The sequence below is a fragment of the Nocardia sp. CA-128927 genome (assembly GCF_050955855.1).
GTDB lineage: Bacteria > Actinomycetota > Actinomycetes > Mycobacteriales > Mycobacteriaceae > Nocardia.
In genome coordinates this window covers 5,551,906-5,607,589 of record NZ_CP192087.1, presented here as the reverse complement: position 1 = coordinate 5,607,589, position 55,684 = coordinate 5,551,906, and the positions used below count along the sequence as shown (strand labels likewise).

Annotated in this window: 58 protein-coding genes (2 of these 58 running past the window's edge); 30 read left to right on the top strand and 28 right to left on the bottom strand. The window is 66.5% G+C overall.

Going from position 1 to position 55,684, the window contains the following annotated elements; genetic code table 11:
* On the bottom strand, nt 1-81 hold the 5' end (the start) of the coding sequence (locus tag ACQPW1_RS26430; RefSeq protein WP_433654229.1) for a GlxA family transcriptional regulator. The gene continues 933 nt to the left of window position 1, outside the view; 81 of the gene's 1,014 nt are visible here — the first part of the coding sequence; its start codon is at nt 79-81; its stop codon lies off the left edge, out of view.
* A gap of 78 nt (nt 82-159) precedes the next feature.
* Here ACQPW1_RS26430 and ACQPW1_RS26425 point away from each other — a divergent pair, with 78 nt between their 5' ends.
* On the top strand, nt 160-774 hold the full coding sequence (locus ACQPW1_RS26425; RefSeq protein ID WP_433654227.1) for a TetR/AcrR family transcriptional regulator: 615 nt from the start codon (nt 160-162) through the stop codon (nt 772-774).
* A 67-nt stretch (nt 775-841) separates the two neighbouring features.
* Here ACQPW1_RS26425 and ACQPW1_RS26420 read toward each other — a convergent pair whose 3' ends face one another.
* On the bottom strand, nt 842-1,729 hold the full coding sequence (locus ACQPW1_RS26420) for a helix-turn-helix domain-containing protein (RefSeq protein ID WP_433654226.1): 888 nt from the start codon (nt 1,727-1,729) through the stop codon (nt 842-844).
* Between the two features lie 373 nt (nt 1,730-2,102).
* On the opposite strand from ACQPW1_RS26420, the gene ACQPW1_RS26415 reads away from it, so the two are divergent.
* Together ACQPW1_RS26415 and ACQPW1_RS26410 are read left to right on the top strand one after the other, a co-directional pair.
* On the top strand, nt 2,103-3,281 hold the full coding sequence (locus ACQPW1_RS26415; protein WP_433654225.1) for a sensor histidine kinase: 1,179 nt from the start codon (nt 2,103-2,105) through the stop codon (nt 3,279-3,281).
* Nucleotides 3,278-3,931, top strand: a complete 654-nt coding sequence (locus ACQPW1_RS26410; RefSeq protein WP_433654224.1) for a response regulator — start codon at nt 3,278-3,280, stop codon at nt 3,929-3,931. The genes ACQPW1_RS26415 and ACQPW1_RS26410 overlap by 4 nt, the downstream gene beginning before the upstream one ends.
* 4 nt (nt 3,932-3,935) lie before the next feature.
* Here the strand turns inward: ACQPW1_RS26410 and ACQPW1_RS26405 are convergent, their stop codons facing one another.
* Nucleotides 3,936-5,477 carry an alpha/beta fold hydrolase gene (locus ACQPW1_RS26405; protein WP_433654223.1) on the bottom strand — a complete coding sequence of 514 codons (1,542 nt, stop codon included), beginning with the start codon at nt 5,475-5,477 and terminating at the stop codon, nt 3,936-3,938.
* 300 nt (nt 5,478-5,777) lie between these two features.
* Here ACQPW1_RS26405 and ACQPW1_RS26400 point away from each other — a divergent pair, with 300 nt between their 5' ends.
* On the top strand, nt 5,778-6,617 hold the full coding sequence (locus tag ACQPW1_RS26400) for a S1/P1 nuclease (RefSeq protein ID WP_433654222.1): 840 nt from the start codon (nt 5,778-5,780) through the stop codon (nt 6,615-6,617).
* 7 nt (nt 6,618-6,624) lie between these two features.
* Here ACQPW1_RS26400 and ACQPW1_RS26395 read toward each other — a convergent pair whose 3' ends face one another.
* The 4 genes from ACQPW1_RS26395 to ACQPW1_RS26380 all read right to left on the bottom strand — a co-directional run bounded on the left by ACQPW1_RS26395 (nt 6,625) and on the right by ACQPW1_RS26380 (nt 10,012).
* Nucleotides 6,625-7,482: a hypothetical protein gene (locus ACQPW1_RS26395; protein ID WP_433654221.1), complete on the bottom strand. Its 858-nt coding sequence runs from the start codon at nt 7,480-7,482 to the stop codon at nt 6,625-6,627.
* 103 nt (nt 7,483-7,585) lie between these two features.
* Entirely contained in the window at nt 7,586-7,897 is a 312-nt protein-coding gene (locus ACQPW1_RS26390) for a cytochrome P450 (protein WP_433654220.1), read from the bottom strand.
* A gap of 210 nt (nt 7,898-8,107) precedes the next feature.
* Nucleotides 8,108-8,431 carry a hypothetical protein gene (locus ACQPW1_RS26385; RefSeq protein ID WP_433654219.1) on the bottom strand — a complete coding sequence of 108 codons (324 nt, stop codon included), beginning with the start codon at nt 8,429-8,431 and terminating at the stop codon, nt 8,108-8,110.
* Between the two features lie 93 nt (nt 8,432-8,524).
* Entirely contained in the window at nt 8,525-10,012 is a 1,488-nt protein-coding gene (locus ACQPW1_RS26380; protein WP_433654218.1) for a M1 family metallopeptidase, read from the bottom strand.
* 454 nt (nt 10,013-10,466) lie between these two features.
* Here ACQPW1_RS26380 and ACQPW1_RS26375 point away from each other — a divergent pair, with 454 nt between their 5' ends.
* Entirely contained in the window at nt 10,467-11,312 is an 846-nt protein-coding gene (locus tag ACQPW1_RS26375) for an NAD(P)H-binding protein (protein ID WP_433654217.1), read from the top strand.
* A gap of 73 nt (nt 11,313-11,385) precedes the next feature.
* On the opposite strand, the gene ACQPW1_RS26370 is transcribed toward ACQPW1_RS26375, so the two are convergent.
* Nucleotides 11,386-11,922 (bottom strand): hypothetical protein, encoded by a 537-nt coding sequence (locus tag ACQPW1_RS26370; RefSeq protein WP_433654215.1) that lies wholly within the window; start codon nt 11,920-11,922, stop codon nt 11,386-11,388.
* Nucleotides 11,923-12,105: 183 nt separating this feature from the next.
* On the opposite strand from ACQPW1_RS26370, the gene ACQPW1_RS26365 reads away from it, so the two are divergent.
* Nucleotides 12,106-12,297, top strand: a complete 192-nt coding sequence (locus tag ACQPW1_RS26365; RefSeq protein ID WP_433654214.1) for a hypothetical protein — start codon at nt 12,106-12,108, stop codon at nt 12,295-12,297.
* A 119-nt stretch (nt 12,298-12,416) separates the two neighbouring features.
* Here the strand turns inward: ACQPW1_RS26365 and ACQPW1_RS26360 are convergent, their stop codons facing one another.
* Nucleotides 12,417-13,328: a DUF1206 domain-containing protein gene (locus ACQPW1_RS26360; protein ID WP_433654213.1), complete on the bottom strand. Its 912-nt coding sequence runs from the start codon at nt 13,326-13,328 to the stop codon at nt 12,417-12,419.
* 397 nt (nt 13,329-13,725) lie between these two features.
* On the opposite strand from ACQPW1_RS26360, the gene ACQPW1_RS26355 reads away from it, so the two are divergent.
* The 3 genes from ACQPW1_RS26355 (at nt 13,726) to ACQPW1_RS26345 (ending at nt 16,546) form a co-directional block, all read left to right on the top strand.
* Nucleotides 13,726-14,265: a dicarboxylate/amino acid:cation symporter gene (locus tag ACQPW1_RS26355; RefSeq protein ID WP_433654212.1), complete on the top strand. Its 540-nt coding sequence runs from the start codon at nt 13,726-13,728 to the stop codon at nt 14,263-14,265.
* A 238-nt stretch (nt 14,266-14,503) separates the two neighbouring features.
* On the top strand, nt 14,504-15,727 hold the full coding sequence (locus ACQPW1_RS26350) for an IS110 family transposase (RefSeq protein WP_433654210.1): 1,224 nt from the start codon (nt 14,504-14,506) through the stop codon (nt 15,725-15,727).
* A 24-nt stretch (nt 15,728-15,751) separates the two neighbouring features.
* Nucleotides 15,752-16,546 (top strand): dicarboxylate/amino acid:cation symporter, encoded by a 795-nt coding sequence (locus ACQPW1_RS26345; RefSeq protein WP_433665340.1) that lies wholly within the window; start codon nt 15,752-15,754, stop codon nt 16,544-16,546.
* Nucleotides 16,547-16,580: 34 nt separating this feature from the next.
* On the opposite strand, the gene ACQPW1_RS26340 is transcribed toward ACQPW1_RS26345, so the two are convergent.
* The gene (locus ACQPW1_RS26340; protein ID WP_433654209.1) at nt 16,581-17,864 is read right to left on the bottom strand and encodes a PucR family transcriptional regulator; all 1,284 of its coding nucleotides are present in this window, start codon (nt 17,862-17,864) and stop codon (nt 16,581-16,583) included.
* A 194-nt stretch (nt 17,865-18,058) separates the two neighbouring features.
* Here ACQPW1_RS26340 and ACQPW1_RS26335 point away from each other — a divergent pair, with 194 nt between their 5' ends.
* The 4 genes from ACQPW1_RS26335 to ACQPW1_RS26320 all read left to right on the top strand — a co-directional run bounded on the left by ACQPW1_RS26335 (nt 18,059) and on the right by ACQPW1_RS26320 (nt 21,496).
* Complete coding sequence (locus tag ACQPW1_RS26335) at nt 18,059-18,715, top strand: SRPBCC family protein (RefSeq protein WP_433654208.1); 657 nt, start codon at nt 18,059-18,061, stop codon at nt 18,713-18,715.
* A complete protein-coding gene (locus tag ACQPW1_RS26330) occupies nt 18,715-19,113 on the top strand; it encodes an ArsR/SmtB family transcription factor (protein ID WP_433654207.1) in 399 nt (132 codons plus the stop codon). Before ACQPW1_RS26335 ends, ACQPW1_RS26330 begins: the two co-directional genes overlap by 1 nt.
* A 169-nt stretch (nt 19,114-19,282) precedes the next feature.
* Nucleotides 19,283-20,515, top strand: a complete 1,233-nt coding sequence (locus ACQPW1_RS26325) for an MFS transporter (protein ID WP_433654206.1) — start codon at nt 19,283-19,285, stop codon at nt 20,513-20,515.
* A 21-nt stretch (nt 20,516-20,536) separates the two neighbouring features.
* Nucleotides 20,537-21,496, top strand: a complete 960-nt coding sequence (locus ACQPW1_RS26320) for an endonuclease/exonuclease/phosphatase family protein (RefSeq protein WP_433654205.1) — start codon at nt 20,537-20,539, stop codon at nt 21,494-21,496.
* 60 nt (nt 21,497-21,556) lie between these two features.
* Here the strand turns inward: ACQPW1_RS26320 and ACQPW1_RS26315 are convergent, their stop codons facing one another.
* Complete coding sequence (locus tag ACQPW1_RS26315; RefSeq protein ID WP_433654204.1) at nt 21,557-22,528, bottom strand: EamA family transporter; 972 nt, start codon at nt 22,526-22,528, stop codon at nt 21,557-21,559.
* Between the two features lie 38 nt (nt 22,529-22,566).
* On the opposite strand from ACQPW1_RS26315, the gene ACQPW1_RS26310 reads away from it, so the two are divergent.
* From ACQPW1_RS26310 to ACQPW1_RS26290, 5 genes are all read left to right on the top strand, one after another.
* The gene (locus ACQPW1_RS26310) at nt 22,567-23,097 is read left to right on the top strand and encodes a CGNR zinc finger domain-containing protein (protein WP_433654203.1); all 531 of its coding nucleotides are present in this window, start codon (nt 22,567-22,569) and stop codon (nt 23,095-23,097) included.
* Between the two features lie 199 nt (nt 23,098-23,296).
* On the top strand, nt 23,297-24,517 hold the full coding sequence (locus ACQPW1_RS26305; RefSeq protein WP_433654202.1) for a diguanylate cyclase domain-containing protein: 1,221 nt from the start codon (nt 23,297-23,299) through the stop codon (nt 24,515-24,517).
* Between the two features lie 19 nt (nt 24,518-24,536).
* Complete coding sequence (locus ACQPW1_RS26300; RefSeq protein WP_433654201.1) at nt 24,537-24,683, top strand: DUF1059 domain-containing protein; 147 nt, start codon at nt 24,537-24,539, stop codon at nt 24,681-24,683.
* Between the two features lie 272 nt (nt 24,684-24,955).
* Nucleotides 24,956-25,249 (top strand): ArsR/SmtB family transcription factor, encoded by a 294-nt coding sequence (locus ACQPW1_RS26295; RefSeq protein ID WP_433654200.1) that lies wholly within the window; start codon nt 24,956-24,958, stop codon nt 25,247-25,249.
* 20 nt (nt 25,250-25,269) lie between these two features.
* On the top strand, nt 25,270-26,283 hold the full coding sequence (locus ACQPW1_RS26290; protein WP_433654199.1) for an LLM class flavin-dependent oxidoreductase: 1,014 nt from the start codon (nt 25,270-25,272) through the stop codon (nt 26,281-26,283).
* Between the two features lie 2 nt (nt 26,284-26,285).
* Here the strand turns inward: ACQPW1_RS26290 and ACQPW1_RS26285 are convergent, their stop codons facing one another.
* The 4 genes from ACQPW1_RS26285 to ACQPW1_RS26270 form a co-directional block, all read right to left on the bottom strand.
* Complete coding sequence (locus ACQPW1_RS26285) at nt 26,286-27,041, bottom strand: hypothetical protein (RefSeq protein WP_433654198.1); 756 nt, start codon at nt 27,039-27,041, stop codon at nt 26,286-26,288.
* A 689-nt stretch (nt 27,042-27,730) separates the two neighbouring features.
* Nucleotides 27,731-28,516 (bottom strand): DUF4239 domain-containing protein, encoded by a 786-nt coding sequence (locus ACQPW1_RS26280; RefSeq protein WP_433654197.1) that lies wholly within the window; start codon nt 28,514-28,516, stop codon nt 27,731-27,733.
* 283 nt (nt 28,517-28,799) lie between these two features.
* Entirely contained in the window at nt 28,800-29,549 is a 750-nt protein-coding gene (locus ACQPW1_RS26275) for a PP2C family protein-serine/threonine phosphatase (RefSeq protein ID WP_433654195.1), read from the bottom strand.
* Between the two features lie 112 nt (nt 29,550-29,661).
* Nucleotides 29,662-30,156: an Lrp/AsnC family transcriptional regulator gene (locus tag ACQPW1_RS26270; RefSeq protein ID WP_433654194.1), complete on the bottom strand. Its 495-nt coding sequence runs from the start codon at nt 30,154-30,156 to the stop codon at nt 29,662-29,664.
* A gap of 70 nt (nt 30,157-30,226) precedes the next feature.
* On the opposite strand from ACQPW1_RS26270, the gene ACQPW1_RS26265 reads away from it, so the two are divergent.
* Nucleotides 30,227-31,390: a MalY/PatB family protein gene (locus ACQPW1_RS26265; protein WP_433654193.1), complete on the top strand. Its 1,164-nt coding sequence runs from the start codon at nt 30,227-30,229 to the stop codon at nt 31,388-31,390.
* A gap of 21 nt (nt 31,391-31,411) precedes the next feature.
* On the opposite strand, the gene ACQPW1_RS26260 is transcribed toward ACQPW1_RS26265, so the two are convergent.
* Nucleotides 31,412-32,878, bottom strand: a complete 1,467-nt coding sequence (locus tag ACQPW1_RS26260; protein ID WP_433654192.1) for an FAD-dependent monooxygenase — start codon at nt 32,876-32,878, stop codon at nt 31,412-31,414.
* Nucleotides 32,879-32,984: 106 nt separating this feature from the next.
* Between ACQPW1_RS26260 and ACQPW1_RS26255 the strand changes: the two genes are divergently transcribed.
* The 3 genes from ACQPW1_RS26255 to ACQPW1_RS26245 all read left to right on the top strand — a co-directional run bounded on the left by ACQPW1_RS26255 (nt 32,985) and on the right by ACQPW1_RS26245 (nt 35,715).
* Nucleotides 32,985-33,626: a LysE family translocator gene (locus ACQPW1_RS26255; protein ID WP_433654190.1), complete on the top strand. Its 642-nt coding sequence runs from the start codon at nt 32,985-32,987 to the stop codon at nt 33,624-33,626.
* A 170-nt stretch (nt 33,627-33,796) separates the two neighbouring features.
* Nucleotides 33,797-35,158: a M20/M25/M40 family metallo-hydrolase gene (locus ACQPW1_RS26250; protein ID WP_433654189.1), complete on the top strand. Its 1,362-nt coding sequence runs from the start codon at nt 33,797-33,799 to the stop codon at nt 35,156-35,158.
* Nucleotides 35,159-35,172: 14 nt separating this feature from the next.
* Nucleotides 35,173-35,715 (top strand): YbhB/YbcL family Raf kinase inhibitor-like protein, encoded by a 543-nt coding sequence (locus ACQPW1_RS26245; protein WP_433654188.1) that lies wholly within the window; start codon nt 35,173-35,175, stop codon nt 35,713-35,715.
* A gap of 56 nt (nt 35,716-35,771) precedes the next feature.
* Here ACQPW1_RS26245 and ACQPW1_RS26240 read toward each other — a convergent pair whose 3' ends face one another.
* From ACQPW1_RS26240 to ACQPW1_RS26225, 4 genes are all read right to left on the bottom strand, one after another.
* Nucleotides 35,772-37,604 (bottom strand): AMP-dependent synthetase/ligase, encoded by a 1,833-nt coding sequence (locus tag ACQPW1_RS26240; RefSeq protein WP_433654187.1) that lies wholly within the window; start codon nt 37,602-37,604, stop codon nt 35,772-35,774.
* Nucleotides 37,605-37,753: 149 nt separating this feature from the next.
* Nucleotides 37,754-38,437, bottom strand: a complete 684-nt coding sequence (locus tag ACQPW1_RS26235) for a GTP cyclohydrolase (RefSeq protein WP_433654185.1) — start codon at nt 38,435-38,437, stop codon at nt 37,754-37,756.
* The gene (locus ACQPW1_RS26230) at nt 38,424-39,344 is read right to left on the bottom strand and encodes a GTP cyclohydrolase II (RefSeq protein WP_433654183.1); all 921 of its coding nucleotides are present in this window, start codon (nt 39,342-39,344) and stop codon (nt 38,424-38,426) included. The genes ACQPW1_RS26235 and ACQPW1_RS26230 overlap by 14 nt, the downstream gene beginning before the upstream one ends.
* Nucleotides 39,341-40,840: a PfkB family carbohydrate kinase gene (locus tag ACQPW1_RS26225; protein ID WP_433654181.1), complete on the bottom strand. Its 1,500-nt coding sequence runs from the start codon at nt 40,838-40,840 to the stop codon at nt 39,341-39,343. The genes ACQPW1_RS26230 and ACQPW1_RS26225 overlap by 4 nt, the downstream gene beginning before the upstream one ends.
* Before the next feature lie 454 nt (nt 40,841-41,294).
* Here ACQPW1_RS26225 and ACQPW1_RS26220 point away from each other — a divergent pair, with 454 nt between their 5' ends.
* Complete coding sequence (locus ACQPW1_RS26220) at nt 41,295-41,588, top strand: hypothetical protein (protein WP_433654180.1); 294 nt, start codon at nt 41,295-41,297, stop codon at nt 41,586-41,588.
* A gap of 31 nt (nt 41,589-41,619) precedes the next feature.
* A complete protein-coding gene (locus tag ACQPW1_RS26215; protein ID WP_396977001.1) occupies nt 41,620-42,009 on the top strand; it encodes a hypothetical protein in 390 nt (129 codons plus the stop codon).
* A 12-nt stretch (nt 42,010-42,021) separates the two neighbouring features.
* Here the strand turns inward: ACQPW1_RS26215 and ACQPW1_RS26210 are convergent, their stop codons facing one another.
* From ACQPW1_RS26210 to ACQPW1_RS26195, 4 genes are all read right to left on the bottom strand, one after another.
* Nucleotides 42,022-43,020 (bottom strand): PfkB family carbohydrate kinase, encoded by a 999-nt coding sequence (locus tag ACQPW1_RS26210; RefSeq protein WP_433654178.1) that lies wholly within the window; start codon nt 43,018-43,020, stop codon nt 42,022-42,024.
* Nucleotides 43,021-43,127: 107 nt separating this feature from the next.
* Nucleotides 43,128-44,204 (bottom strand): quinone-dependent dihydroorotate dehydrogenase, encoded by a 1,077-nt coding sequence (locus ACQPW1_RS26205; protein ID WP_433654177.1) that lies wholly within the window; start codon nt 44,202-44,204, stop codon nt 43,128-43,130.
* Between the two features lie 4 nt (nt 44,205-44,208).
* On the bottom strand, nt 44,209-44,496 hold the full coding sequence (locus ACQPW1_RS26200; RefSeq protein ID WP_433654175.1) for a DUF5703 family protein: 288 nt from the start codon (nt 44,494-44,496) through the stop codon (nt 44,209-44,211).
* Entirely contained in the window at nt 44,496-45,620 is a 1,125-nt protein-coding gene (locus ACQPW1_RS26195) for a YncE family protein (protein WP_433654174.1), read from the bottom strand. The genes ACQPW1_RS26200 and ACQPW1_RS26195 overlap by 1 nt, the downstream gene beginning before the upstream one ends.
* Nucleotides 45,621-45,782: 162 nt before the next feature.
* On the opposite strand from ACQPW1_RS26195, the gene ACQPW1_RS26190 reads away from it, so the two are divergent.
* The 3 genes from ACQPW1_RS26190 to ACQPW1_RS26180 are packed head-to-tail and all read left to right on the top strand — an operon-like array spanning nt 45,783 to nt 48,832.
* Entirely contained in the window at nt 45,783-46,139 is a 357-nt protein-coding gene (locus tag ACQPW1_RS26190) for a hypothetical protein (RefSeq protein WP_433654173.1), read from the top strand.
* Nucleotides 46,140-46,679, top strand: a complete 540-nt coding sequence (locus ACQPW1_RS26185; RefSeq protein WP_433654172.1) for a hypothetical protein — start codon at nt 46,140-46,142, stop codon at nt 46,677-46,679.
* Nucleotides 46,680-46,714: 35 nt separating this feature from the next.
* Nucleotides 46,715-48,832: an MMPL family transporter gene (locus ACQPW1_RS26180; protein ID WP_433654170.1), complete on the top strand. Its 2,118-nt coding sequence runs from the start codon at nt 46,715-46,717 to the stop codon at nt 48,830-48,832.
* Between the two features lie 11 nt (nt 48,833-48,843).
* On the opposite strand, the gene ACQPW1_RS26175 is transcribed toward ACQPW1_RS26180, so the two are convergent.
* From ACQPW1_RS26175 to ACQPW1_RS26160, 4 genes are all read right to left on the bottom strand, one after another.
* Nucleotides 48,844-49,692, bottom strand: a complete 849-nt coding sequence (locus ACQPW1_RS26175) for a heme ABC transporter ATP-binding protein (RefSeq protein WP_433654169.1) — start codon at nt 49,690-49,692, stop codon at nt 48,844-48,846.
* A gap of 208 nt (nt 49,693-49,900) precedes the next feature.
* Entirely contained in the window at nt 49,901-51,007 is a 1,107-nt protein-coding gene (locus ACQPW1_RS26170) for a FecCD family ABC transporter permease (protein ID WP_433654168.1), read from the bottom strand.
* A gap of 13 nt (nt 51,008-51,020) precedes the next feature.
* Nucleotides 51,021-52,088, bottom strand: coding sequence for a heme/hemin ABC transporter substrate-binding protein (locus ACQPW1_RS26165; RefSeq protein WP_433654167.1), 1,068 nt, complete (start codon nt 52,086-52,088; stop codon nt 51,021-51,023).
* Between the two features lie 57 nt (nt 52,089-52,145).
* A complete protein-coding gene (locus tag ACQPW1_RS26160; protein ID WP_433654165.1) occupies nt 52,146-53,117 on the bottom strand; it encodes an aldo/keto reductase in 972 nt (323 codons plus the stop codon).
* A gap of 269 nt (nt 53,118-53,386) precedes the next feature.
* Between ACQPW1_RS26160 and ACQPW1_RS26155 the strand changes: the two genes are divergently transcribed.
* From ACQPW1_RS26155 to ACQPW1_RS26145, 3 genes are all read left to right on the top strand, one after another.
* Entirely contained in the window at nt 53,387-54,313 is a 927-nt protein-coding gene (locus ACQPW1_RS26155; RefSeq protein WP_433665339.1) for an undecaprenyl-diphosphate phosphatase, read from the top strand.
* Nucleotides 54,314-54,380: 67 nt separating this feature from the next.
* Nucleotides 54,381-55,133 carry a histidine phosphatase family protein gene (locus tag ACQPW1_RS26150; RefSeq protein WP_433654164.1) on the top strand — a complete coding sequence of 251 codons (753 nt, stop codon included), beginning with the start codon at nt 54,381-54,383 and terminating at the stop codon, nt 55,131-55,133.
* 79 nt (nt 55,134-55,212) lie between these two features.
* Nucleotides 55,213-55,684 carry the 5' portion of a DUF3090 domain-containing protein gene (locus ACQPW1_RS26145; RefSeq protein WP_433654163.1) on the top strand. Its footprint extends 113 nt past the window's final position, so only the first 472 of its 585 coding nucleotides appear in the window; its start codon is at nt 55,213-55,215; the stop codon falls past the right edge of the window.

Below are 55,684 nucleotides of genomic sequence, written 5' to 3'. Positions count from 1 at the left end.
GACGAAGTCGAGCATCTTGACGCCGTCGAAGACCAGAATGCCCACCCGTCGGCGGGGCGGCTCAGTGGAGTTAGGGGCCATGTCAACCATTGTTATGGAGGCACGCCTCCATAACAAGTGGTGTGGGCCATCTCGCACATCGGTTGGTACGGTGAGCCCATGGGACGGCCACGACAGTTCGACGAATCGGGCCTGCTCGACGCCGCCACCGAGTTGTTCTGGTCGCACGGTTTCGACGACACGTCGGTGGAGGACATCTCCCGCGCGACCGGTGTCGGCAATGGCAGTGTCTACGCCGCTTACGGCAACAAACAGGGTTTGTTCCTCGCGGCGTTCGAACGCTACTGCGAGCGTCGCGCGCGGTTCGTCCGCGAGGTCGTAGTCTCCGCGCCCGGCTCGGCGCGGGCCGCGGTGCGCACGCTCTTTCAAGCCATCATCGATGACTGTGCCGCGCAGCCGAATCGGCGCGGCTGCCTGATGATCAACAGCATCGCGCAACTGGGTGCCCGGATGCCTGAGGTTGTCAGCATCAGTACCAGGACAACCGAGGCTATGGAGCAGGGCGTTACCGAACGGCTTTATCCCGCTGCACGTCTCGGCGTCGGCGAGATCGACGAGGCCGCGCTGTCCGCGCACAGCGCGAACATCGTGGTGGTGGCGCAAGGGCTGATCCAATTGAGCCGCTTGGGAATTGGTCGGCCGCGATTGGGTGAAATCGCCGACATCTCGAGCCAGGCGCTGCCGTCGGACTGGGCGGATCAGGTCGCCAGTTGAGCGCGGACCAGGCGCCGGACGGAGCTGTCGGGTTGTTGGTAGTGCAGTCCTATTGCACCCGGCGCGTTTACAACTCCTTGGCCGCGGCGATCAGCAGTTCGCGCGACTGCTCCGGCTGGCAGGCTTGCACGGCGACCTTGTCCATCACCTCGCGGTAGAGCTGGAGGTCTTCCTTGCGATCCAGGTAGAGGGCGCTGGTCAGCTGTTCCAGGTAGACGATGTCGGGGAGTTCCATCTCGGCGAAACGGAGCATGGTGAACGAGCTGCCCGCCGCGGCGTGGCCGCCGGTGTCGTAGGGCAGCACCTGGATGGTCACCCTCGGCTTCTTCGACACTTCCACCAGATGTTCGAGCTGCTCGCGTAACACGCGCTTGCCGCCGATCGGGCGATGCAGCACGGCTTCGTCCAAGACCGCCCACAACCTGGGCCCGTTGGTCAGGTCGAGGATCTCCTGGCGCTTCGTGCGCAGCTCGACCCGCCGGGATGCCTCGGCGTTCTGGTGACCGACCTCGATGACCGCGTGGGTGTAGTCCTCGGTTTGCAGCAATCCCGGAACCAGTTGGCCCTCAAACGTTCTGATCGTCTGTGCGGCGCCCTCTAAACCGAGATACGTCTCGAACCAGGGTGGCAGCAGGTCGTTGTACTGATGCCACCAGCCCGGCTGATTGGCCCGGCGGGCCAGGTCGACGAACATCTCGCGCTGGTCCGGTTCGGTGACGCCGTAGAGGGTCAGCAGATCGAGAATGTCGCGATCCTTGTATCCGGTCCGGCCGAGTTCGAGCCGACTGATCTTGGCGTGGGAGCCGCGAATGTGCTCGCCCGCCTCGACCGGCGTGACGCCCTTCGCTTCGCGCAGCTTGCGCAATTGACCACCGACCGCGATGCGCAGCGCTGTCGGGCCGCGCTCCGCGACCCGCGAGTCGATACCCCTGATCCGGACCGGTTCCGTGACCATGACCTCTACTCCGCTTCTCGAAGACCACCGGCGGTGGACACGCTCGTCTCTGTGACGAACCACACCGCGTCTCTCCTGATGGTATCGCCCGGGGGCGTCATTTCAATCGAACTTGCACCTGAGCGTGCAGGTGTAGCTGTCAACCGGGTGACCGGAGCGGTCGGGCAGCGGTCGAATTCCGTGATCTTGCCTGGTCGAAAGGCCTAGAGTTCGAACGCGATTCGGCCGAGGCGGCCCCTTCGCGGCCCCGTTGCGCCGAACCGAACTGGACGAACGCTTTTCCAAACGGGTATGTCGATGGTCGGACGCGTCGGACGCGTGTGTCATTCCTAGGACAGAGGTGGCGGTCGTCAACTCGCTCTAGGGTGATCGGGTGGTCGACGAGCAAGTGGTGTTCTGGTTGCGTCGGCGAACGTCGCTGGTGGATGTCGGAACCACGGGAATCCTGATGCTGGCATGTGTGCTGTGCGGGGCGCTGGTGGGTGCCGATGCGGCCTATTACGGGTTGTCGGTGGTAGTGCTGTTGCCCTTGGCATTCCGGCGGCGGTGGCCCGAACTGGCCGCGGTGCTGGTGGCGGGCGCGGCGTTCGTGCAGTGGTGGACGGTCCGGGATACGACCGGTGCCCTGCTCGCCGATGTCGCGGTGCCGATCGTCGTGTACACGCTCGCCGCGCACAGTCGGCGGTATTGGAGTCGGGGCGGGCTGATCGCCGGGTTATGCGGTGCCGCGCTCGGCGCGTGGAGTTGGCCGCAACTGCCGACGACCGCGCTGGCGCATGTGATCGTCGGTGGTTTTCTGGCCAGCACGGTGGTCGCCGCGTGGCTGGGTGGTGCGTGGCAGCGGGCGCGGCGCGGTGAGTTCCTGGCGTTGGCCGAACACACGGCGCTGCTCGAACGCACGCGGGACGAGCGGACCCGTTTCGCGGTGCTGTCCGAGCGGACCAGAATCGCTCGCGATATCCACGATGTTCTCGCGCATTCGTTGGCGGTGATCGTCGCGCAGTCCGACGGCGGACGGTATGCCGCGCGTACCGAACCGGACGCGGCGATCGATGCGCTGGCGGCGATCGGCGACCATGGTCGGCGGGCGCTCACCGAAACGCGTCGTGCGATCGGTGTGCTGCGCGAGGACGACGAGGTCGATCCGCATCCGGCACCCCGCGTCGGTATTTCCGATCTCACGCGACTCGTCGACGATGTGCGCGGTGCGGGATTGCCGGTGGAGCTGAAGGTCGACCTGCCCTTCGGGCTGTTCGATTCGGGTGTCGGTCTGGTGGTGTATCGGATCGTGCAGGAGGGATTGACGAATGTCGTCAAGCACGCAGGATCCGGTGCCCGGGCGGAGGTTTCGGTGCGGCACGAGGACCACCGGCTGTGGGTCAGCGTCGGCGACGACGGTCGGGCCGAGGGCAGCTCGGGTCGCGACGGCTACGGTCTGGTCGGTATGCGGGAGCGGGTCGGCGCCTACGGCGGCGACATCGAGTTGCGGGAGCGGCCCGGCGGGTGTGGTCACGTGCTGGCGGTCCGCATTCCGATGGGAGCCGACGGGTGATCGAGGTGCTGCTCGTCGAGGACCAGACGTTGGTGCGCACCGGTTTTCGGATGGTCGTGGACTCCCAGCCCGACATGCGCGTCGTCGGCGAGGCAGGAGATGGGGTGACCGGTGTCGCCGAGGCTCTACGTGTCGCGCCGGACGTCGTCGTGATGGATGTGCGGATGCCGCAACTGGACGGGATCGAGGCGACGCGGCGGATACTGGCCGCCGCCGATCCGCCAAAGGTGTTGGTACTGACAACCTATGACCTCGACGACTACGCGATGGCCGCCGTGCGGGCCGGGGCCAGTGGGTTCCTGCTCAAAGACGCACCGGCGGAAGACTTCTTGTCCGCGGTGCGGCACGTCCATGCGGGCGATGCGGTGTTGGCGGCATCGACGACCAGACGTCTACTCGATCGGCTTGCGCCGCCGATCAACCTGGCGGCGCAGCGGCTGGTGGCGACGTTGACGGAGCGGGAAACCGCGGTGCTGCGGGTGATGGCGAGTGGGATGTCCAATGCCGAGATCGCGACAGCGCTGTCGGTGGGCGACGGAACCGTGAAAACCCATGTGCGGCATATCCTGACCAAGCTCGGGGTGCGCGATCGGGTGCAGGCCGTGATCCTCGCCCACGAGGCCGGGCTGCGGCAGCCCGGCGCTCGGTAGCGCTTCAGTACCTATCTCGCTGGCAGATCTCGTCATTGGCGGGCAGTGCGCCGTCGAGCAGATAGCGCTCGACCGCGCTGTCTACGCACCGGGCACCATCCATCAGATAGACACCGTGGCGGAACGCGTCTGCCAGTGTGGTCGAACGGGAACCGGAAAGTGCCTGCCGCATGGCCTTTTGGCCTGCCGCCGGTGCGACCGGATCGCCCGCGGCACCGATGAGTAGCGCCGGGTGTCGGTTCGCGATCTCCGTGGCGGGTTCGGCCGGGCCCACCGGCCACACCGCGCATGGGGTGAGATGGCGAGCCAAGGCCCCGAACATCGGTTCCGTGTCCCGATGACGCTGGATGTCGGTGAAGTAGTCTTCGACGCCACGTGCGGGCCGCTCGGCGCACTGGTTGGCAACTGTTGCGCTGAAACCGAATTCGGGCGATGTCGCGGTATCGGCGTACAACGCGAGCTTCTGCGCCATTCCCGGAGTCGGGTCGGCACCGTCGCGCAGCACCCGCACCTGCTGGCTCAGCTCGGCATAGGACGTGTCCGAATCGTCCACGGTCAGTAGAAGACCCGGGATCATGTCGGCGGTGATCGGCACACCGCCGAGCGACAGCGGGTGCGTGGTGACTGTACGGATAATGTTGTCGACCGTGCGAAGGACGGCGTCTTCCGTTGCACCCAAACCGAATTCCGCGTCTCGGGCGGATGTCCATCGGGCCCAATCGGCCAACGCCGCGGCATCGGCTGCTGCCGTGTCACGCGTCAGATCGGGGCCGGGAGCTCGCGGATCGAGCGCACTGTCGAGCACGACGCGATCGATGCGATCGCCGAATATCTGCGTGTATACCGCGCCCAAATACGTTCCCCAGGACCAGCCGATATACGACACCGTGGACTCGCCAAGCAGTACCCGCAGCAGGTCCATGTCCCGTGCGATGGCCCTGGTCGACGCATGCGGCAGCAAGGCCTGATTCGGCGCGCATCGGGCGGCCAGCTCGCGGGCAGCGTCGACGGTCCGGTCGAAGTCCGCGCGGTTCGTCGGCGCGGCCTGCGCGATGCCGAGGTACGAGCCGGTGGGCCAGCCGCATTCGAGTGGCGTGCTGGCCCCGAAGAACCTCGGGTCCATGCCGACCAGGTCGTAGCGCTCCGCGAGGGCCGCCGCTGCCGGATGCCCGCCCTCGGGGCCGTCCACGATCATCGTCACCCCATCGCGAGACGGTCCCGGTCCGCCGGTCTGTACCAGCAATGTCCCCAATCGACGCCCACTGTCCGTCGCGGCACGGTGTGCCACCGCGATGGTGATCGTCTGCCCTGCGGGATCGGCGTAGTCCAATGGCGCCTGGAACTCTCCGCACCGTGCGCCCGCCGCTGCCAGACGGTCGCCGACCACGTCGTCCGGTCCGGACCGGCAATCGTGCCAGGCAATCGATTGGTCCCTGAGCCGATCCGGCAGCGCCGCCGATTCATCACTCGGCGCGGAACCGCAACCCGCCAGCGACACCGTCAACGCAGCCGCCGCCAAGTACCGGCCGGAGCGGATCGAACGCATGAAAACCTCACAAACAGTGCAGAGTTCACTGCGTCGCCGGTTCATCGACGACGCGACGACCTGCCGGAACAGCAGGCGCGTTCATCGACGCTACGTATCGGCCCCGAGGGACAGCATCTACCTGGCGACCGACTTTCGTGCAGTCTGCCTCGCCCGCAAGGGATACCCGCGCCGCGTCGCACGAAGATTTATCCCGGAGTTTGTTCGGCATATGCCACTTCTCGCCGATACTTGAATCAGCAAGAGGGGAAACATAACTCAATCCATGGCGTGCAGCAGTTCGGAAGGGATTTGTTCTTTATGCGAGGTAAAGCCGCAGTAGTGAGCGTGTGTGCGTTCGCCGCAATCTTGCTGTCCGTGCCACCCGCCGCCAATGCCTGGGGGCCACAGGGGCACAACACCACCGGTGCCATCGCCGACCTTCGGTTGAGCGGACCGGCCCGGGACGAGGTCGGTCGCCTGCTGGCGGGCGAGCCCGACCCGACGCTCGCCGGTGTGTCCAACTGGGCCGATCAGGTGCGCAACAACGACCCCGAGCTGGGGAAGATCTCGGCACCGTGGCACTACGTCAACATCGGCGAGAACGGCTGCGTGTACGAGCCCGCGGTGAACGGCAACGACGGCCAGAACGTGATCGAGGCGTTGCGGCGGCAGACCGCGATACTCGCCGACAAGGCACGTCCGGTGGCCGACCGTCGTCAGGCCTTGAAGTTCATCGTGCATTTCGTCGGTGACATCAATCAGCCGATGCACGCCGGGTACGCCCGCGACCGCGGCGGGAACGAGACCAAGGTCCAGTACCTCGGCCGCAGCACCAACCTGCACTCGGTGTGGGACAGCCGCATGCTCGACACCCGCCACGCGAGTGACGCCGACGAGGTACAGCGACTGCTGGCGCTGCCCGCACCCAACCTGCCGCCGGCGAATCCGGACACCGATCCCATCCGGTGGGCGCAGGACAGCTGCCGGATCGTCGAGACTCCCGGTGTCTACCCGGACTCGACCACCATCGGCGACGAGTACACCCGTAAGTTCCTGCCGGTCGCCGAGACCCAGTTGCGCCTCGCGGGGGAGTTGCTCGGTCAGCTGCTCAACGCGGTGCTCGGCTCGTCGCCCGCTTCGTCCGGATCCGGCGGATAGTCGCTCGTCAGAACTGGTCAGCGAGAACGGGTCCCGTGTACAGCAGCACGTCGTCGTTGTCGTACACCCGCACGGAGAAACGATCCATCGTCTCGTAGTTCTCGCCGCGGTTATCGCTCTCGAAGACGAACGGCACTTCGTCGTCGGGTGCTGCGTAGGCCCTGCGTAGCTGGTTGAGCCTGCGTTCACCCGGCAGATCGACCGTCACGGCGAAGGTGTGCGCCACCACGTCCGCCGCGAAGACGGTGCCGTTCTCGCTGATCACCTCCAGTTTCTCGGCGCCCGGCGCGAGCACACCGCACAGCCCCGACTCGATCACCGTCTTGACGGCGAAGGGGCGTGCGGTGAAGTCGCTGCCGAGGCCACCGCCGACGAAGGAGTCGAGGTACCCGTCTTCGAAGATGAGCATGGCGCCGTTGCCGGAGTCGTTGTACGCCAGCAGGATCGAGTGGGCGACGGCGGTGTGTGCGCCGATGCGTGCGCCGGGGTGCCATCCGGCGTGTGAAATCGTCTCTACCGGTAGGCCGTTGGCCTCGGCGGCCTGATACGCCTCGGCGAAAGCCCTGATCTCCGCCCGCCAGTCGGGTCGCTCCACCTCGGCCGTCTGGTGGTCTCGTGCGGCCCGGAGGGTGTCGGTGAACGCCTGCACCTCCGCCATCAGCTGTACGTCCTGGTTTGCCTCTATCGCTAGATCGGCCTCGTCGAGGGTGGCCTCGAGATCCTTCGCAACCTGCACGAGTTCGGCTTCTGCGGCAACGCGTTTGGCCTCTGCGGCCAGGTACGTCTCGCCTACGGCCTGTAGCCGCGCCATGATCTCCTTGGACTGTGCTTTTGCTTCGAGCCGTGCTTCGCCTGATGTGGTCACAACGCTTAGGTCTTCCTTCGCCATTCGACAACCGACCATGCCAGGGTGGCATGCGCGCCCGTTGAACTCCGCTCCCTGACATAATCACGCCGTCACCGAATTGTCACCGCCCGCTTGGCGAGAAGCGAATCTCGCTGTGCCAGGGCGGGGCGGTGGTCGCGTAGCGGACCTGCTGGCTGCCCGGCCGTAATCGCTGCCAGTTGCCGAAGCGTTGGACGAGCACCGCGATGGACAGTGCACCGGTGAGCAGCGCCATCTGTTCGCCGATGCACTTTCGTTTGCCGGTGCCGAACGGCAGGTCGGCGGGGCCGAGCGCGATGAACAGCTGGTCGCCCGGATGCAGTGCGCGACCGGCCAGTTCGGTGTCGACGGCGACGTGGCGGAAGATGAGCGGGAACGACGGCCGTTGCGCCACGACGTCGCCGAAAAGCGTAGTGAGCAGCGGTAACTGGAGGAGATCGGCGGCGGCCGGTGCGCGATCGCCAAGCCAGTCGGATCAGGGTCGCGCAATCGACGGCCTGCCCGAAGAGGTGCTGTGCCAGCAGTTCCACGTTGAGCAGCTTGAATTCGTTGAACTCTGATCCGCATGATTCCGCCTGGTTCGAAACCGGCCGTCGCGAATCACTCACTCGAGCTGGGGGCTGGTGTCCGATGCGAGGAGGGCCAGTTGGTGCAGGCGTTCGAGGTAGCGGAGCTCCTCCGCCTCGGTGATCAGCGGTAAGACCTGGTCGAGTTCCGCGATGCGCTTGCGCAGGGTCTGGCGGCGTTCGGAATCGAGGGAACCGCCGTTGTCGTGCCAGACGGACACGCAGCCTGCGATGGTCGCGTCGAGTAGCGCCATCTCGACACCCGCCGCTTCCACGGTGTGGAGTCGGGCGGGGAATGGTGCGCGCATGTGTTCCTGCCAGAGGCGGCCGATGTCAGCTCGGTGCTCGCTCGTGCTACTCATGCGGCCTCGTTCTCGTCGGTCGAATGCGTTGTCGCACAACATATCAGAGCCGGGCCCAGGATATCCACGGGCCCGGCTCCGATTGTGCCGAAACTACTGCTTCTGGGTCACGACCCCGTAGAGGTCGTCATAGGCTTTCGGCTTGGCCGGGGTCGGCGTGACCGACCGGGGTGCGCGCTTCGAGTTCGTGTCGAATGTCGCGTCGGTCGGCTTGTACGCGGGCTTGCCCTTATCGGTGAGCCAGGTCTTGAACAATGCGTTCGTGTTGCGGCCGGTTACGGCGTTTGCCATGCCGATGAAGTCGGCGACCTTGGCGTTACCGTACTGGTATTTGGTCAGCCACTCCTTGACCAGCCGGAAGAACACATCGTCGTCATTGATCGCGCTGCGCAATGCCTGGATTGCCAGTGCACCGCGGGTATACAACTCTGCGGGCAGCACATCGGCCGGCCCGGGATCGGTCAGCACGACATCCCAATTGATCCGGGTGGACGTCGCGTAGGCGTAGTCGGCGATTTCCGCCGCCGTGCCGGTGCCGCTCTTCTCCGACCACAGGTATTCCATGTAGCTGGCCCAGCCTTCGTTCAGCCAGCCGTCCTTCCAGGTGGCCACGGAAGTCGAGTCGCCGAACCACTGGTGGGCGTTCTCGTGCACCACGACCGAATCATTCTTGCCGCGGCGGAAGAATCCGTCGGTGTAGGTGGGCCTGGTCTGGGTTTCCAGCGCGAAGCCGCCCATTCGTGCGTCCACGATGCCGCCGGTCGCCTCGTACGGGTACGGCGTGAGCGTGCTGGACAGCCAGTCCACGATCTCCGGTGTCCGCTCGATGCTCGCCTTGGCGTTGGCGCGGATGGTCGGATCGAGATCCGTTGCGTAGGCGTTCAGGTTCGGCCGGGCGGGGGTGCCGGCGTTCTGGCCGCTGCGCTCGTACTTGCCGATCGCGAGGAAGGTGGCGTACGTCATCTGCGGCGCTTTGCTCAGCCAGTTGTGCCGCTTCCAGCCCGGAATGTTCTGGGTGACACTGGTTTCGACGCCGTTGGACAGCACGTCCCGGTCCTCCGGCGCCAGCACCGACACGGCGTAGGTCGCCTTGTCCGTCGGGTGGTCGTTGCTCGGATACCACCACTCGGCCGAGAAGGGCTCGTTGGAAATCAGTGCGCCGCCTGCGTTTTCGATCCAGTTGCGGGCGCCCGCCGCGTTCTGCACCCGTGACGGGATGTCGTTGTACGCGACGACGGTGGTGAATTCGGCGCCGACGGGCAAGTTCACCGGCACCGTCACGGCCAGCTTGTCCTTGCCGAGCGTGTACTTGGCGGGCTTGTTTTCGATCAGCACCGACTGGGTCTGCAAGAGGAAGTCGAAACCGATCGCGGTCCCGGCCTTCAAGTCCTGCTTGGCTTTCGCGGTGATGGTCGTGGATCCGGAAAGTCGGCCGGAGGATGGCTCGAACTTCAGATCGATGCTGTAATTGGAGACATCGTATGCGGCGCTGCCGATATTCGGGAAATTGGGATCACCGATCCCGGACAATGACGCTGCGGAAGCCGTGCCCATATTCGCAGCCAGCGCTGCGACCACCATCAGTGGGACAGCTCGTGCGGAGGCAGTATGCAACGAGTGAAAACGTCTCATATTAACGAACTCCAATGTGTCAGACACGAGGATATCTTCGAGCAGAGCCGGTATCCGTTGGTATTTCGGCACCGGCTCGCGTTTGATCGGCCGATTGTCTTCGACGTTCCGCGGGCCCTTATCCGCGGGTAGGTCCGTGTCCTCGGCCGGGACATTTCGATACTCAGAAAATCACATTGGAGTACCCATCTCCACTGGAGATCAACTGGGGATTTCCAACCGGATCAGTTGACCTTCCGGAAACTCGTAATTGCGCAAGGGATTCTGCGCAGAATGCCTAGTTGTCAAGTATCAGAACCGCTTTGAGCTGAACATCGGGCTCGGTCGGGGGCTGAGACGCTGACGCATGGAGCCGAGCTTTTCGTCGATGGTTCGGCGATCCTCAGACGGCTTGACTGAGAGCATGACAACAACGAAGAACGGCAACGCAACCCAGACCATCCTCGTCACCGCGGGCACCGGCAAGGTCGGGCGCCGGGTGGCGGACCGCTTGGCCGCCAACGGATTCCCCGTCCGGATCGGCTCCCGCTCGGCGGAGCTGCCGTTCGATTGGGAGGACCGGAGCACCTGGGCGCCGGTGCTCGACGGGGTGCGGGCGGCGTTCGTGATGTTCACCCCGGACATCGGGGATCCCCGTGCCGGAGACACCATCCGGGCGTTCAGTGAGCTGGCCGTGGCCAGCGGTGTGCAGCGGCTGGTGCTGCTGTCCGCTCGTGGTGAGGATCAGGCGGCCGCGGCCGAGACGGCGGTGCGGGAGAGTGGCGCCGAATGGACTGTGTTGCAGGCGGCGTGGTTCAACCAGAACTTCGATGAGGGTGTCTTCACGGACATGGTGCTTGCCGGTGGGGTCGCGTTCCCGGCCGGTCAGGTACTGGAGCCGTTCATCGACTCCGGCGATCTCGCGGACGTCGCGGCGGCCGCGCTCACCGAGGACCGACACGCGGGTCAGAACTACGAGTTGACCGGTCCTCGGCTGTTGACCTTCGGTGATGCGGTTGAGGCGATTGCCAAGGGGACCGGGCGGGAGGTTCACTACATTCCGGTCACTGGTGCGGAGTTCGGTGCCGTGCTGGGTGCTGAGTTCGGGATGCCTGCGGAGGAGGTGGCCGGGATGATCGGCATCTTCGCGACGCTGCTGGACGGTCGCAACGCGAAGGTCACCGACACGGTGCAGCGACTGCTCGGCCGCGAGCCGGTCGACTTCGCCGACTATGTGCGCGATGCCGTTGCGGCGGGTGCCTGGAAGTAGTGGACGCGGATGGAGTTCCGAAAGCGAAGGCCAGGTCCGGTTGTGCAGACCTGGCCTTCGCTCGGTGATCAGGTCAGGCGAACGTCACCTGTGCGGTGACGGCAAGGGTCGACAGGCCGTTGGTGCGGCAACCGTTGTTTGGTGTCGCGCTGCGTGCGGACACCGTGATCGCGTCGCCGTTCAACTGGCCGCCGGTGACGTTGGCGCTGAACGCCAAGCCGGTGAACGGGTCGGGGCTGATTCGCCAGGTGAACGCGCTATCGCCGCCGGACACCCAGCCGATCGTGCCGGACCCCTTGGCGGTGACCAGCAGTCCGCACGGATTGAAGCCACCGGCGGTCGCCGTCGCAGACCCGGTGCCGTTGAGTTTGCCGGAGCGCAGATCGGCGTGCTGACCGTTGCGCGAGGCGCAGCCGCTGAGGTCGCCGGTGATCGACACATTCGCGGCGCCACCTGCCCGCAACGGCGGTTGGAGGGTGAGGTTGAAGGTTGCCGAGCAACTCAGGTCGCCGTCGGCGGCCTGTGCGGGGGCCGCCGGGAGAACAGCAAGGGCCACGGCGAGCGGTGCCGCGGCAGCCATCATGGTCAGGATTCGAATACGTCGTGCCATCTTCGTACCTCCTATTACTGTGCTGTTTGCACGCTGTCTCGGGGGACGAGCAAGCCGACCGGCGGAATGTTTGCCCGCCGAGGGCGAGCCCACGATATGACCCGCACCCCGCGCGTCGCCGAAATCCGCTGCCCCCCAACGCGTGACGTGCGACAACGCCCATCTGGGGAATTCACTTAGGCGGTGCGCCGCGTCGCCGGCCCGCGCACATCGGATCGGCGGTGCGACGGTATCGGCGCTGGTCACAACGCCGGTAGCGAGTTCATCGCGAGCCTCGACGAAGGCACGATGTGGCCGACCGCTTTCGCGTTGCTGAAGTTGACTGCGGCCGACGAGGCGAAGATCGGCGAGCTCGTGCAGAAGGCAGCAGGCTGAGGCCGGAGCGGCTCCAAAACGGTTGCGCCGGTGGGATGTCGAGTTCGGCACTGGATACATGACGACGACCCCGGCATTATGGCCGAGGTCGTCGCTCGATTCGTTGGCGAGCCCGAGATCTAGACCGGGACGCCGCCGTAGGTTCGGCGGTGCTTGGCCTCGAGGAAGGACAGGACGCCGAAGGCCATCAGGCCGACCGAGATCAGGATGAGAAGCCATAGGCCGAACGGCTTTCCGACGAAGTCGCGCAGTACTGCGTCGATGCCCTTGGCCTCGGCGGGGTCATAGTTGAGGCCCGCGATGACGGCGGCGAGTCCGATGCTGATCACGATCGCGCCGCGGGCGAGGTAGCCGATCCGGCCCAGCCAGATCACGGCCTCGCGGGAACCGTGGGTCATCCAGCCCATGCGCAGGTCATCGACGAACTGGAGGCTGAGGCCGAGGATCGTCTGCCAGATGCCGAAGGCGATGATGGCGAGGCCGATCAGCAGCACGACCACCTGGCCGCCGTCCCAACTCAGGATGCGAGCGGTCAGGTCGCGGGCGATGGCGTCGCTCGGCTTCGGTGTCCGGCCGTGCACCACGTAGCGGAAGGTGCCCAAAAAGGCCAGGGCATAGACGATTCCGGAGATCACGGCGTAGAAGCGGTGTCCGCCCGAGTAGGTTCGTCGCGCGCTGGCGATCTGGGTCACTCGCCAGACGACGAGCGCGGCGAAGCCGAACAGCAGGATCCACAGCAGCAAGTAGCCGAGCGGTTTGGTCGCGATCGCCGCCAGCGCGCCGCCGCCGTCCGGCTCGTGCTCGGCGGTGCCGATCGCCAGCATGAATCCGATGATGCCGATCGTGATGTAGGCGATGCCGCGTGCGATGAACCCGAATCGGGCGGCTGTTTCCAATCCGCCCGAGGTGGTGGACCTGCGGCGGCGGTAGCCGCCGGCCCGTCGGCCCCAGCCCGACCGGCCGCGGCCGCTGCGTACGGTGCCGACTCGATCACGTCGGCGATATCTGTTGGTGTTCCGGAAAATGCTCATGGTGTTCCTCATCTCTTCAACGGGCGTAATGCCCACTCCGCGGCGATTGACACGCGCGTCAGATCTCTTTGGCGGCCCAGATCCGCTGCGGGCCGCGAGGAGTCGGCGCGCGGCAGGGGAATCAACTGGCGTCGCGGCGGACTCGACTGGGGACGCGGTCAGCGCTCGAGCCGCGCTGATCGGAACAGGTTGTGACGCAGGCCATAACGCGATCGGCCGACCTGATGGGTAATTGGTCGGACGAATCGCTTACCGTTTAGGGCGTTATGAACCTTTCCGCGACGATCGTGCACCTGGTGGCCAGGCTGCATGTGGATCTGGGCCGGTTGGCCGCGCAGCTGTGTCGCTGACGCGTGCGCACCTCACCTGATTCCCCTGATTGTCTTGGATGGTTCCCTTGTCTTCACCTAGTTCGCGCAGCCGTACCCTGAATCCGGCGCGCTGGCCGTTCGGCGTCCAGATCCTGCTCGGTTTGGTGGTCGGCATCGTCGCGGGCTTCATCGCCCGCACCACCGACTCCGCCTGGCTAACCAGCACATTGACCCAAGTCGGCGGCATCTTCGTGCAGCTGCTGAAGCTCGCGGTGCCGCCGCTGGTGTTCACCGCGGTACTGGTGAGCGTCGCCGGACTGCGCCATGTCACCAATGCCGCTCGGCTGGCCGGTCGCACGCTGCTGTGGTTCCTCGGAACCGCGTTGATCGCGGTGGCGGTCGGCATCGTGCTCGGCCTCGTCACCAATCCCGGTCGCGGCGTCGACCTGACCTTGGTGGGTGCGAAGGCGCCCGAATCGAAGGGCGGCTGGACCGACTTCCTCACCGGGATCATCCCGACGAACGTGGTCGGCGCCTTCACCAATGGCAATGTGCTGCAACTGGTGTTCCTCGGTGCCGTGCTCGGGGTCGCCGCGCTCAAACTCGGCGAGCGCGCCAAACCCTAATCAGTTCTGGGAGTGAGCTATCCGGCACACTCCTGGTAGTAGCCGGCCGGTAGGTGAGCACTTTCGCACCCTGGACTTCGAGTCCTGGAGAAAGACCGTGCCCCTGCCGGTAGGCCGGGAGAGTTGATCGCTGCTGGGATGTCGTGCCCGCCCGAATGGGCGTGAGCACTGCTTGATTAGGTCGCTGATGGTTCTCCTGCTGGCTGCTCGACGGTGATCGGCATTAGCAATTGGAGGATTGTTGCGACTGTTCGTAGGAGATGACTGGGCTGAAGACCACCACGACGTGGAGGTGATGGACACCGCCGGGCGCCGCCTGGCCAAAACGCGCGTGCCCGAGGGCGTCGCCGGAATGGCGAGACTGCACGCGATCCTCGGCGGCCTGGTCGACGACGCCGACGAGGTCGAGGTCCTGGTCGGGATCGAGACCGACCGCGGTCCCTGGGTCGGGGCGCTGGTCGCCGCCGGATACACGGTACTGGCGGTGAATCCATTGCAGGCGGCCAGGTTTCGGGACCGGCTGGGAGTCTCGGGTGCCAAAAGCGACGCTGGTGACGCTCACGTGCTGGCGGATATGGTCCGCACCCATTCCCACGAATTGCGACCTGTCGCTGGGGATTCCGCGCGAGCCGAGGCCGTGAAGGTGGTGGCCCGTGCTCACAAGACGATGATCTGGGACCGAACTCGCCACACCCAGCGGTTGCGTCACGCTCTGCGTGACTACTTCCCCGCCGCGCTGGCCGCGTTCGACGACCTCGACGCCGCCGACACTCTGGAACTGCTCGCCAAAGCACCCACCCCAGCTGCGGCGGCCCGGCTCACGATCCCCCAGATCAGTGCCGCGTTGAAGCGGGCGCGCCGCCGCAACGTCGCCGACAAAGCCACCGCTATTGCGGCCGCACTGCGCAGCGAGCAGCTCGGCCAGCCCGAGGTCGTGGCGCAGGCCTACGCAGCCTCGGTCCAGGCGCTGCTGGCGGTCCTGACTGTCCTCAACACCCAGATCAAGACGTTGCAGGGGCAGGTCGAGGCGCATTTTGGGCAGCACCCGGCCGCTGAGATCATCGCGTCCCAGCCCGGTTTGGGACAGGTCCTCGGTGCCCGGGTGCTCGCAGAGTTCGGTGACGACCCCGACCGCTACCGCAGCGCCAAAGCCCGCAAGAACTACGCGGGCACCTCCCCGATCACCCGCGCGTCGGGCAAGAAGAAGGTCGCCCTGGCCCGGTTCGTACACAACGACCGGCTCATCGACGCCCTCACCACCCAGGCGCAATCCGCGCTGATGTGGTCCCGGGGCGCCCGCGACTACTACGACCGTCAGCGAGCCCGCGGTGTCGGTCACTACGCCGCGCTACGCCAGCTCGCCAACCGACTCGTCGGGATCCTGCACGGCTGCCTCAAAACCGGAACCCTCTACAACGAGACCACAGCCTGGCCCGACCCAGCTCAGCAGTCCGCTGCTTGACATTCAAGCTCCTGGGATGTCTTTCTGACGCTGGCCGAATCGGTGCTGGAGCTGGTGCAGAAGGCGCTCTGGTGGGTGATCCGGCTCGCGCCGATCGGCACCGCCGGGCTCATCGGTAAGGCGATCGCCAGCTACGGCTGGAATCTGTTGCAGCCGTTGGCGACCTTCACGATTGCGGTCTACGCGGGTTGCCTCATCGTGCTCGTCGTCGTTTACCCGATCCTGCTGCGCGTCGTCGGCGGCGTGAACCCGATCCGCTTCTACGCGAAGGCTTGGCCCGCAGTCGAATTGGCGTTCGTGTCCCGCTCGTCGATCGGCACCATGCCGCTGACGCAGCGGATGGTCACCGAACGGCTCGGTGTGCCAAGCGAATACGCGTCGTTCGCGGTGCCGTTCGGGGCGACCACCAAGATGGACGGTTGCGCGGCGGTGTATCCCGCGCTGGCCGCCATCTTCGTCGCCCAGATCACCGGAACCCACCTCGACATCCGCGACTACCTCCTGATCGCCTTCGTCTCCGTGGTCGGGTCCGCCGCGACCGCTGGCCTCACCGGCGCCATCGTCATGCTCACCCTCACCCTGTCCACCCTGGGTCTCCCACTGGCCGGAGCAGGGCTGCTACTGGCCATCGACCCGATCCTCGACATGATCCGCACCGCAACGAATGTCGCAGGCCAGATGGTCGTCCCGGTACTGGTAGCCAAACGCGAAGGCATCCTCGACCAAGAAATCTTCGACCAACCCTCTGCCCCCTTGACCGCCACCGAACCCGAACCCGAACCCGAACGTGAACCGGAACAGGTGCCCGTAGCCGCCTGACAACTCCGTAGTGCGGCGCGCAACCAGCGCCGCACTACGGCTCACGTGGTAGGCGTGCGTGCGCCGAGCCAGACTGAGCGTCAACTGTTTTGGTGGTGTCGGTGGGGTGGTAGGAGCGGGCGATTAGCGCGGAGCGGAGGTACCAGAGGCCGGAGGGGTGGGCGGGGTCGAAGCCGGTCAGTTGGCCTATGCGCTTGAGTCGGTAGTCGACGGTGTTGGTGTGGACGTGTAGGGCGCGGGCGGTGCGTTGGCGGTTGAGGTTGTTGCCGATGTGTAGCTGGAGGGTTTCCAGGAGTTCGGCGTGTTCATCGAGGGGGGTGAGTATCCCGCCGAGGTATTCGCGGCCGGGGCCTGGGCGGGTGAGCTGGTATTCGAGGGCTAGTTCGTCGAATCGGTACAGGCCGGTGACGCAGTGCAGGCGTTGCACCATGTCGAGTAGTTCGTGGGCTTGGTCGACGGCGACGGGGATCTGTTCCGGGACGGCTGCCACCATGGTGGCGGTGATGCCGACCTGTGCGGCTATCGAGAGTCCCTCGATGAGGGCGTCGAGTTCCTCGTCGGTGTGCTGGTCGGCGGGCAGCAGGATGGTGCCGCCGTCGATGCTGAGCAGGGAGAGGGCGTTGCCGCCGCATTGGGTGGCCAGCTCGGCTTGGGTGCGGCGCAGCTTGCGGCGCGCGACGACCTGGCTGTCGAGGGCGGGGTTGAGTTCGTCGCGATGGCGCGGAATCGACACGGCCAGAACGACATAGGCGTCGGCGATGGCTATGCCGCACTCGCGCGCCATCGTCGACGTGGGACGTCCGCCGAGCAGAGCGGACGTGAGCGTGTGGACTGCTGTGTGATGTTCGCTGACCGCGGTGCGCAGTTCACGGAAGTAGCCGCGGGAGATGGCCGAGGTCAACGTGTGCAGAATCTCGATATTGATCCTGGAACCGTCGACGAAGTTGTCGAAATCCTTGACGGTCAGGTTGCTGACGATGAGGTTCATGCCCATCTCGAAGCCCGCGTGTATGGCGTTGTGGATCGCATCGGTGGGCACTCCCTCGCGCGCCCAACCCGCCGCGGCCTCCTCGAGCTGTTCGACGTTCTGCTGAATGTTGCGCCCGTCCAGCATGTTGGCGGCGAGTTCCAGGCAGACCCGGGTGATGGTGGTGACGTCGCCGTAGATCGCTTCGCCGGGCAACGTCCCGCACGGCACTACATTCTCGACGAAGTGGCCGACCATTTGCCGGGACAGTGCCCGGACGTCGCGCAACGGCGTGGACATCGGTTGCCCGGAGATCGTCAGGTTCGGCCGGATCGGACTGTCGATAGCCATGCCAACTCCTTTGTCAGAAATAGCTATGAGGCAGGTTAACACTAACTGCGGAAGTACGATATGCGGCATTTACCAGCAAATTTGTGAGAATGGGACGGTGCAGCCCGTCGGTAGCTGTGATCGATCACAGCGGGTGCATGCGCTCGACCGGTGCGTGGGTTATTATAAGTCCAGGCTTATACAAGGAGGATGTTATGCCCCTGCTCACCGACCCTGCCGCTATCGCCGGACTCGTGATCCGCGAGGTCCGCACCGGATCCCGCGACGGCGCGCCGACCCGGATCGCCATCGCCCGCCGCACCTACGCCACCGACCAGGACGACCTCTGGGACGCGCTGACCAATGCAGAGCGGATACCGCGATGGTTCCTGCCGGTCAGCGGCGAATTGAAGGTCGGCGGCCACTATCAGACCGAGGGCAACGCGGGCGGCGTCGTAGAGGAGTGTGAGGAGCCGCGACGGTTCGCCGTCACCTGGGAGATGGGCCCGCAGGTGTCGTGGGTGTCGATCGACCTGACCGCCGATGACGAGGGCACATTGCTGGAGTTGGTCCACGAGATGCCCGTCGCGCCCGAGTTCTGGGATCAGTACGGTCCGGGTGCGGTGGGTGTCGGTTGGGACCTTTCGCTGATGGCACTGGGCCTGCACATCGCGAGCGGCGAGCCGGTAGACCCGGCCGAGGGGCTGGTATTCCCGACCACTCCAGAGGGGACGGAGTTCGTCCAGGTGGCAGCTCTCGGCTGGGCGGACGCTGCCGTCGCCCACGGTGACGACGCGGATGCCGCGCAGGCGGCCGCGCAGCGGACGGTTGTCTTCTACACGGTCGAGCCCGAGGACAGCTCGCAGTCCTGATGACGGCTTCCCGGGAGAAGATCTTCGAGGCGCTCGGCGATCCGGTTCGTCGCTACATTCTCGAGCTGGTGGCGACCGGTGAGCAGCCTGCGGGGATGGTTGTTGCTGCGGTGCAACAGCATACGCGGATCTCGCAGCCCGGTGTCTCGCAGCATCTGAAGGTGCTTCGGGCCGCGGGGTTGGTGAGCGTCCGGGCCGAAGGCACTCGGCGCGTCTACGCCCTCGATCCCGCCGGTGTCGGGGAGGCGCAGTCTTGGCTGGCCGAGCTGGTCGATCCGCTGGCGCAGTTTGCGCAACCGCTCGACGCCCTTGCTACCGAGGTGGCGCGTGGTCAGCGCGTTCGTCGGAAGGATCGTGCTGCGGGGGAGTCCTCCGGCAGGGATGTGCGTCCGGCCTGAGATCGGCTGCTCGGTCTCCCGCTACGCGCGGGGGAGAGCCTGCGGCATACGCCGACACGCCCGTAGTGAGCGAATTCTGTTGTGGCTCGGAGGCTTACGACGAGTGTCCGATGGTGACACGTAGTAGTGTGATGGCGGTCACAACTGGATAGCAGAATCGGACTCCGTCATGAAGAAGTTGCTGTCGTGGCCAGCGGTGCTGTGCTGGCTGACCGTGCTGCTCGAAGGCTACGACCTCGTCGTTCTCGGTGCGGTCATTCCTACTCTGATCGATCAGCATCACCTCGGATTCACTGCCGCCAGTGCGACTTTCGCTGCCACGATGTCATTGGTGGGGGTGGCGATCGGCGCGACAGCATCGGGGCCGGTGGCCGATCGATATGGTCGCCGGTGGGTGCTGCTCAGCTCGATCGTGGTGTTCTCGGTGTTCACCGCCGCGATTCCGCTGGCCGGGTCGGTCGGAGTCTTCGCGGCGTTCCGGCTGATCGCGGGACTAGGCCTCGGTGCGTGTATGCCGACCGCGCTGACCTTGATGGCCGAGCACATGCCTGCGTCCCGGCGGGCGCTCGCGACTACCGTCACGATGACGGGCTATCACGTCGGTGCGGTGTTCGCCGCGCTGCTCGCGCTTCGGCTCGTACCGCATTGGGAACCGCTGTTCTACGTGGGTGGTATCGCCGGGGCCGCCTTGTTGCCGGTGGTCTGGGTGAAACTGCCTGAGTCCGCGGCGTACCTTGGGGCCAAGGACGCACCGACCCGGGTGCCGCCCACCGTGCTGCTGCAGCCGGTGTGTTTGCGTGCGACGCTGGGTGTTTGGGTTGGTTCGTTCATGGGGCTGCTGCTCGTTTACGGCTTGAACACCTGGCTGCCGAAGTTGATGCGTGACGCCGGATACAACATGTCCACCTCGTTGACCGTGTTGCTGATGTTGAACATCGGAGCGGTGATCGGTCTGCTCACAGCCGGGACTGTCGCCGATCGGCGCGGCATCAAGCCGACGGTGCTGGTGTGGTTCGGTGTGGCGGCGGTGTTCCTCGCGTTGCTCAGTATCAAGATGTCGAGCACGGTGCTGCTCAATGGGCTGGTGCTGGTCACGGGCATCTTTGTTTTCTCTGCCCAGGTACTCATCTACGCCTACGTCGCCCAGGCCTACCCGGCCGAAATCCGGTCCACCGCACTGGGTTTCGCGTCGGGTGTCGGTCGCCTCGGCGCGATCTTCGGCCCGACGATCACCGGCTGGCTCATCGTTATCGGCTCCGCGAACCCGTGGGGCTTCTATCTCTTCGCCGCAGTCGCCGGCATCGGGTTGCTCGCCATGGCCGCCGTGCCGCGAACTTCTGTCGATGGACTCGCCTCGGCCGACTCCGTCGTGCGGGCCCGCCCGGGAGGACGCCCGGTGTAGACCTCGTGTTGGCTGGTGGGTGTGAGATCGAAATGGGTTCGGGGCGGTATCAACCTGCTGGCGTGGCTGGCCACCGTGGCGGGAGCGGTCGGGGTCGGGTTGCACTTCAGTCGGTCGTCGTCTCGGATATTGGTCTTGGCGGCTTCGGGTGCGCCGTATCTGATGGTTGGTGGACTCGTCGGGGCGGTGACGTTTGCCGCGATGCGGCGCTGGATCGGTGCGGTGGTGGCGATTGTTGTCGTTGCCGCCTCGGTGTGGACGCAAGCTCCGTTGTACGTCAGCCGGTCGGGCGATGACGGCGAACCGGCGGTGCTCGTGATGCAGGCCAATCTGCTGTTCGACGGGGCTGACCCGCAGGCGCTGGTCGACGAAGTGCGCGGGCGGAGCATCGCGGTGCTCACCGTCAATGAACTCACGCCCGCGGCGGTCGAGGCACTCGGCAGGGCGGGACTCGACCAGGTATTGCCGCATCGGTATCTGTCCCCTGCGCGGACCGCGACCGGGACCGGAATCTGGAGCAGCTACCCGCTGTCGGAAACCGTCGAGTACGACGGGTATGTGTTGAATCAGCTGTCGGCGACGGCGACCATTCCGGAGGTGGGGCCGGTGACGATCTACGCCTTCCATCCGGTGCCGCCGGTATACGGGACGCAGGTCTGGGCTGATGAATTGTCCAGGCTGCGTGCAATTCTCGAGCGCTCGCCCTCGGATCGGCCTGCGATCGTCGGGGGCGATTTCAATGCGACTTACGATCACGCACAGTACCGCGCAATGCTGTCAGGGCGATTCGGCGACGCTGCCGAAGAGACGGGGGCCGGACATCTGGTCACCTATCCGACCGACAAGCACTGGCCGCCCGTGGTCGGTATCGACCACATCCTCGTCGCCGGGGGCCGGGCCGTCGAGGTGGAGACGGTGGGCATGCCGGGCGCGGACCACCGCGCGCTGGTGGCGCGGGCTCGCCTGGATCGCCGGGGGTAGTCGAACACCTCAGGCTCTGGGGCGAATTCGTCCGCTGGACTGCCGGGGATGGTCGAACACCTAACGCTCAGTGGCGTATTCGTCCGCAGGCGCTTCGCCGGTGGTGAGCTCACCGCGCCGGACGACGATCACACCGCCGAGAATCAGTATGCCGCCGAGCAATTGGATGGCGCGGGGTGCCTCGCCGAGCAGGGCCCAAGCGAAGATCAGCGCCGCCAGGACTTCGAAGAGTGCGACGAAGGAGGCCAGGCGGGAGCCGAGCAGGCGGGTGGCGGCGATGCCGGAGACGTAGGCGACGGCGGCGGTGACGATGCCGAGCGCCAGGACCGGGGGCCACCAGGCAATGGTGAAGTGCTGGAAGACAACCGGGTTCGTGGTGGCGTGCAGGGGGACGATGCCGACGGCGCCCGCGGCCAGCAGGGAGAGTCCACCGATGAGGAGTCCGCCCGCGGCCAGGACGGTGCCCGGCAGCGTGCCGTCACCATGCGCGGAGAGCACGAAGTAGCCGGCCGCGCCGATCATGGCGGCGAGGGCCCACACGAGGCCGACCCAGCTGGTGCTGAGGCCGGAGCGCAGGTCGATGACCAGGAACAGGCCGGTGATGCCGAGTGCGGCACCGGCGACCGTCGCGGTGCCGGGGCGTTGGCGATGCCGCAGCCACAACCAGGTCACCACGGCGATCGGGGCGGTGTATTCGATGAGCAGTGCCACGCCGACGGCCATGTGGGCGACGGCGTTGAAGTAGGCCAGCTGCGTGCCTGCTACGGCGACCAGTCCGTACGCCGTGATCAGGGATGCGTTGCGGCGCAACAACTGCCAATCGCGGTGCAGCTGTTGCAGCGCGATCGGCAAGAGCACGGCGGCGGCCACCAGCACGCGGATCGCCACGACGGAGGCGGCGCTCCAGCCTGCGTTCATCAGGCCGCGGGCCAGGGAACCGGAGAGTCCGAACGACGATGCGGACAGCACCGCGAGGATCAGTCCGCTTCTGAGGCGCCGCTGAACGGCTGTGTCATGAGTCATCGTAGCCATGGGTAATGACGCTATGGGTGGGCATGTAATATGTCAATATGATTTTTGCTCATGACACCGAAGAGGCTCTGGTGGCCGCGGTGGAGCTGGTGAATTCGGCGGAGGAGCCGGATACATTGACCGAAATCGACCAGCTCGCAGGGTTTTTCGTGAAGCACGTCTACACGGGCGTGCACACCGGCGATGCCGACGAGCTCGCGGCGGTTCGGGCGCTGCGCGCGCCGCTGCGCCGGATGCTCACCAGTGATCGCGATACGGCGACGCGGTTGGTGAACGAGACCCTGGCGAGCCATCGGGCGGTGCCGCAACTCGTCCGGCACGGCGATGTCGACTATCACATCCACGCCGTCCCTGCGGAGGCGCCGTTTCCGGTGCGGATCGCCGTCGAGACGGCGATGGCGCTGATCGATCTCATCCGCGCGGATGAGCTGAGCAGGTTGTCCATCTGCGCGGACACGGCCTGCGAGGGCCTCGTTCTGGACCTGTCACGCAACCGGTCGCGGCGCTATTGCAGCACCGCGTGCGGAAACCGCAATGCTGTGGCGGCGTACCGGGCGCGGAAGAAATGATCGGGGTCGACCGCAGCGGGACCGCTAGAATAGGCGTTTCGTGCCGAATTGGATAGTGTGCTGATCTCACATTGCGTGATTCGCACACCCGTTTTACTGTCGATTTGCACGCCAAGCTGGATGACCAGGGAAGTCCCTGGGTGAATGCCCGGGTCCGTTGTCGACCAAAGGCGGTAATTGATTGACCGACGAGCGATCGATGTTTCGGACATGGTGGCGGGACCCGGTGGATTACCGTGCCCTGGTCGAGACGTTCGAATCGCACGGCGCGCTCGGTCGATTCAAGTTCATGCTCGGGTCCGGCGGGCTGGTCATGCTGCTGATCGCGGTGCTTGCCTCGGTGGCGCAGGGCGATGTGGCGGGATGGGTCGGCAACGTGCAAGGCGGCGTCGAGGCCACCGTCGCCGGGCTGTGGACGCTGCGCTGGTGGTTTTTGCCGTGGCCGCGTGAAGTCGAATCGCTCGCCTGGATCGTCCTTTTCGATATCGACACCACTGCCAATGATTTGCTGGTGCACGATCGCGTCGTCGGAGTTTTGGGTGTCGTGCTGCTGACGGCGATGGGTGCGTATGTGACCGTGTTCCACGGTCCGCGAATCCTGGCATTGCAAGTCGGCTGGACGATGCTGACGAGTGTGGTGTTGGCGTTCTTGATGTTTCGCGGCGAGTTGGCGGATGCCACGCGGGACGGGCAGGCGGCGGGGCAGCAGCACCGAGATCTCGCGCTGGGGCTCGCCGTTGTGCTTGTCATGCTCGTCGTTGTCGGCGTGATGCTCCCGTTCGTGCAGTTCTGTCACTGGCTGCTGCGGGCCGACGCGCTGTCGGACCCGCTCACCGGGCTGTTGAACCGGCGTGGGCTCGACACCTACCTGTCCGCGCACATCCTGAACTGCCGAGGCGAGTCGGCCTATGTCGCGACGGTGGACATGGACCGCTTCAAAGCCGTCAACGACACCTTCGGTCACCCGTTCGGCGACGAGGTGCTGATGCTGGCGGCTCAGCGAATCCGCGCGGCGGCCGACGTGGACGCGCTGATCGCACGGACCGGCGGCGAGGAGTTCGTGATCGTCGGCTGCCTGCGTGACGACGCCGCCAACGTCGGCGAGCGGCTGCGCAACGCCATCGAGACCATGCCCGATTTGCCGATGGCGGTCACCGCCAGTGTCGGCATCGCGGTCCTCGATGGTTCGCGAACATCCGGCCCCTACAACGTCACCACCTACCGCCGCCTACTGCGCGGCTCCGACTCGGCGATGTACCGCGCAAAACGCCGCGGCGGCAACGCGGTAGCCATCGCAGGCCAAGACGAGCCACCCCCGACCCGACCCCGCCGTAAACCCTCCGGCTTCCCCGAGATCCACCCCCCAACACCCGCCGACGAGATCGAGTTGCCAAGTAGCTCGGCAGTACCACCCGCCTGACTTCTCCAAGGACCAGCCCATGAAGCGAAACCTGAACTGCCCCTGCGGCGAACGCATCGTCGGCACCGACGAGGACGACCTGGTAGCGAAGACCCAGGCCCACCTATCCGCAAACCACCCGGACCACGAGTACTCCCGCGACGAGATCCTGTTCATCGCCTACTGATCCCGCCGGGGATCGTTTGCTGAGCGGTAACAGAAGGTTCCTGCGCGCCGATTTCACGGGTGTCGGGGTTGAAACCCGAGGGAAAGGTCCGTGATGTTCTTCAACGGGATTGCCAACGCGGTGTACCAGGTCATGATCGGCGCGCCGCAGGAGGTTGTCGTCGGCTGGCTGCTCTACGCGATCGGCATGTAGGCAGTGAGCAGGGTCATGATGCTGGGTTCTTGTTTGCGGCGTAAGTTCGTTAATTAGCGAAATGGCGAAGGGTGGTGGGTGTGCTCGAGGAGTGCAAGGCGCTGGCGAACGAGACTCGCTTGCGCGTCCTGGAGTGGCTCAAGGAGCCGGAGGTCCACTTTCCTGGGCGCGGTGGCGAGACGGCCGAGCTGGGGGTGTGCGCGGGGCTCATCCAGCAGAAGGCGGGGACCTCGGCGTCGACCATCTCGGCGCATCTGGCGATCCTGCAGCGTGCCGGGTTCCTGTGCGGCACCCGGCGCGGGCAGTGGATCTACTACCGCCGTGACGACGCCCGCATCCGTGCCTTCACCGAACAACTGCACCGCGTTCTTTGACCTACGAAAGGCAACGTCCTATGTCGACTGCTCTGTCCATCCTCGACCTGGCGTCGATCGCGCCCGGTCAATCCGCGCGCGATAGCTTCGACAACAGCGTCGCACTGGCGCGGGCTGCCGAACGTAGCGGCTATCGCCGCGTCTGGTACGCCGAGCACCACAACATGGGCTCGATCGCGTCGAGTGCCACGAGTGTGCTCATCGGACACGTCGCGGCACAGACCGACACCATTCGGCTGGGCTCCGGCGGCATCATGCTGCCCAACCACTCGCCGCTGGTGATCGCGGAACAGTTCGGCACCTTGGAGACGTTGTTCCCCGGGCGCATCGACCTCGGGCTCGGTCGCGCGCCGGGCAGCGATCAGAAGACGATGCTCGCGTTGCGTCGCAACCCGTCGTCGGCGGACTCGTTCCCGCAGGATGTGCTGGAACTGCAGGGGTACCTGTCGGGGCATACCCGGATACCCGGTGTGCAGGCGGTGCCGCGTGCGGAAGGGATTGTGCCGCTGTACATCCTGGGTTCTTCACTGTTCGGTGCTCAGCTCGCTGCGCAACTCGGCCTGCCGTACGCCTTCGCGTCCCACTTCGCACCGGACGCGCTGCACCAAGCGGTCGCCGTCTACCGCGAAACGTTCCGGCCGTCGGAGCAGTTGGCTGAGCCGTACGTGATGGCCGGAGTGAATGTGTTCGCCGCGACGAACGCCGAGGATGCGTTGGAGCAGAAGGCGATTTCCTACCGGGCTCGGGCGCGAATGATGATCAAGCGGGGCGCCGCCGATGTCAGCTACACCGACGCCGAGATCGACGCGTTCCTCGCCTCGCCGAACGGTCGTCAGCTGTCGTCGATGACGCAGTACACCGCCGTGGGCACGCCCGCCGAAGTCGTTGCGTACTTGGATGATTTCGCCGCCTCGATCCAAGCCGACGAGCTGATCCTGGCGCATCACGCCACGCAGATCGATGACCGGGTGCGTTCTGTTGAGCTCACCGGTGCCGCAATGGCCGCGGCCGCGCGGGAACCCGCCGTCGGCTAACTTTACAGACGCGGCGGTCGCTTCTTGGCGACTTCGGTAGAGCCTTGCTGGGCCATGAGGATCAGCACTACCAGCAGGGTGACGACCTCGAGGGTGTGGAAGGCGAAAGTATCTGCGACCGAGGTGGTTTCGTCGTCGACCGCGGGGGGTGTTGCCGCGACGACGTACCGTCCCGGCAGGGTGGAGGCATCGGCTTCAGTCTCTGACTCGGCGATAGGTGCGGCCACCGGCATGAACGGGAACAGTGACGGTGAGGGGCTCGGGATCGGGGACGGGATCAAGAGCGGAAATGACGGTGCGGGTGGCGTCGGGGCCGTGGAGAGGGCGAGAAGGCAGGTCAGCACCGCGCTGCCGGTGACCGCGCTACCGACGGCGGCACTGCCGAGGGCGGAGCCGCTCGAACCGAAACCCGGTGGGATCACCGCGGATCCGGCCGAGCCGACCACTGCCCACCACGGCGGGGCCAGCATGCCCGGTCCGATCAGGCCCGAGCCTGCGGCCGAGCCGAGGAACAGGAGTGCGCCACCAGCCACGGCGCTGCCCGCGCATGCGGTGATGACGCTGCCGCTGTCGAGCCCGAGGGCGGCGGGGCCGGTGGCGGCTGGCGTTGCAGCCGTTGCCATTTCGCCCGTCTCGGCGTCGGCGTCTGCGGCGCTGCCGATATCGAGGATGCCGCGCGCGGCGAGCGGCTTCGGCGGCTCCAGTGCCAGTAGACCGTCTTCGGCTGCGCTGCCGGTCGCGATATCCGGCCCGAGCACGCTTCCGCTCGAGGCGTCCGGCGTGGCTGCGCTTCCGGCTGGGACGTCTTGCGGCGCTGCGCTTCCGGTTGAGATGTCCGGCCCGGCGGTGTTGCCTGGTGGGGGAGCGTTGACGGGCGGAGCGTCTGGCGGGGGCGTGTTTCCGGACGGCGCGTCTGGCCGGGCGGTGTTGTCGGACGGAGCGCCTTGCGGAGCAGTGTTGCCAGGTGGGACATCTGGCGGGGCGGTGTTTCCGGACGGGGCGCCCTGTGGGGCGGTGTTGCCAGGGGGGACATCGTGCGGGGCGGTGTTGACAGGTGGTACGGCCGACGGCACCGCGTTGCCGGGTGCAACGTCCGGCGGGGGTGTGTCTCCAGTCGGGACGTCCGACGGAGGCTTTCCGAACGGAATGCTCATCGGAGCCGCGCTTCCGGCCGGGACATCATGCGGCGCTGTGCTTTCCGTCGACACCTCCGACGGTGCCGCGCCTTCGGTCGGAACGTCCGACGGGTCGGTGTAGTCGGCCGGAACATCCGACGGTGCTGTGCTTTCGGTCGTGGCGACCGGCGGCGGGTTCGGGACCACCTCGTCCGCGGCGGACCGACCCCCGAACATCACCGTCGCCGGAACGAACGCGGCCAACACGACGAACCCTCGTGCGCCCCTTACCATTCGCGGCGCGAGGCCACCGGACCTGTTCCGTGGATGTTTCATTCGTTGTGGGTTACCGGTCCGCCGGGATGCTGGTCGTACTGCGATTGGGCATACGTGAAGGCGTCGATCGGAATGCCGAGCACTCCGGAGAACGGTCGTTCCAGGTCGTGGATCGCCAGCAGCGCCGAACCGATCACGACGCCGAGCAGCGCGGTCATCGCGAGGCTGCGCCGGGTGACCAGCATGCCGGTCAGTACCGGGTTCAGCAGGACCAGCACCGCACCGAAACACAATGCGATGTAGAGGAATTGAGGGATGGTGCGGGACGCGTCGATGGCGCGATCATGGCGCGCCTGCGTCACGCGGTCGATACCGGCCAACGCTCGGGATCGCGCCTCGACGACCACCGGATCGGTCGACCGTACCGACACCACGGCGTCGCGGAGCGAGTCGAGCGTCTTTCCGGTGGATTCGTCGAGACGACTCTCGCGCTCCATCACCGGCCACTCCTTGGCGAGGACCTCGTTGGTGTAGGCGATCACCTTGTCGTGGATGCGCTGCTGATCGGGTCCGGGCATCGTGTGGATGGCCAGGTGGGTATCGACGAGCCCCTTGGACTCGGTGATCGTGTGGTTGTAGGCGTTCTGGTTCTGGTTCCAGCAGGCCACGAAGACGAACGCGAGCACCGCGGTGAAGATTGTCTTGGCCAGGTCGAGCGCGAGGTGGCTGGACGATTCGTCACTGCTCTGCCGCCATGATTTCGGTCGAAGCCGATCTCCGACAACCAAAACACCCACCGCGATCAACGCGGCACAGATCGCGACGAGCAATTCCTGAGCCATCTCGCTCCACTTTCCCGGTCAAAGTCGGTAAAACTGATTTCCGAGTGCATGGTTGAGCTTCCGAGGCAACCCCGGTATGGGCATATTAGAACAGCAACTGTCGAAGATTAGCCCTGGTCACCCGCCCTAAGTTGGCGACGTTACCGAAGTGTGATCAATGGTGAATAAGTAGAGCGAATTTGCAGCAAATAGACGTTGGTAGTAGGTCTATTTCGAGGAGCTGCAGCGTGATCGGGCTTTGGGGTGGCGTCGAGGCGGTTCTCGAGAACAATGTTCTACGCGTTCAAGACAGGGGGCGGCAGTCGGCGACGAGGGCGGTGGTGTTGTCCGTGCCGCCGGCTCGGAGGGCGCTGTCCACCAGGGTGTCGGCGGCGTCCGCGGGGGACTTCTCCGCGGCGAGAATCGCCTTGATCGCGGCCATGTCGAGGCGTTTGTGCACGCCGTCGGTGCTCAGTAGCAGCCTGCCGGTGCTGGAGCCGGTGCCGGCGGTGCCGATGTCGGCGGGGCGCACGGTGCGGGCCGAGGTGATGACGATGTGCTCGAGGCGCGGTGCGGAACCGTAGCCGCGGGTCCGCCAGTACTCGGCGACGGTGTGGTCGGTGGTGATCTGGTGCAGGACGCGTCCGTTCCAGCGGTACGCGCGGCAGTCGCCGACCCAGGCGATGTCGCCTGGTCCGTCGGGTCGGCCCGGGGAGGGCAGCACGGCCACCACGAGGACGCTGTCTGCCTCGGATTGCGGGAACTGGCGGAGCAATTCGCGTTGCGCGGCAAGGATTCCGGCGTGTGCCCCGCTGCGGGCGCCGCTGCGAGCGGCGATGTCCGCCGCGGTGCGCGCCGCCCGTGCCGCGGCCAGGTGGTCACCGATGCCGTCGGCGACGACGAACGCGGTCCGTCCGGTGGCGGGGTCGGTCACGGCGGCCGCGGCATCGGCATTGAGGGAACGAGAACCGCGCCTGCTCAACGACTCCCAGGTGGTGCCGGTGAGTCGCACTACTTCAGGATCGGGGCCATCGGTGACGGGTGCCGAGCACATGGCCTGACCTCCTTGTGCTGGACCATAGTGCGTGCCGATCGGCACTATTCCAGTAAACCGCGCTTATCCGTGGCGTCGGCAACAGTTTGCCGTGCAGTTCCTGTGAAGCCCATTACGGTTTGGTCTCTTGGCGCGATGGCGACAACGGCACGGCCAGTTGGGCTTTGACTCGTTCGTAGGTCGGCAACGTCTCGTAGCGGTGCACGGACTTGTCCCTGACGAACAGGTCGTTCGAGACGTGCCGGTAGGCGGCGAGGTCTTCGGTGACCATCACCACGACGTAATCCCATTGACCGACAACGGAATAGCACTGCTGTACGGCCGGTTCGGCCAGCATGCGGTCGCAGAAGGCGCGGTAGTGGTCGGCGTCGTCCTCGGTCAGCTCGACGAGTACCACGGTGGTCAACGCCATGCCCACCGCGCGCGGGTCGATCACGGCGACCTCCGCGGTGATCACCCCGCCGGTGCGCAGGCGGGTGAGTCTGCGCTGAACCGCGCTGGGAGAGAGACCGACTCGGTCGCCGAGCTCGTGCAGGGGTTGGGTCGCGTCGACCTGGACGAGCTCCAGCAGCCGGTGGTCGATGTCATCTAACGGAAGAACGCTCACGCAAGATTCTTGCGTGCGAGCGGGAAAACTGTCAATCGTATTCGGTGGCCTTCCTTCTAGGGTTCAGCTCATGAACGATCTTGTCGATTTCGAGGCGCTGCGGCAGCGGGTGGGGATCAAGTGGGCGCGGGCCGGGGCGGATGTGCTGCCGGGGTGGATCGCGGACATGGACTTGCCGGTGCCGGATCCGGTGCGTGCGGCGTTGCAGCGGGCCGCGGCGGGCGACCTCGGGTATCCGGACTGGGAGGATCGGCCGGATCGCAACCCATTGCAGGAGGCGTTCGCCGAGCGCATGCGCGACCGGTACGACTTCGCTATCGACCCGGACGACGTGTACGTCTTCACCGAGCTGATCCAGGTGCTGCAGATCGTGCTGCAACTCATGACCCGGCCGGGTGACGCGGTCGCCGTGCACACGCCCGCTTACCCGCCGTTCCTGCAAACGCTGGAGGTGATGGGGCGGCGACTGGTGCCGATCCCGATGATCGCAGGGGAGCACGGCTGGACCTTCGACGCCGACCGGATGGCCGAGGACATCCGCCGGAACGATTGCCGCGCCTTGGTTCTGGTGAACCCGAACAACCCGACCGGGCACATGTTCGATCGCGACGAACTCTCGGCGATCGCGGAGATCGCCTGTCGGCACGATCTTTTCGTGATCTCCGACGAGATCCACTCCGAGCTCACACACGGGCGGCGCCAGCACATCCCGATCGCCACGCTCGGCCCGGAAATCGCCGGGCGCACACTCACTCTCAACTCTGCGAGCAAGGCCTTCAATCTGGCAGGTCTGCGGTGCTGTGTCGCGCATGTCGGTGACAGTCGGGTCCGTGCGGCGTTGGATGCGCAGCCACCGCTGCTATATGGCCAGGTGAGCGCGCTGAGCGTGCTTGCGACCTGCACGGCGTGGCGAGACGGGGCCGCGTGGCTGACGGAAACTCGGCAGACGCTGACCGGCAACCGCGATCTCGTCGCCGAGTCGCTGCCGCCCGAGATCCGTTTTCACCGCCCCGACGCGAGCTACCTGGCTTGGCTCGATTGTCGTGCGCTCGAACTCGAGCAGGATCCGGCGGTATTCTTCCTGGAGCATGCGAAAGTCCGGCTCCTGCCCGGGCCGGACTTCGGGCCCGGCGGTGCGGGTTTCGCGCGGCTGAACTTCGCGACGTTCCGACCGGTGCTGGAGGAGATGCTCGGCCGCGTACACGACGCGGCGCAGAAGCACCTGAACCGCTGAGGAATCACCAACGGGCGCAGGTTATTCGGGCGCGCCGAACCAGAACGTCAGTGCCGCTGAGATCGTCGAGGGCTCGTCGCTCGACGCACAGACGTAACCGTCCGGCCGAACGAGTACCGCCTGCGCAGTGAGCGCGCCGTGATCGACGACGACAGATCGCACCCGAGCCTTCCTGTCGTCGGCGAGCGGGGCGAACCGGCGGTCGGGGCTGCTGTCCAACAGCAGCCCCGATCCGTCTCGCGCGTGTTCGGCGAGCCGAGTGCCGTCGCCGAGATCGAGATCCGGCATCCGATGACCGAGCCCCGGCCCTAGGTCGTAGCGAATGCCGATCCCGGAAATGTCCTGGGCCACCTGACGATTCGCGTCGGGCAGCTGTAGTAGTCCGTTGATCATGTCCCGCACCGCACGCGCGTCGGGATGCGGTGCGGTGAGCACGCTTTGCACCTGGGTGTTGGTCAGCACCGCCGCAGCCACCGGGTGTCGCTCCGAGTGGTAAGTGTCGAGCAGATGCGCGGGCGCCCAGCCGTGGATGCCGGCAGCCAGTTTCCAGCCGAGGTTGAACGCGTCCTGCAAACCGAGGCTCATGCCTTGACCGCCGAGGGGCGGGTGGATGTGCGCGGCGTCACCGGCGAGAAACACTCGGCCCGTGCGGTATTCGGTCACCTGCCGGGCGGCATCGGTGAATCGTGAACCGGATCGCAGCTCACCGAGTTCGATCTCCGATCCGTAGGAGCGGGTCAGTGCACCCTGCACCTCTTCGGCGGTGATCACGGCGTCCCTGTCGAATCCCACTTGATCCGCGCCGCCGAAGACGAATCGATACACCCCGTCGCGCAGCGGCATCAGGAAGGCGAAATCGGTTCGCTCGGTGTCGAATCGGGGCAGCGACCAGGAGTCGGCGACCCCGGCCGGTTTCCTGGTCAGGGTGATGTCGCAGACCGTTGCCGGTGCGTTCCCGTCGCGGCCGGGGAACTCGACGCCGGTGAGCTTGCGTACGGTGCTGCGTCCGCCGTCGGCGCCGACGAGGTAGCGCGCGGTGATCTGTTGCTCGCCGTCGGGGGTGGCCACGGTCGCGGTGACCTGCTCGTCGCCCGGCGCGAGCCCGGAGTCGATGCGGATCAGTTGGTGGCCGCGGCGCAGTGTGTTGCCGAAGCTCGCGAGATTGCTCTCCAGTGCGCGTTCCACGTCGGCCTGCACGATGACGATCTGGTAGGCGAACCTGCTGTCCAGCGCGCCGTAGTTCAGCGGGATGCCGGAGAAGTGGCCCCACTCCACGTTGGCGAAGGCATGCTCGTCCATCAGGCTGAGCCAGCCGCGCCAGTCCAGAATCTCCGCCGACCGCGGCTGCAGATTGAGCGCTTTGGACTGGCGGCTGCGGTCGAGGTCGCGCTCCACCACGATGGCGCGCACTCCGGCAAGACCTAGTTCATTCGCCAGCAACAGACCAGTTGGTCCGCCGCCGACGATCAGTACATCGGTATCAGGCACGCCTCGACTCTGCCAACCAATCGGCCGTCGCGCCATCGGTTTTCGCGCGTGGGCCGGCCGAGGTCGGGGGTGGTGGAAGGTGATCAACGGGAGATAGGTTGGGCGGGTGAGTGTATGGACAGCCATGGTGTCGTTCGCCGTCGTCGCGGGGCTGCTGACCATTGTTCCGGGGCTGGATACCGCGCTCGTGCTGCGTTCCGCGATCGTCCGCGGCACCCGTACCGCGTTCGCGACCGCGCTCGGCGTGGGCAGCGGACTGATGGTGTGGGGTATCGCCACTACGTGCGGGCTGTCGGTGTTGCTGGCCACCTCGCAGGTGGCGTACACGGTGCTGCGCATTGCCGGTGCGATCTACCTGGTCTGGCTCGGCGCCACCAGCTTGCACACGCTGTGGCGCTCCGGCGGCTCGGGTGACAGCCACGCCGCCGATGACGTCGTCCCCGGCGGCAACGTGCTGCGAGCCTGGGCGCGCGGTGCGACGTCGAACCTGCTCAACCCGAAGGTCGGTGTCTTCTACATCGCGATGCTGCCGCAGTTCATCCCACCGCAAGCACCGCACCTGTTGATGGGCACGGCGCTGACCCTGGTCCACTTCATCGAGGGCATCCTGTGGTCCACCGCCCTGATCTGCGGTGTCCGGTTCGCGCGAGCGTGGCTCGATCGCCGCTCGGTCAAACGATGGATGGAAGGCATCACCGGCTCGGTCCTGCTGGCGCTCGGCCTGAAGCTCGCCTTCGACTCGCCCTGATCCGCTACGGCGTTGGGGCCGAATCGGTTTGCGTGGTTGCGATCACCGTGATGCTGACCCCTGCGGTGACGGCGATCGGCACCGTACGCTGTGCCGCCACGGCCGCGGCGCGCTGACGCGGCGGGAGGGACTGGACGGCGGCACTCGGGTCAGGTGGTAGGAAAGGGTACGTGTCCACAACTGTCGAAGGATCAGTCCCCAACAGCAGCTCTCGCGCGGTCGACGAGGTGGTGGACCTGGTCAGCGCGCTGATTCGGTTCGATACCTCCAACATCGGCGAGCTCGCCACCACGAAGGGGGAGCGCGAGTGCGCGGAATGGGTGGCCGAACAACTGCACCAGGCCGGATATACGACCGAGTACGTGGAGTCGGGTGCGCCGGGGCGCGGGAATGTGTTCGCGCGGCTGAAGGGCGCCGATTCCAGCCGGGGCGCGCTGATGATGCACGGACACCTCGACGTGGTGCCCGCTGAGGCGGCCGACTGGAGTGTGCACCCGTTCTCGGGTGCGGTGCGCGATGGTTACGTGTGGGGTCGCGGCGCCATCGACATGAAGGACATGGTCGGGATGATGCTGGCCATCGCCCGCCAGTTCAAGCTCGAGGGGACCGTGCCGCCGCGCGACATCGTGTTCGCGTTCCTGGCGGATGAGGAGAACGGCGGCAAGTGGGGTTCGCAGTGGCTGGTGGACAACCGGCCGGACCTGTTCGAGGGCATCACCGAGGCGGTCGGGGAGGTCGGCGGGTTCTCGCTGACGGTGCCGCGGCCGGACGGCACCGAGCGCAGGCTGTATCTGGTGGAGACCGCCGAGAAGGGGCTCGGCTGGATGCGGTTGCGCGCCAAGGCCCGTGCGGGTCACGGCTCGTTCCTGCATGAGGACAACGCCGTCACCATTCTGGCCGCCGCGGTCGCCCGGCTCGGCAAACACACCTTCCCCGTGGTGATGTCGGATTCGGTGACCGAGTTCCTGGCCGCCGTCTCCGAGGAGACCGGGCTGGAGTTCGATCCGTCCAGCCCCGACATCGAGGGTCAGCTGGCGAAGCTGGGCACCATCTCCCGCATTATCGGTGCGACACTGCGTGATACGGCGAATCCGACCATGCTGCAGGCCGGCTACAAGGCGAACGTGATTCCGCAGACCGCGGAGGCCGTGGTCGACTGCCGGGTGGTGCCCGGTCGGCAGGCCGCGTTCGAGCGCGAGGTGGACGAGCTGATCGGCCCGGACGTCGAACGCGAGTGGATCACCAAACTCGACTCGTACGAAACAACATTCGACGGTCACCTGGTCGACGCGATGAACGACGCGATCCTCGCCCACGATCCGCAGGGCCGTACCGTGCCCTACATGCTCTCGGGCGGCACCGACGCGAAGGCGTTCGCCCGCTTGGGCATTCGCTGCTTCGGCTTCGCCCCGCTGCAGCTGCCGCCGGAACTGGACTTCACCGCGCTGTTCCACGGTGTCGACGAACGAGTTCCGGTGGCAGCGCTCGAATTCGGCACCCGGGTGCTGGAACACTTCCTGCTGAACAGCTGACGAAAGGACAATCAGTGCCCGATTACTCCTACAACCCCTACGACGCGCTCCCGCAGTTGCCGTCGTTCACGCTGACCTCCGACGATGTCACCGACGGCCAGCCGCTCGGCAACGATCAGGTCAGCGGCGTGTTCGGCGCGGGCGGCAAGGACATCTCGCCGCAGCTGTCCTGGTCCGGATTCCCGGCGGAGACAAAGAGTTTCGCGGTGACCGTGTACGACCCGGACGCGCCGACGGCGGCCGGGTTCTGGCACTGGGCGGTGGCCGACGTTCCGCTCGGCACCACCTCGCTGCCCAGTGGCGCCGGCAGCGGCGAGGAAGGCGGGGCGCTGCCGACCGGGGCGATCTCCCTGCGCAACGACGGCGGGTTCGCCGGATTCGTCGGCGCCGCACCGCCGCCCGGACACGGCTACCACCGCTACTTCATCGCGGTGCACGCGGTGGACGTGGAGAGCCTCGGCTTCGACGCGTCCGCCACGCCCGCCTACCTCGGTTTCAATCTGTTCTCGCACGCCATCGCGCGCGCCACCATCGTGGGTACCTACGAGCAGAAGTAGGTTCGGACAAGACTGTGGCCCTGAGCGAAATGCTCAGGGCCACAGTCGTTATCGGGTCACTTGACGTTGATCACCTGGGCGGTGAGTTCCTTCGCGTAGAGCGCCTCGACCTCGGCCGCGTACTTGGCCTTGATCGGGCTGCGCTTGAGCGACATCTTCGGGGTCAGCTCGTCGCCGCCCGGCTCCCAGACCGTGCCGAGGATGGTGAAGCGCTTGATCTGCTCCACCCGCGACAGCTTGACGTTGCCCGCCTGCACCGCGGCCAGCACTTCGTCCACGATCTCCTGCCGGGTCGCCAGCGTCGCCACATCGGCATCGGTGGCGTCGAACTCCTTGGCGCGCAAGGCCGCAACGTCCGGGTCGAGTACGATCAGCGCGGCGATGTACGGCTTGGCATCGCCGAACGCGACCACCTGACCGACCAGCGAGGAGACGGCCTTCACCGCGTTCTCCACATTGCTCGGCGCGATGTTCTTGCCCGCCTCGCTGATGATCAGTTCCTTCTTGCGGTCGACGATGCGCAGGTAGCCGTCGGGGTCCAGGGTGCCGATGTCGCCGGTGTGCAGCCAGCCGTCGTCGTCGATCGCCGCCGCCGTCTGCTCCGGCATGTTGCGGTAGCCGCGGGTCACGATGGGTCCGCGCACCAGAACCTCACCGTCGGTATCGAGTCGCAGTTCCATGCCGTCGACCGGACGACCGACCGAGCCGGGGCGCGGCTTGGCCCGCTCGGTGAACGTGCCGACGCCGGTGGTTTCCGACATGCCCCACACCTCGCTCATGGCGAAGCCGAGGCCGATGAAGTACTCCAGGGTCTCCGGCGGGATCGGCGCGGCCCCGGAGGCAGGCACGAACATGGCCTCCAGGCCCATGGCGTGCCGCAGCTTCGACAACACCAGCGCCTCGGCCAGTTTGTGCTGCACGGCCAGGATCGGGCCGCGGCTCTTGCCCTCGATATCGGCTCGGGCCGCCGCCCGTCCGGTCTCGATGGCCCAGTTGGCGAGCGCCTTCTTCACCCCGCTCGGTTCGGCGGCGAGCTTGCTCTCGATGCCGACCTTGATCTTCTGCCACACCCGCGGCACCCCGAAGAAGGTGGTCGGGCGGGCGTCGGGCAGGGCGGCGGCGACCTCGCGCGGGTCCGGCACGGTGGTCACCTGGACGCCGGTGGTCAGGTTCATGGCGTGGCAGGAGATGCGATCGGCGACGTGCGCGGCGGGCAGATAGGACACGGCGCGGTCGTCGAGGCCGATCGGCAGTGGGCCGTTGACCAGCGCGATGACCTGGGCGAGCACATTGCGGTGGGTGACCTCGACGCCCTTGGACGGGCCGGTCGTGCCCGAGGTGTAGATCAGGGTGGCCAGGTCGTCGGGCTGGACCGCGCGCCAGGCCGCGTCGAAATCGAAGTCGGCGGCCGGGTTCGCCTCCACCTCGTCGAGGGTGATGGTCCCTGCGGCCGGGCCGTCGACCAGGATGATGTGCGCGAGTTCGACACCGGCGCCGGTCACCTTGTCCAGGAAAACCTGTTCTGTCACAACGACTTTGTTCGCCGCGTTGGTGAACAGGTGGGTGATCTGCTCGGACGAGCTGGTGTTGTAGATCGAGAACGGGGTGGCGCCCAGGTGCAGCGCGGCGGTGTCGACCAGATTGAATTCGGGCCGGTTGGTAAGCATGATGCCGACGGTGTCGCCGTGCCCGACACCGAGTTCGGCCAGGCCCGCCGCGATCGCGCGGACCCGCTCGCCGAACTGCCGCCAGGTGATCTGCTGGGTGCCGCCGACCGTCCGCAACGCCACCTGCTCGGGCCGCAACGTCAGGGTTTCCTGGAAGGCCTCGGGAACGGTGTAGACCGTTTTGCCCGATTTGTGCGAATAGCCGATGTCTGTCGTCGTCATATCCCTGTTCCTGATATCCATGCAATGAACCGCGCCTCACGGCGTCCGCACGCGGGCGGTTCGAGACCCGAACGGGTCGGCGCGCCAGGAGTGGCGCGGCTCACTAATGGTAACCAGGTGTTCGGGCTTGTGACCGTCGTTAGTCGCAACTACCGGCCGTGCGACCACCGGAGCATCGCGAACCATCCGCTGCGCAGCCAGAGCCGAACCGCGGCGAGATCGGCCAGGCGGCCCTTGTTATTGGGCAGCGTATGCCCGACGACTCGCTTGGCCTCGAGGTATGCCAGCGCCCGCATACTGCGTGGCCGCGTGTGCAGGGAGCGCACGGTTACCTTGATCCCGGCCGCCTGCACGGCCCGCACTTTGTCGGGGTTGTTCGTCATCAGCCGGATCGACTTCAGCTGGAGCCGCTCGAGTGCCGCGACCGCCTGTTCGTAGCGCCGTGTGTCGGGGAGCAGGCCGAGCATGGCATAGCTGCGGAACGTATCCACCCGACCTTGCTGGCTTGTCCGCAGGCCGCGCGCCTTGTTGACGAGCCCGGCGCCACGGCCCTCCTGCTCCAGGTAGATCAGGATCCCGCTGCCTGCCGCCTGGATGAAGTCCATGGCTTTCTCGAGCGCTGGGCCGCAGTCGCAGTCGTCGGTCTGCAGCGCGTCGCCGTACAGGCAGCGGGAATGGATTCGGACTAGGCAGCCGTCGGTCGGCTCGCCGAAGATCAGCATATGTCCGCCGTCGTGCTCGGCGGGCAACTCGATGACCCGGACTCGCAGATCGTGGCCCTTGCGCAGCAAGCGGTGCCCGGTTTCAGCGAGATCCCATTCAGCAGTGGTCAAGTGCTTCCTCCGGGGCCTGGATCGTCTGGTCATTTCGGGGCTGCAGCGGCGGTAACGGGAAAAGCGTTGCGGGGACTGCCGTTACTGCTTGCACGACGTCCGGGCGATTTCGCAACGCCCGACCGCTCGCCACCGCGACCGCGACAAGGGCGCCCACTGCCGCGATCCCGGCTTGGCCGACCACGGCAAGCACGACGAGCAGCATAGCGATCGTGGACACCGCGACGAATCCGCGGCTCGGCAGCGGCCGTACGGAACGCGATATCGGCAAGGCAGGAGGCTCCGGTATGGCGAGCCAAGGTAGGCCGGCACTCGGCAGAATATGCCCACGTTGCACGCGTTTGGCTTCCAAATAAGCTCTGGCCCGTTCGCTGCGGACCGGCGTGATCAGCGGCGCGACAACGACTGTGAGGCCGGCGTCCTGCAGCGCCTCGGCCTTCGCCGGGTTGTTGGTTAGCAAGGTGACCGAACGCAATCCGAGCCCGAGCAGCGCGTGTGCCGCGACCGCATAGGTTCTGGCATCGACGGGATAACCCAATTCCCGGTAGCTGGTGAAGCTGTCGGTGCGGCAGAGTTCGCTGTGCCGGTAGCCGCGTGCCTTCGCGATGAGCCCGGCGCCGCGGCCCTCCTGTTCGAGATAGACCAGTATGCCGGAGCGCGCGGCCTGGATGCGATCGAGCGCGACGTCGAGCTCAGGGCCGCAATCACAATCGTCGGAGCCGAGCACCTCGCCATAGAGACACCGCGAATGGATCCGGACCAGGCAGCCGTCGGCGATGTCACCGAAGACCAACAGGTGGCCTCGTTCGTCGGCGTCCTCGAGCTCCAGCACCCTGACCCGCAGATCGTTCGCCTTACGTGTGAACCGGTGATCGGTGTCGGCAAGGTGGGCCAGGGATATGGTCAATGCTCCTCCGAAGCAAGTCTGACGATGCGGTCGATCTCACTGACCGGCGGCATGGCTCCGGGCACGTCCCCGAACGATTGCGTAGCCACCATCGCCGCGGTCGCCCAGATGTAATCGTCTTCGGCGGCGGGGCGGCGGGTCGAGACGAGACGGTATACCAGGGCCGCCGCGAAGGCAGCTTGCGCACCGGGGGAGTCTTCCATTGCCGCGGGGAAGGCCGGGATCTGAGTGTTGACCGGGTCCGACCACACCGTGCATCGAAAGTCCTCGGTCGCGCAGACCGACCGCACTCCGAGCGCGCGTAACCGTTGCGCGGTGTCGCTGATGGAGGCGGCGGCGACCTCGGGCACCATGGCGGCGAGATTCTTGCTGGTGCCCGCGAGGTAGTCGACGACGTTGAGGTACTGATACAGGTATTGCGGCAGATCGATCGGCGGTGACGGATTGACAACGAGCAGTGGCCGCGAATCCAGTCGCCGGACCAGGGCCATGACTTGCTCGATGACGGTGATCGGCTGCTCGAAAGTCAGCAGCACGGCATCCGAGGCGGCGATGGACGCCCGGATCGGCGCGCTGCGTAAGTCCCGCGCGCTCAACCGGATTCGGTCGTCACGGCAGCCGATGAGACCAGCCGCGCCGGTGCTGGTGATCATCACCGCGGTCACCGGGGTCGGTGCCTCGGGAACGACCTTGACCAGATCGGTGTCGACGTTTTCCGAGCGCAGGTAGTCGAGGACGTGTCGGCCCTCGTCGTCGTCGCCGACCGCCGAGATCAGCCGGACCTGCAGTCCGAGTCTGGCGGCGGCGACCGCGCGGTTGAGCCCCTTGCCGCCCGGATGCTTTTCGAAGCTGTTTCCCGGGGTGGAGGTGCCCGCCATCGGAATGTGATCGACGAAGTAGATATGGTCGATGACGGCGTCGCCGAAGACCGTCACCACACCCGGAACCGTTGGTACGGCACGGGGTTCCGACAGCTTCGGCTCGATTGTGGTCGCCGGGTGCACCGACCCCGCGTCGTAGACCGACTCGTTCACCAGCAGGCCGGCCAGGGCGGTGAACGCGCGCCGTTCGGGCGTGGCCCGCAACGACCGGACGGAGGGCGTGATCGGGATCCGTTCGGCGCGTAGCGTTTCGTGCAGCAACCGCCAGTGCTCGGTGAGGTATTCCCGTCGTTCGCCGAGGTCCGCGGCGTACAGGCGATCGAGATCCACTGCGTCGGTGGCATTCTCGCGGAGCAGGCCCAGTGACAGCTCGGCGTCGGCGATCAATCGGTTAGTCGGTTCCAGTTGTGCCGCGAGTTCCTTGACCACCGGCAGGACGGCCTCCTCCGGCGCGATGCCGTGGCGCCGCGCATGCTGGCGCACAGCTAGCAGATCGAGCAGCGGCGCGACGTCGATCTCGGTGGTGCGCAGGCGATCCGAGCTGAGACCGGAGCGCTTGCACAGTCGAGTGAGGATATTGCGCACGGCAACCACGCCCGAGTCCTGCGGGACCATGACCGGTGTCAACCTCTCTGGTCGTCGTTTTCGAGGGCCGCGCTGACGATAGCCGAAAACGGCGTTTAGCCAGCCGACGAACTGTCAATTACCAAACTACAACGGCAATTGACGGTCAGATACGGCAAATGCCACACTGGGTTCAGCGGGATACCCGCCTCCCAGCCACCTCGGAGGGGACTCGGAGATGAAAGTTGTTCTCCTGATCAGGCAGGGCCGGCGGCGAAGGCCACACCGGCACATCGGATCTGACGCCGACCTCGAGCCGAACTTGGTTGCGGCCTAGGCGAACCACGTACGTTCGCCGGCCACTCCGTCCCAAGCCAGCCTCAGCCGTCGCTCGCACCGCTTCACCGAGGAAGCGCCGCACCGGTTCGACCGCGCTTCGTCGGTCGGCCGAGCTCAGCACACCCGAATGCGGGTTGGCGACGACTCCTCCCCGGTGGAGACAGCCGTGACGATCTACGAGAACAGCCGGTCGATGACGAGTAGCACCACCCCGGAATGGGCATGGCGGGTGGTAGGTCACGAGGAGCCGGCATGGCGCCTGAGTTGGTTACCGCACCGGCTCAGCCACGAACAGGCCAGGGCGGGAATGGAATTGGACGAGCTGCTGAGCCGTCAAGATCCCGCCGCGGGCCCCACGACGCAGGAACAGGCCGAAGCGCTGGCCGACATCCTGGGAACCACGGTGCAGCAGGCCACCCTTCTACTGCACCAGCGAATGCACGACAGGCGGCATTCGTGATGAAGCTCCATCTGTTACACCGGAGGCAGCTATGACTGTGCACACCACCGCATGGACGATGACCAGCGATATCACCCCGGAGTCGGCATACCGCGAAGCCGGAGACACGAATGCGTGGCGGTTGAGCTGGCTGCCGGATCGCCTGGTGAGCCAGGCGCAGGCCCGGCTGGGCATGGAACTCGACGAGTTGCTGAGCAACCCGCACGCCGTGTACGACCAGCGGGCTCAGGCCCGTGCCGATACCTGCGCCGAGCTGTTGGGTGTGTCCTGGGAAGAGGCGCTGCTGCTGCTGGCCAATCGGATGGCGCAACGACTGCAGCGCGGTCAGCGCGCCGAGGGGGAGGCCGCGCCGCCGGGGCGGACTCCCCGCTCGCAGTCGATGCGCGGGCACGTCGTCGAGCCGCCGTACGCGCTTAGCTGACGATCGGCGGGATCAGCTGTGGTCGTCGGATGACGTTGGGAGGCGGGCGATCCGATCGATTTCACTGACGGACGGCATGGCGCCGGACACGTCGCTGAAGGACTGGGTGGCCGCCATGGCGGCGGTAGCCCATTCGAAGTCCGCGCGGTCGGCCGGGCGACCGGCGGTCAAGAGCCGGTAGGCGAAGGCGGCGCTGAACGCCGCAGAGGATCCTGGCGAGTCCACCAGTACTGCCGCGAAGGAACGGGGCACGTCGAGGTTCAGCGCCGCTGATCGGACGCTGCATTCGAATCGTTCGACGGCGCAGACACTTCCGACGCCCTGAGCGAGCAGCTGCGGCGCGACGTCGACATCGAAGTCGAGGTCGGTGGCCGGTGTTTGCGGTGTGCGCGCCGGATCGGCCACCAATCCGGCCAGCTCTCTGTGTTTTCCGATCAGATAGTCGATCCGGCCGAAGTACTTGGAGATGTACTGCGGTGAGTTCGTCGGCGGTGTGGCGTGCACCAGTAAACGCGGGCGGGTACGTCCTCTGCGGATCACGCCCAATGCCTGATCGATGACGGCGATCGGTGGCTCGAAGGTAAGCAGCACCGCATCGGCCGAGGTCAGCGCCGATCGGGCGGCGGCGGTGCGCAGGTCGTCGCGGCTCAATCGCACGGCGTTATCGCTGTCGTTGATGATGCCGGTCGCACCGCTGCTCGCGATGATAACGGCAACCACCGGGGTGGATTCGCCATCCACCGTCTTGACCAGCTCGGTGTCGACGCCTTGGCGTTTCAGATATCGGATGATGCGCCGACCCGCGATATCACCACCGACCGCACTGATCAACCGCACCCGCAATCCCAGCCGCGCGGCGGCGACGGCACGATTGAGACCCTTGCCACCGAAGTGTTTTTCGTAACGTCCGTGCACCGTGTCACCCTCGGCGGGCAGCTTGTCGGTGCGATAGATGTGATCGATGACGGCGTCGCCCACGATGGTGAGCACGCCTTGATCCCGCGAGACCATGCGCCGCCCCCTCGCGTGGGTTGGGTGGTTGTGCCCCAATCAGAATAAGCCGCAGCGCGCGAGTTCGGCCGCGTTACTACACCATTCGCGGGTGGGGTAGCGCGAGGTCAGGCGTTGGCGGTGTGCTCGGCACCGATGGCGTCGGCGATGTTCTGATATCCGTTTGCGCGCAAGCGTTCCGCGAGACCGCGGTGGATCTTGCGGGTCCAGAACGGGCCGCCGTAGATGAAACCGGTGTAGCCCTGCAGCAGGGTGGCGCCCGCGCGGATGCGTTCCCAGGCCTGGTCGGCGGTTTCGATGCCGCCGACGGAGATGAGCACGAGGCGGTCGCCGACGCGGCGGTATAGGCGGCGCAGCACGTCGAGGGACCGGTCGGCGACGGGGGCACCGGACAGGCCGCCCGCGCCCATGGCCGTGACCTCGTCGGCGGGGGTGCGCAGGCCGTCGCGGCGAATGGTGGTGTTGGTGGCCACGATTCCGGCGAGGCCGAGTTCCACGGCGAGGTCGGCGACGGCGTCGATGTCCTCGTCGGACAGGTCGGGGGCGATCTTCACCAGGACCGGCACCTGGACGCTGTCGAGCACCGCTTGCAGCAGCGGGCGCAGCGATTCGACGGCTTGCAGGTCGCGCAGACCGGGGGTGTTGGGGGAGCTGACATTGACAACAACGAAATCGGCGAGCGGGCCGAGCAGGGCCGCGCTGATCGCGTAATCGCCTGCGGCGTCGGCGGGTTCGACGATTTTGGTCTTGCCGATGTTCGCGCCGATCGGCACGTCACCACGGCGGCCGCGCAGGTACTCGGCGGCGGCCGCGGCACCGAAGTTGTTGAAGCCCATGCGGTTGATCAGGGCATGATCGGCGGGCAGCCGGAACAGTCGCGGCGCGGGATTGCCCGGCTGGGCCTGGGCGGTGACGGTGCCGATCTCGGCGAAGCCGAAACCCAGTGGCGCCCAGGCGTCGACGCCGTCGGCGTTCTTGTCGAACCCGGCGGCCAGCCCGACCGGCGCCGGGAAGTCGATGCCGAACGCGGTGTTGCGCAGGATCGTATCCTCGGTGACGAGGACCTTGGTCATCACCCAGCGGGTGGGCGCGAAACGAGCGGCCACCCGCATCGTCGCGAAGGCCAGGTGGTGGATGCGTTCCGGCGGGACCAGAAACATCAGGCGTAATAACAGGGCGTACATCGGCTCACATTCCCGGTTCGGGCTGGGGTAGTGCGGTTTTTCGGCGGCGCAGCAGCACCCGTCGGCTACCGTCGGTGTAGGCCCGCACGCGGGACAGTTCCCAGCCGCCGAACTCGGCCTGGATGGCCAGCCGCATCGACGCGGTCACCCTGGTCACCTCGGGTGGCAGCCGCAGCGGCACGTATTCGTAATCGTCGCTGGTGGTTTCCCAGCCGGCGGGCAGCGCGCTGCGCCGCGCTCGCTTCTCGCGTGGTGATGCTGGTTCGTCGTCTGCGCGCGTTGCCGGAGTCATCAGTGGCCTCTCTTCCGATCGTCCGCGCGGATCCGCTGCAGACCGCCGTCGGCCGCGGATCCCACGAACATGTCACCGGTGCGCTGATCGACGGTTACCGAGTTGGGCTGCCGCACCGTCGGGTAGCGGCCGACTTCGGTCGGTATACCTGTCGACAGATCGAATCCGACGACTTCGTTGCTCTCGGTGCACGTCACCCACACGGTGTCGGACCGCTGATCGTAGGCAAGCGCGTAAGGCGAAGAGTTTACCGGGAATCGCTGACGCAGTACGAGAGGTCCGGCGCTGAAGACCAAGAGTTCGCCGCCCCCGGTGTCGGTGACGATGATCCGGCCGAACCGGTCGGCGATCATGTTGGTGGCGCCGTCGCCCGCGCGCAGGGCCAGGCCGAGGTCGTCTTTGCCGAGTTCGATCTCGGTGACGGAGGTCTGCCTGCGGTCCAGGACGGACACGTGGTCGGCGGTGAGAGCGAGCGCGTCGGCGGAGGCGAGGCCGGTGACGGTGCGGGTGAGCTTGCCCTCGGGGGAGATCGTGCGGACCTTGCCGTCCGCGGTGCCGACGAGCAGGCTGCCGTCGTCTCGGCGTTGCACCGATCTGGCGTCGCCGTCGACCGGGACCTCGCTGATGTTGCGGCCCGCGATATCGACGCGGAAGATCCGGTTGGGCGCGGGGATCAGCACTTCGCCTGGCTTGCCCTGCGCGAGGCTCGCGCCGCGGGCCGTCAGCGACAGGGCGCGGACGCCGGGGTCCGGAACGCCGTTGGGGCCGACGCGGGTGAGCGTCGTCGGGTCGATGAGGAAGAGGACGGTGCTTGTTTCGCTGGCGTCGAGGGCCGCGATCTCACCGGTGCTTTCCTCGGTGAGCAGTGCGCGGACGTTGGAGAGTCCCATGACGTCGCCTGCGGGGCGCGTGCTCGCGGCCGGTGAGACCGCGGCGGTGGCCGGATCTCTGGTGGGCAGGTTGTCGCTGTCCGGCGTGTTGGAGCAACCTGCCAGGAAGGCCAGTGCCGCGACGCCTACGAGCGCCGTGGGGACTCGGAGCGTAAGTGCCGGGAGTTGGTTGCGGGGCGTAACCACAGCGGAACCCGCGAACGCCGCCAATCGAACCCAGCCGCGAGGGCGCATCCACCGAACTCCTTTACCGACTTCTACCGACGATTCACCACAACTCCACCATCTGACCATGATGGCGCAACATCACGGCGTACCGGGGTGGCGGCTGGGGGAGAATGTCGGTGATGCGGGTTACGGTTGAGCTGAAACAGTGTCCAAATCAGGGAGATCCGGTTGAAAGCCGACCATACGTCGGGATTTGCCATCGATGACATAACCGTTGGTCCGTTCGCACACGGGTTCGGGACCACCGGCGATGGCAGGCCGTATGCGTTTCGCACGGTCCGGGCCAGCTTGACGTTGGAGATCTACCGGGCCGATCTGGCGAGCGAGGTGCCCGGTCCGGAGGATGTCGTCGCGGTCGCCGAGGCCAGGGTCACCGATATCGACCTCGATGACGAACGCAGTGTCGTCGCGCTGGTTCGCGACATGATCCCCGACGCGGTGCCCGTGGACGCGGTGCCGGATCGCGAAGTGACGACGGTGCGCGCGTTGCTGGGACGCATCAGTTCCGTAATTGATGGTATGTAGATGGTGATGCCATACACATTTCTCGCCCGCACCGTGCTGACCGCGTCCGGCCTCCTCTTGGTGGCCGCGTCCGCGGCGTGCAGCACCGGATCGGACGAGGCGGCCGTCGACGCCGCTCGTTCGTCGGCCAACGCGTCGCTGTCCGCCTCGATCACCACGTCATCGATTGCCGCGCATCCGCCGCTGCCGTCGGCCACGCAGCTGGACGCGCAGATCAAGCGGGCGCTGGATCCGGGGCTGCCGGACACCGAACGCACCGACCTGATCGAGGACGGCGACGCGTTCCGGACCGCGATCCCCGACATGTACAAGGCGCTGCAAGACAATCCGCGCGCCGTGTACGGGGTCACAGATCCGGTGTTCGACAACCACGACGGCACGCTCACCGCGACCATGCGCCTGGACAAGGACGGTAGCGGGACGGCGGTGCGCACCACGGTGGTGCATTTCGTGTTGCTCGACGGTAAGTGGAAGATCTCGCGGACCGACCTGTGCGGGATCCTGCGTTCCGCCGATTACCGCACGCCGGCCTGCGGCTGACCGTGTCGGATTTGCGGAGTTCGCGCGTACGCGAAGTGCGTGCACCGCAGGACGATTCGAAGCTGCACTCCGGGTTGTTGCGGTGGGGCCGGTTCGTTTATCGGCATCGGTTTCTGGTGCTCGGTGTGTTCGCGTTGGCGGTGTTGGCGTCCGGTTGGTACGGGCGCGATCTGGCGGGGCGGTTGACGCAGGAGGGGTGGTTCGACGAGTCCAGCGAGTCGGTGGCGGCGTCGAAGATCGCTGACGCGACCTTCGGTCGGGATACCGATAGCGACTTGATCGTGCTGTACACCGCGCCGGAGGGGACCACCGTCGATGATCCGGGCGTGCGGTCCGCGGTGACGGGGGCGTTGAACGGGCTACTCACGCGGTACCCCGACAACATTCTGAAGATCGACAGCTACTGGGACAGCCCGTTCGCGGCCAATGCCACCGATCCCTCGCACACCCACGCGTTCGCCAGCGTTGGCCTGCGAGGCGAGGGGACCGCGACTGTCGAGAACTACTCCGCGATCAAGGACCATCTGGGTGCCGGGAGTGTCGGCGGTGGGCCCGGAGGGACCACGGTGCAGCTGGCCGGGTTGCAGCCGGTGCTCGCGGGTCTCAATACCGGGATGCAGAACGACATTCACCGTGCCGAGATCATCGCGCTGCCGTTGGTGGCGATTCTGTTGTACTTCGTGTTCGGTGGGGTGGTCGGGGCGTTGCTGCCGGTGCTGATCGGTGGCATGACGATCATGGGGACCGCGGGCATCATGCGGGTGCTGACCGGGCTCATCGATGTGAACGTATTCGCCAGCACCGTCATGACTTTGGTGAGTCTCGGGTTGGCGATCGACTATGGGTTGTTCACTGTCACTCGGTTCCGCGAGGAGCTTGCCGCGGGGCGCAGTGTGGAGGAGGCGACCGCGCGCACGGTGGCGACCGCGGGGCGCACTGTGCTGTTCTCGGCGGCGATCATCGCGGTCAGTCTCGGTGCGCTGTTCATCTTCCCGAACGGGGTGCTGCGGTCGGTGCCTTACGGCGGGATCAGTTCGGTGCTGCTGGCGGCCCTGCTGTCGGTGACCGCGTTGCCCGCGGCGTTGAGCATCGCGGGGAAGCGGATCGATCTGCTGGGCTGGAAACGGTTCTCCCGCAGTAAGACCGAGGCCCAGATCGATGCGGGCTTCTTCTCGCGGCTCGCGCAGTGGTCGATGCGTCGGCCGTGGGCGGTGGCGGTGCCGATCGTGCTCGCGCTGCTGGCGTTGAGTATTCCGTTCCGCCACATCGAGTTCGGTGGGATCAGTGAGAAATATCTCGGAGCGGAGAACCCGGCTCGGGTGGCGCAGGAGCGGTTCGACGAGCTGTTCCCGAGTTTCCGCACCGAGCCGTTGAAGCTTGTGGTGCGTGGCGCGAATCCGCAGCAGCTCAGTGATATCCGGTATGAGGCGAGCCAGATTCCCGGGCTCACCGGACGATTCGAGCCGTCGGTGCCCACCAAGGACGGCATCAATGTGCTGCAGGCCGGGCTGACGGACAAGCAGGATTCGGATCGGGTGATCTCGGCGTTGCGGGCGATTCCGGAACCGCCGGGTGTGGACGTCATGGTGGCCGGGGTGCCCGCGCTGGAGCGGGACAGTATCAACGGTCTGTTGGACGGACTGCCACTGCTGGTGGCGATTCTGGCGGCGGCCGCGTTGACGCTGATGTATGCGGCGTTCCGATCGATTGTGTTGGCGGTCAAGGCTGTTGCGATGAGCGCCTTGAGTTTGGCGTCGACGTTAGGTGTGCTCACCTGGGTGTTCGTCGAGGGGCACGGTGCGGGGTTCTTCCACTTCACGCCCGGCCCGTTGATGTTCGCGGTCCTTGCGCTGATCGTCACCGTGGTCTTCGGACTGTCCACCGACTATGAGGTGTTTTTACTGTCCCGGGTGGCCGAGGCGCGTGCCGGTGGGGCCGAACCACGCGAGGCGATCCGCTATGGAATTGCCCACACCGGCGGCGTAATCACCTCCGCCGCAGCCATTCTGATCGTCGTCACCGGCGCCTTCGGCTTCTCCGACCTGGTCCTGATGAAGTACATCGCCTACGGAATGATCGCCGCCCTGATCCTCGACGCCACCGTCATCCGAATGCTACTGACCCCGGCGGTACTGAAGTTGATCTGGCGCTGAAGGACCGGGGATCAGCGGCGGACGGGGAGGACCAGTTGGGCGCCGGTGACTGGGTGGTTGAGCACTTCGACGGGGTGTTGGTAGACGCGGGTGAGGAGGTCGGTGGTGAGGACCTGGCGGGGTGGGCCGTCGGCGGCTATGCGGCCGGATTCGAGGACGGCGACGCGGTCGGCGTAGGCGGCGGCGATGCCGAGGTCGTGCAGGACTACGACGACGGCGGCGCCCGCTTGTGCGCGGGTGGTGGCCAGGTTCAGGACGGCTTCCTGGTGGCCTAGGTCTAGGGCGGCGGTGGGCTCGTCGAGGAGCAGGGTGCCGGTGTCCTGTGCGAGCACGCGGGCGAGGGCGACGCGGGCGCGTTCACCGCCGGAGAGGGTCGGAAACGACCGTCCGGCAAGGTGTTCCACGTCGGCGGCGGTCATCGCGGCGGCAATGCGCTCGTCGTCGAGTTCGCGCCGTTCGGTGCGCAGCCACGGTGCGCGGCCCATTGCCACGACTTCGCGAGCGGTGAAAGGGAAACCGACGGTGTGCGTTTGGGGGAGCACGGCCCGGCGACGCGCCATATCCAGCGGCGACCAATGCGCCAAAGCCTGCCCCTCGAGCTCGACCGCCCCCTCACTCGGCGTCAACTCCCCGGCCAGCGCGGCCAGCAACGTGGACTTCCCGGCCCCATTGGGCCCTACCAGCGCAACCACTTCGCCCGCAACAACATCGAAGTCCACGTCTTCGAGCACCCGCCGCTGCGCAGACTTAGCCCCCCGCCGATCCACACTCACCCCCCGCGCCCGCAAGGTAACCGCCCCCTTCTCCGGCACAACAGGCAACTCATGCGTCCGCGCAAACACCTGGCGAACCCCGCTCACACCCCACCCCCGCAAGCGTCGACCGTCACAGTGAAACCCGATGGACGCCAAGCCGTTTCGGCAACCCTCGCGCGCACGGGCCGGGTCACATACCAGCCGCACTCGTCAGACATTGACGCAGTGTTCAGGGAGGTCCCACGCGACTCTGTGCAGCTAGGCGCTTGGCCGAAACTCGGTGAACGCCAAGGTCGGTGGGTGATCAGACGCATCATGCCCACCCACCAGCGCGGGCTCGGGTGCGGCGGAGCAACCAGAAGAAGAACGGGCCGCCGATCAGCGAGGTGAGCATGCCGAGGGGAAGGTCGGCGTTGTGGACGAGGGAGCGGGCGGCGACGTCGGCGGCGAGGAGGACGACGGCGCCGAGGATGGCGCTCAACGGGATCAGGACGCGGTGGGCTGGGCCGGCGAGCATGCGGACCAGGTGCGGGACAATGAGGCCGACGAACAGGACGATGCCGGTGAACGCGACGCCCGCGGTGGCGAGGATGGCGACGACCAGGATGACGTTGCGGCGCAGGCGTTCCACGTCGACGCCGAGGTGGCGGGCGGAGGCTTCACCGAGGGCGAGCAGGTCGAGGCGCGGGGCGATGATGATGGCGGCGGTGACGCCGACCGCGGTGAGAATCGCCACGATGGTGACCGAATCCCACGTCGCGCCGTTCAGTGATCCCAACTGCCAGAACACGATCTGATCGCGCGCGGCCGGGGAGGCAACGAACAGCAGGTACGCGATCAACCCGCCCGCGAAGGCGTTGATCGCGACACCGGTGAGCACGAGGGTGACGACTTCGGTGCGCCCGTTGGAGCGGGCAAGCAGATACACCAGCGCCGTGGTGGCCAGCCCCGCGACGAACGCAGCCGCGGCCACCGACCAAGCGGCGACGAACGCTCCACCGATGACGATGACCGTGCCCGCACCGACCGCAGCACCCGCGGAAACCCCGATAACCCCCGGTTCCGCAAGCGGATTCGCGAACACACCCTGCAACAACCCACCCGCCGTCGCGAGCGCCGCACCGACCAGCATGGCCAGCAGCACCCGAGGGAATCGCACTTGCCACAGCGTCACCTCACCGGCGGGATGTGCGGGCATCGGCCCCCAATCCAGCCCTATCCGGTGCAGCACACTGCCCGCCACCTCGGCGGGCGTGGTCGGCACCTGTCCGATCGCGGCCGACGCCAGCGCGAGCGCGATCAGCCCGATGATCGCCACCGCGAACACCACTGTCGTGCGCGAACGTCCGCGTGATTTCGGGGCAGGTGGCAAAGACGGTGCCGCGGCTGGTTTGGTCTTGGTGCCGGCGGATTCGGTCATGCGAGCCGGCCGGTCATGCGGGCTTGGTTCCGTACACGGCCGCGCTGAGAGCCGTGATCACCCGGCCGGTGTTGGGCCCATAACTCAGGATCACCTGGTCCGACATGTCGACGACCCGCTTGTTGCGCCCGGCCGGGGTTTGCGCGATGCCCGGCACCTTCTCCAAACCGTCCACTCCGCCAACGGATTTCAACCCGTCCGACATCACGAGCAGCAGGTCGGGCGCGGCACTGATCATGGCTTCGCTGGTAATCGTGATGAACGGTTCGGACAGCGCGGAACCCGCGTCTTGCCCGCCGAGTGCGGCGATCAACGAATCCGCACCGGACCCCGGTCCGGCGAGCATGGTGATGGCGGTGCTGCGCAGATAGAGGAATGCCATCTTCAGCTGCGGATCCTGTTTGGGCACAGCGGCGATGGCGGCGTCGATCTCGGCGCGGGTGCGTTGCCCGAGCGCCTTGCCGCGGTCGGGTACCCCCAAAGCGGCTGCCACGGCCTCGATCTGGGGGACGACACCGTCCATGGTGCGCTTCGGATCGGCGAAGACGACGTTCACACCGGCGGCGCGCAACTGCTCACGCAACTGCGGTGTCACCGTCACGTCGTCGGTCAGGAAAACCGAAGGACGCAGTGCCAGTAGCGCTTCCAGGTTCAACGAACCGTTGCCGCCCGCCACGTTCGGCACGTCGCGGATAGCGGGGATTGCGACGGTGCTGCGACCGATCAGCTTGGGGCCCAAGCCGAGCGCGTACACGATCTGCGAGAGGGTGCCGTAGCGATCGACCGCGATGATGCGAGTCGCATCGGTGATGGTCACGTCCGCGCCGTCGAACGAGCGCACGGTGACCGGCAACACCGGCGTCGGTTCCGGTCCGATCGGCACCGGATCGAGATCGGTCAGCGCCGCGGTGGCCGGGCCGCGCTGCCCGGAGCCGGTCGCGGCGGTGTCGGTGCCGCACGCGGCGGTGGCCACGACCAGGGTCACCGCGAACAGCGCGAGCACACAGCGCGACCATCCGGATCGAAGACCGGCGATCCGCTGCGTTCGGACGGACGGGTCGCCGGACGTCGCATGCCTCATGTAGGCAAGCCTAAGACGTGCCCTGCGGCGGCAGGCATCGGGTCCGTGCCGGTCGCGCTACTCGGTGCGGGCACTGACATCGTCGAGTGCGGCCGCGATGGCGCGCGGCAGTTCCAGGGTCTCCGCGGCGAGCACGCCGGTGAGCTGCCCGATATCGCGGGCGCCGACGATCATGCTCGCGATGCCCGGCCGATCCCGAATCCAGGCCAGCGCGACGGCTAACGGTGACGTACCTAACCCATCAGCCGCGGTCACCAGAGCGTCCACCACGCGAGTCGCGCGCTCGTCGAGGCTGCTGCGGATATCGGCCGCGGTGGCCTCGTCCGCACCTCGTGAATCCGCGGGCACCCCGTCGCGGTACTTGCCGGTGAGAATCCCACCGGCAAGCGGTGCCGAGGCGATCACGCCGACACCGTGATGCAGCGCGGCGGGCACGAAATCGGTCTCCGCGTCGCGAGCCAGCAGCGAATACGGCGTCTGCGCAACACTGATCGGGGCGACGGCGGCGAGACTCGCCAGCTGCCAGGCACCGAACCCACGCACGCCCGCGTAACGAACCTTCCCCGCCTGCACCACCTGCTCCAGCGTGGCCACCACCTCGTCGAGCGGCGTCCGCGGATCCCACACGGCGACATTCCAGATGTCGAGATGATCGGTGCCGAATTCGAGCAGCGTCCGATCGAGCTGACGCAGCAGCGCACGACGCGAAGTATCGATGGCGGTCTTTGCCGTCGCGTCGGGCACCGCCGGACCCGCAGGCGCGGGTGTCACGCGCGGCGCGAGACCCGCGCAGCCGCTGAGCACCAGATCGTCACGAGAGACGAGATCGCCGAGCAGTTCGGCCAGAATCCGCTGCGCGCCACCACCGACATACGCGGGGGAGGTGTCGACGAGCGTGCCGCCCGCCTCGATGAACGCCACCAACTGCACGGCCGCCTCGTCGGCATCCGTATGCGAACCCCAGGTATGGGTCGCAAGCCCTATCCTGGACACCCGTAGGCCGCTGCGGCCGACCGTCCGCTGTTCCATCACCGTGTCCGCGCAATCGTCACGGCGCCAAGCCTAGAGCGTGCGCGGTCGTCCGGGCGCCTACCCGCACAGTGGCTCGCGCGTCGCTCGCGATTGCGGTGCGAGCATGCCGCAATGGCCGCGACACTGTACTGTCGCTGCGGGATTGCGCCGGTGCTCACTCGCGTGCGACCCATCTGTTGACCAATTGCCCAGTCGGAACAGTTCTTTCGGGCAAGAACGCGTGGAGGCGGCATGAGACACCAGGAGACCGTGTGACGGGCGAATCGATGACCTGGATACAGGCGCTCGTACTCGGCCTGGTGCAGGGACTCACGGAGTTCCTGCCGATCTCGTCGTCGGCACATCTGCGGATCGTGTCGGGGGTGTTCTTCGGCGACGACGCGGGTGCCTCGTTCACCGCCGTGACCCAGCTCGGCACGGAGGCCGCCGTCCTGGTGTATTTCGCCAAGGACATCTGGCGGATTCTGCAGGCGTGGTTCAGCACTGTGCTGCGCAAGCTGTCGTCGCGGGAAACGGTCCCGATCACCGATCAGGTGACGACGCGGCTGCCCGTGGTGACCATGGGACAGGCCGATCGGTACTTCGACGAAGAGCGGCAGCGCGAGCTGGACTACCGGGTCGGCTGGTATGTGATCATTGCCACCATCCCGATCGGCGTGCTCGGCTTCCTGTTCAAGGACGTGATCCGGACCGCGGCACGCAATCTGTGGCTGATCTCGTTCATGCTGATCGCGTTCGCGCTGGTGATCGCGGCGGCCGAGTATTACGGACGCAAGCTGCGTCCGCTCGAGCAGCTCACCACCCGCGACGGGCTCGTGATGGGTTTCGCGCAGTGTCTCGCGCTGATTCCTGGTGTGTCTCGCTCGGGTGCCACGTCGTCGGCGGGTCTGTTCCTCGGGCTGACACGCGAAGCGTCCGTACGGTTTTCGTTCCTGCTGGCGATTCCCGCGGTCACCGCTTCGGGCCTGTTCAGCATCCCGGACGCGTTCAAACCGGCCGGTGAGGGACTCAACGCCAGCGGCGCCCAGTTGATCGTGGCGACGCTGCTCGCGTTCGTCGTCGGATACGCGTCGGTGGCGTGGTTGCTGAAGTTCGTTGCCAAGCATTCGCTGGACTGGTTCGTCGGCTACCGGATCGTGCTCGGGTTGACCGTTATGGGACTGCTGGCAACGGGTGTCGTGTCGGCCACATGACTACAGCATCGCGCAGCGATTCCGTGGGGGGCGGCGGTCGGGCGACGGGCGGGCTTAGGCTGACTGTATGACGGTGATTCTGCTCCGACACGGAGTCTCGACCTCGAACACCGCCCACACGCTGGCCGGTCGCAGTACCGGCGTCGAGCTGACCGAGCACGGCAACGATCAAGCCAAGGCCGTTGCCGACCGGCTCGCCGGGCTACCGATCGAACGCATCGTGCACTCTCCGCTATTGCGCTGTCAGCGAACGGTGGCGCCGCTGGCGGAGAAGCTGGGGCTGGAACCGGTCTTCGACGACCGGCTGATCGAGGTCGATTACGGCGAATGGACCGGGCGGCCGATCGCCGAACTGCTGGCCGAACCCTTGTGGAAAGTGGTGCAGCGGCACGCCTCCGGCGCGGTTTTCCCGGGCGGCGAGGGGCTGGCGCAGGTGCAGACCCGCGCGGTCGCGGCGCTGCGCGAGCACGATCGGGCGCTGGCCGAACAGCACGGGCACGACGTGCTGTGGGTGGCCTGCACCCACGGTGACGTCATCAAATCCGTGCTGGCCGACGCATTGGGCATCCACTTGGACGGATTCCAGCGGATCGTGGTGGAGCCCGCGTCGATCAGCGTCGTCCGGTACACGCCGACCGCGCCCTATGTGTGGCGGCTCAACGACACCGGCACCGACCTGTCCGCGCTGTCGAATCAGCCACGGCCCGTTCCCGATTCCGGCTCCGATAAACAAGACGCCGCGGTCGATACCTCCGGGCCCGTTCCCGGCGGCGAGCTAGGTAGTGCGGGGAGTGGGGATAATGGGAATGCGGAGCGCTGAGATTCCTTGTACTCGGATAGTGGGCGTTGTATCCCAGCGCCGTGGGTAGTCGATCAGGGTCACGTATCAGGAGGTGCATGTGTCACGCGCAATCCATGTATTTCGCACCCCCGATCGTTTCGTCGCCGGGACCGTCGGTGAGCCGGGCGATCGTTCGTTCTATCTGCAGGCCATAGAGGAACCGCGGGTTGTCAGTGTGTTGCTGGAGAAGCAGCAGGTGAAGGTGCTCGCCGACCGGATGGGTTTGCTGTTGGACGAGGTGGCCCGCAGGTTCGGCGCCGAGGTGCCGCCGCAGGCCGAGGACATCGGCGACACCGCGCCGCTGGTAACGCCGGTCGACGCGGAGTTCCGGGTCGGCACCATGGGGCTCGGCTGGGATGCCGACGCGAATGCCGTGGTCGTCGAGTTACTGGCGATCACCGAGACCGAGGTCGACGAGTCGGTCGTGCTCGACGACACCGAGGAGGGCCCGGACGCGGTCCGCGTGTTCCTCACCCCGATTCAGGCGCGCGAGTTCGCGCTGCGTTCCACCAGGGTGATCGCCGCGGGCC

Coding starts and splice junctions, on each gene's coding strand:
- ACQPW1_RS26195 (WP_433654174.1), bottom strand. CDS start 45,620: ATGCGCCCTCGCGGCTGGGTTCGATTGGCGGCGTTCGCGGGTTCCGCT.
- ACQPW1_RS26200 (WP_433654175.1), bottom strand. CDS start 44,496: ATGACTCCGGCAACGCGCGCAGACGACGAACCAGCATCACCACGCGAG.
- ACQPW1_RS26370 (WP_433654215.1), bottom strand. CDS start 11,922: ATGGCACGACGTATTCGAATCCTGACCATGATGGCTGCCGCGGCACCG.
- ACQPW1_RS26325 (WP_433654206.1), top strand. CDS start 19,283: ATGAAGAAGTTGCTGTCGTGGCCAGCGGTGCTGTGCTGGCTGACCGTG.
- ACQPW1_RS26240 (WP_433654187.1), bottom strand. CDS start 37,604: ATGACGACGACAGACATCGGCTATTCGCACAAATCGGGCAAAACGGTC.
- ACQPW1_RS26300 (WP_433654201.1), top strand. CDS start 24,537: ATGAAGCGAAACCTGAACTGCCCCTGCGGCGAACGCATCGTCGGCACC.
- ACQPW1_RS26280 (WP_433654197.1), bottom strand. CDS start 28,516: ATGGCTCAGGAATTGCTCGTCGCGATCTGTGCCGCGTTGATCGCGGTG.
- ACQPW1_RS26315 (WP_433654204.1), bottom strand. CDS start 22,528: ATGGCTACGATGACTCATGACACAGCCGTTCAGCGGCGCCTCAGAAGC.
- ACQPW1_RS26375 (WP_433654217.1), top strand. CDS start 10,467: ATGACAACAACGAAGAACGGCAACGCAACCCAGACCATCCTCGTCACC.
- ACQPW1_RS26400 (WP_433654222.1), top strand. CDS start 5,778: ATGCGAGGTAAAGCCGCAGTAGTGAGCGTGTGTGCGTTCGCCGCAATC.
- ACQPW1_RS26420 (WP_433654226.1), bottom strand. CDS start 1,729: ATGGTCACGGAACCGGTCCGGATCAGGGGTATCGACTCGCGGGTCGCG.
- ACQPW1_RS26405 (WP_433654223.1), bottom strand. CDS start 5,477: ATGCGTTCGATCCGCTCCGGCCGGTACTTGGCGGCGGCTGCGTTGACG.
- ACQPW1_RS26335 (WP_433654208.1), top strand. CDS start 18,059: ATGCCCCTGCTCACCGACCCTGCCGCTATCGCCGGACTCGTGATCCGC.
- ACQPW1_RS26310 (WP_433654203.1), top strand. CDS start 22,567: ATGATTTTTGCTCATGACACCGAAGAGGCTCTGGTGGCCGCGGTGGAG.
- ACQPW1_RS26380 (WP_433654218.1), bottom strand. CDS start 10,012: ATGGTGGTCGCAGCGCTGGCTGCGAATATGGGCACGGCTTCCGCAGCG.
- ACQPW1_RS26275 (WP_433654195.1), bottom strand. CDS start 29,549: ATGTGCTCGGCACCCGTCACCGATGGCCCCGATCCTGAAGTAGTGCGA.
- ACQPW1_RS26385 (WP_433654219.1), bottom strand. CDS start 8,431: ATGAGTAGCACGAGCGAGCACCGAGCTGACATCGGCCGCCTCTGGCAG.
- ACQPW1_RS26305 (WP_433654202.1), top strand. CDS start 23,297: ATGTTTCGGACATGGTGGCGGGACCCGGTGGATTACCGTGCCCTGGTC.
- ACQPW1_RS26290 (WP_433654199.1), top strand. CDS start 25,270: ATGTCGACTGCTCTGTCCATCCTCGACCTGGCGTCGATCGCGCCCGGT.
- ACQPW1_RS26425 (WP_433654227.1), top strand. CDS start 160: ATGGGACGGCCACGACAGTTCGACGAATCGGGCCTGCTCGACGCCGCC.
- ACQPW1_RS26170 (WP_433654168.1), bottom strand. CDS start 51,007: ATGACCGAATCCGCCGGCACCAAGACCAAACCAGCCGCGGCACCGTCT.
- ACQPW1_RS26205 (WP_433654177.1), bottom strand. CDS start 44,204: ATGTACGCCCTGTTATTACGCCTGATGTTTCTGGTCCCGCCGGAACGC.
- ACQPW1_RS26215 (WP_396977001.1), top strand. CDS start 41,620: ATGACTGTGCACACCACCGCATGGACGATGACCAGCGATATCACCCCG.
- ACQPW1_RS26160 (WP_433654165.1), bottom strand. CDS start 53,117: ATGGAACAGCGGACGGTCGGCCGCAGCGGCCTACGGGTGTCCAGGATA.
- ACQPW1_RS26330 (WP_433654207.1), top strand. CDS start 18,715: ATGACGGCTTCCCGGGAGAAGATCTTCGAGGCGCTCGGCGATCCGGTT.
- ACQPW1_RS26150 (WP_433654164.1), top strand. CDS start 54,381: ATGACGGTGATTCTGCTCCGACACGGAGTCTCGACCTCGAACACCGCC.
- ACQPW1_RS26225 (WP_433654181.1), bottom strand. CDS start 40,840: ATGGTCCCGCAGGACTCGGGCGTGGTTGCCGTGCGCAATATCCTCACT.
- ACQPW1_RS26360 (WP_433654213.1), bottom strand. CDS start 13,328: ATGAGCATTTTCCGGAACACCAACAGATATCGCCGACGTGATCGAGTC.
- ACQPW1_RS26165 (WP_433654167.1), bottom strand. CDS start 52,088: ATGAGGCATGCGACGTCCGGCGACCCGTCCGTCCGAACGCAGCGGATC.
- ACQPW1_RS26210 (WP_433654178.1), bottom strand. CDS start 43,020: ATGGTCTCGCGGGATCAAGGCGTGCTCACCATCGTGGGCGACGCCGTC.
- ACQPW1_RS26265 (WP_433654193.1), top strand. CDS start 30,227: ATGAACGATCTTGTCGATTTCGAGGCGCTGCGGCAGCGGGTGGGGATC.
- ACQPW1_RS26340 (WP_433654209.1), bottom strand. CDS start 17,864: ATGGCTATCGACAGTCCGATCCGGCCGAACCTGACGATCTCCGGGCAA.
- ACQPW1_RS26155 (WP_433665339.1), top strand. CDS start 53,387: ATGACCTGGATACAGGCGCTCGTACTCGGCCTGGTGCAGGGACTCACG.
- ACQPW1_RS26185 (WP_433654172.1), top strand. CDS start 46,140: ATGGTGATGCCATACACATTTCTCGCCCGCACCGTGCTGACCGCGTCC.